A 57,671-nucleotide genomic window follows, 5' to 3' on the forward strand; every position below is an offset into this window, starting at 1 on the left:
ATTTGGATAGTACCGTATATTTAGCTTCGTCGGACATTAGCCGGGCTTTATGAATAGGTGTGGCGTTTGATTCATCAGTAATCAAGAAGGCCGTTCCCAACTGTACAGCATCGGCACCCAGTGTTAATGCAGCTGCAACGCCTTTACCATCTGCAATACCACCCGCGGCAATGATGGGTGTTTTTACTTTGCTTTTCAATTGTTGAACCAGGGCAAATGTTCCGGTTAAAGAATCATAAGCCGGCCGTAAGAATGATGGGCGGTGGCCTCCTGCTTCAAAGCCGGCAGCAACTATCGCATCCACACCCGCTTCTTCCAAAGCTAATGCTTCATCAATAGTAGTGGCAGCGCCTACGGTTTTGATTCCCAATCTGCGTGCTTCATTCAGTATCTCTTTTGGCGGGATCCCGAATATAAAGCTGAATACAGCTGGCTTTATCTGGAAGATAGCTTCTACCTGCTTCAAGAATTTGGATGGAATATTGGTATTCAGTTCTGGCAGCGGGATTTCCAGCTCATCAAAATAGGGCTTAAACAATGCCTCCACTTTTTGCAAGTTTTCTGCAGAGAAATTGGTCAGGCGTTCATCAACATCAGATACCCATAGGTTAATATTATAAGGTTTATCTGTTTTGGCCTGATGATCTGGCTGGTTTCCAGTATTTGTTCGGGGGTAAGGGTGTAGGCTCCAAGGCTTCCCAGTCCGCCCGCGTTTGATACTGCTACTAAAAGCTCGGGTGTTGAAAAGTCTCCACCCATGGGGCCCAGCAATATAGGATATTTGATACCCAATAGTTGGGTGATTTTTGTTTGGTTCCACATGGCTTAAACATTTACATGCGTTAATAATTTGTTAACAATAACCCATTTACCATCAATCTTGTTTAGCGAAAGCAGGTCATAATAATTAAACTCAAACATAGGTACATGAACCTTAGCAAAAGCTATGGAATTGATAATCTCTATTGCCAATACCTTCATACCGAATGTTTCATTCAGTTCATGCGGGCTTTTGCGGAGTTTAACACCTTCCAGGTACTGATCAAGGGTTTTAAAATAGGGCTGTCCGTTTATATCGCCGGCTACCAATGCCTGCGGGTGAAAAGCACTGCGGAGCCGCGCTAAATCCCCAAAAAAAATGCCATCAAAGTAGGTGGATAATACCGCTGCTACAGCCTTTGCATTATCTCTATAGGTGTTCATTGTTTTTTTTGTTTTGCGATGAATAGCCATGCAAAGGCTTATTAAGTGCCTTTGCATGGCTGTTTATCTAATTATGCAATATGGTGACCAGATACGTGCCCGCCATCCAGATTGATAATTTCGCCGGTTACAAAATTGCTGCCTGCCAGGTAAAGGGCCAGTTCTGCAACATCCCTGGTTTCGCCAATACGGTTAAGTAAGTGAAGGCCGGCAAGACTATCGGCATCGCTTACGCCTGTTTTAGCCTGTAAGGGGCTTCTGATAATACCCGGAGCTATGGCGTTTACACGGATGTTGTTTTTTCCAAATTCTGTAGCCAGTTGTTTGGTTAAAGCATGGATACCGCCTTTGCTTGAAATTGGGGCTGTAGCAGGGAAACCACCTATAGCATGGTCAACCAATACCGTGCCGATGTTGATGATCGAACCTTCACCTTGTACCAGCATTTGCCTAATAGCCGACTGACTGGTGAAGTATGTACCTTTTAGGTTAATATTTAAAAAGCTGTCAAGGTGGGCTTCATCCACATCTAAAAATTGTTTAGGTTCAAATATGCCGGCATTGTTTACCAGTACATCAACTGCGCCAAAGCGTGTTACCGCTGTATCAACAAGTAACTGGCCGGTTGTCGGTTTGCTGATGTCGCCGACTACCATGGCTAAGCGGTCGTGGTTACCCAGTTCATCAAAGGTTGCCTTTAAATTGTTTTCATTGGCACCGTTAATAATTACGTTATGTCCGTGTTGTAAAAATATTTCGGCGATGGCTTTGCCAATCCCTGTTGAGCCGCCGGTTACTATAACTGTTTGTGTTTTCATGATCTTGTTTAAAAATTGTTTTTGAAATTTGCTTTAGCTGTTAGGCTATTAAATTAAAGAGCAGCAAGGGCTGTTAATTTCACATCAAGTTCAAACTCATTGTAGATGAGTGTATCGCCCAGGTTGGTAAAAAAGTTGCCCGAACGGAACTTCATGTTGTATTTGGTACGGTCAACAACAATTTTGCCCGATGATGTGATAGTCTTATCTGTAATAAGTACATCGGCAGTGAAGCTAACAGGGTGGGTAATACCTTTAATAGTTAAATCACCACCTATCTGGTATTTGCCATCGCTGATATAGTCGGTACTGGTAATGTTAAATGTGGCTTCAGGGAAGCTTTCTGTAGCGAAGAAATCTTCAGAGAACAGGTGACCTGCAAATTGAGCGTTGGTAGCCGGATCGGTAACATCCAGTATTTTTATAGAGGTGGTGTCAATGATGAAGTTTCCACCGCTAAGCCTGTTATCATCCAGGGTAAGTGTACCTCCTTTAATGGAGATGGTACCATTGTGAGCTCCGGTTACTTTTCTGCCGGTCCAGTCTATGTCGCTTTGAGCACTTGCGACTGCAAATTTTTTAGTTTCCATTTCTTTATGTTATCAATCGTTAATGATTTGATAGTACAAAGGAAAGGAGGAAACTTCGGGTAGCTACGTGATGTATATCACATTCGTACGCGGCTTATTTATGGGCGTTATAAAGCCTGCTCAACGTTTCCCTGGAGACGCCGAGGTAAGCTGCTATAAGGTGTTTGGGTACCAGGTTATACAGCTGGGGATATAATGAAAGCAATTCTTCATAACGGGCCTTGGTATCATTATTCATAAATGATAGCAGTCTTTTTTGCGAAGCGAGGTATCCTCTGTTGGTCCTCCATCTAAAAAAATGTTCGGCCTGGTGCAGCTCGCTGCATATTTTTTCGCGGTCATGATTAGAAAGGCAAAGTACTTCTGCGTCGGTAATACAATCAATATTAATGGTGGCCTTGGTCTGGTTGTATAAGGCGCCGTAATCCGATGTCCACCAGGTAGGCATAGCAAACTGCAGAATGTACATTTTGATTTCGTCGTTAATGAAAAAGGCTTTTAAGCAGCCGGAGATCACAAAGTATTCGTGATCTACCTTTTCACCTTCGCTGATTAATACCTGGCCTTTTTTGAAAGATTGCGGTTTGAAATAGGTAAAAAGATAATCAAACTGCTCATCGGTCAATGGAGCTGTTTTGGTAATATGCTGTTTTAATATTTCTTTCGCTTCCATTTTTCTGGTTTAACCGGTTTGTTGACCATGCAGGGACGACTTCAAAATTATTCATTTTTTGTATAATATTTATGGCCTCGCTGAATTAGGGGATGCCGGGTAATTGCCCATTTTGATAAACAGCCGTTTATTTGAGTTTAACCCAATTAAGGTATCCAACCTTCACTTTTTAAGAATTTAACGAGGAGCGGATCTTTTGCCGAAGTAGGTTGAATCCAGATATTGATTTGCTCGCGATTCCACCAAAGGCCTTTTGGATTGCCTGGTTTGGCAAACTTATAACGGTACAACACTGCCCGGATATATCGCGGTGGCTGGTTGGGAAAGGGATTGCCGGCAAATAAATTTACAGCACCGGGATCATTGTGAAGCAGTTTCCACATCATGTTCAGCGTCCAGGGGTATTCCTCGGGAGATGACATTGCAGCAAACCACATTTGCCAGTCTAAACGCAACTGGTAGGGCGCTATTTGTGGCGGTTGTTTGTTGAGCAATACAGGCAGTCCTTTGTATATATAGGGTTTCCAATTGGCTTTGTCGTCGGGCGTCTCATCCATTGTTCCTTCAAATATTACATTCAAACGTTCCTGTCCCACACTGCCAAATGCGCCATACGTATTCACGAGGTCAAGCGGATCATAGGATGTATTCATGATTTGCGCCGGAGATAGTATGTTAAGGGCCGGCTGAATGCTCAGGATGGCAATAAGGCCGGCAATAACCCAGGCGGTGATTTGCATAGGTTGAGATTCTTCGGCCCGACTGGCAGCGGCTGCCGCTTTACAAACCAGCGCGCGGGGAAGAACTCCCGACCAGAAACCGTCATCGAAACAAGCTAAGGCGGGGATGATGGTAAGCCAGTTTAAAAACGAAAGATTGCCACTGAGAATAATGGTGAACTGGAATAACACGATAATAACTCCGGCAATGTGCGCGCACAAGGCGAGGCCCAAATACAAACCACGGGGCAACAAGCTCGGCCAGCCAATTGAACCATACACCAATTTTGAGCATGGTATGCGGCATGAAATGAAGCCATCGGCTCAACGGACCGGGGATGGGTTGTGTTTCGAAGTGGTAATATAAGGCGGTACCATCGCGCCATACTTTGTCGCCGCGAAACTTGATCAACCCGGAACCAAGCATGATACGGCAGATAAGCCATCGGAACAAAACGATGATGGGCATAGGCGGCGGGTATCGTGGAAAAGGCCGCAGATCCAGCAGCGGGCATAGAAAGATGGCTATAAATCCAGTTTCGCTGAGTTGGATCTCCCAGCCGTATCCATACCAATCCTGCCCTGCATGAACGAAAGACATGTATAGAAACCAGAGTACAGCAAGCAGCGGCGCATTGGCATAACCTGCCATTACTATGCAGGAAAGTATAAACCCAAACCAGGCAGCAATTAAAAGTGCCGAATCTGAATGCCAAAGCCAAAAGATTGATGGCAAGCGCAGGAACCCGGCCTGGGCAGAACCAAGCGCGGCGCTTACCTGTTTTAAATAAATGCCAACCGGCAGCAGCCCATTAGACCCGATTAAAGGCACAATTTGATTGATTGCCACCAGGAAAGCTACAACGTAGATTGCACCTAACAAACGAAGAATCACAAACCGGGTAAGCCAGTAGGTTGGCGGGGTACCCGGCTCCCAGGATGCCCCGCCCAATTCGCTATCCATTTTGTTTATCGCTTCCATTTGCAATTTATAAGAGGCTGTCTAAAAATAAATAAACCGACGTTATCGCTTCGTGCATACCTATGATGTGTTTAAAAAAATACTTTTTGTCATCCTGAACGCAGTGAAGGATCTATTATTCGCCATTCTTCTTCGCCCTGCACAGTCTGCGAATAGATCCTTCAAGCGTTCATGATGACATTTTTTTTAAATCCTATATAAAATTAACGTCTTTTTGATCAATTAAAAGGCTTGTATTCAATGTGCCTGGTATTGCTTTAATGTAAAATGCTTGTTAACATTATCGTCATACTGATTGCTTTACTTTGTTTTGGAAAAGCTTTAGTATTTTGAGGCTGTATTAAAAATTAGCGGGATATAAAAAATGATAAGTACGGGCAGGCAGGTTATAAGGTATTTAGTTATGAATTGCTTTTGCCTGCTTACGATAATTTTGCCGGCAGGCCTTCATGCCCAGGATAAGCGATTATCCAATACAATGGCGATAAGTCAAAATCATCCCGATTCTGCGCTCAATATTTTGAAGAAAGTATATGCTGCAGCTACAGAAGTTAATGATGTTTTAACAACCGGCATCTGTTTGCAGCAAATGGGCATAATTTGCTTTAACCAGGGGCATTATGCACAGGCGCTTGATTTTTATTTAAGGGCTGATAAAATATTTGAAACATCAAACAATAAGGAACTATTGGCGGCCAATTTGAGCCAGATGGGCATATTGTATTACTACAATAAGGAGATCCGAAAATCGCGGGCATTATATGATAAAGCGCTATCCATATATAAACAGGACGGAAATTTAAAGGGTGAGGCAGATATGTTTGGAAACATCGGTCATCTTTATGAAAAGCATCAGCAGTATGACAGTGCTTTTTATTACCAAAACCTTGCCTTAAATAAGTATCAAAAAATCAACTTTAAACAAGGGGCAGCTAAGATATATGAAAACCTGGGCAGCATTTATGAAGATCAGGCCCGGTATGATTCTGCTTATAATTGTTTCACGAGATCATTGCTGCTTTACCAGCAGGTTAATAACGAAATAGGCAGCATTGAGGTTGTTAATAACCTTGGCGATATATTACGTAAAACCGGCAAGTATGAAGAAAGCTTAAAATTATCGTACAAAGCATTAAGGCTTGCGCAGCAAACCAGCAATACCTATCAGCTCGCGGCCGCCTGCCGGGACTTGGGCAAGGCTTACAAACTATTGAACCGGCTGGATAGCGCCTACCATTATATTGAGCTTAGTCGTAAATATTCGTTGGAGGTTTATTCAAAAGAAGGGGTGAACCAAACCGCCTTTTTGCAGGTGCTTTATGATATAAATAAAAAAAGCGATGAAATATCAAAGTTAAACAGCATCCGTAAAACCAACCAGGTAATTACCATTGCCGAGGTAGTTGTGGTTGTTTTACTGGTAGTTTTGGGTCTGGTTATTTTTAGCAGGCAACGTTTAAAAATTAAAGATCAACGCGTACTTGCAGCTCAAAAAGAATCGATTTTTGCAACCCTGCATGAACTCATGAACCTGGAGTTAAAAAACAAACAGCTACAGGAAGAAACGTTAAAGCAGCAGTTGGAGCTAAAAAGCAAAGAATTATCCAACCATACTTTAAACCTGATAAAAAACAATCAGCTGTTGGAGAGCCTGCGTAATACCCTCCAGGAAATGGTTAAGGAGGATAAACGCGATCAGAAGAAACAGATGCAGCAGATCATTCACCAGATAAACCAAAGCTTTAACCACGAACAGCACTGGAAAGAGTTTACTGCCGCGTTTGAGCAGGTACACCAGCGGTTTTTTGAAGATCTGAAGAAGCATAGTAATGAACTTACCTCGGCAGATATGCGGCTGATCGCGCTGCTTAAAATTAATCTCGACTCTAAGGATATCTCAACCCTGTTAGGGATATCTATGGATAGCCTGCGGGTTTCCCGATACCGCCTGCGTAAAAAACTTAGCCTTAATCAGGGCGATAACCTATCGGCGTTTATCCAAACGCTTTAAAGCCATTATCCTTTATGCTCAAAGGGTGCAGTTTAACTCAATAAACCACTTAACATTATATTAATGTAACGGTAACTAAATGATAATGGCGTTTTTTTAATTGCATAAATGCTTGACTGTTAATTATTTGTGATTTTGTGTTGCTATGTTGTATATGGCATATGTAACGGTGTATACTTTTTGTAACAGTGTAAATTTCAGTTGTAGCGTGCTGCTGGTACACCTTTGCGCCACAAAAAAACGAGTAAACATTGTTGAACAAACGAATTTAAAAATGAATAAACTTATACAGCTATTATTGGTATTTGTGTTTTGCGCAACTGCCGCAAGCGCTACTACATTAAAAGGTCATGTTTATGATCAAAGCACGGGTGAGCCACTTGTTGGCGCAACAGTTATTCTTGATCAGGCCAATAAAGTAACCTCAACAGGGCTCGATGGTTCTTTTGAACTCAAAGGTGTTTCTGCCGGTTCATTTTCTCTTCGTGTTTCTTTTTTATCCTATAAAACGGTTGTTAAGGAACTTGACATAAAAAAGGAAGATTACCCGCATGTGAAAATTTACATGCAGGCAAACGGAAAGGATTTACAGGAAGTTTCCATAACATCAAAAAAAGATGGATCGGCCGAGCATGAGGCCCGCCGTATTGAGCAGCAATCTGTGCAGGTTATGAATATAGTATCGGGCCGGGCCATTGAGGCGTCACCCGATTTGACGGTGGCCAACGTTATCCAACGTGTATCCGGAGTTTCGGTAGAGCGTAACAGCAATGGCGACGCGCAGTATGCTATTTTAAGAGGTATGGATAAACGGTACAATTATACCCTGGTAAATGGAGTTAAAATCCCAAGTCCCGATAATCAATACCGCTATGTTCCGCTTGATATATTCCCTGCCGACTTACTGGAAAGGCTTGAAATATACAAAACCCTTACCCCCAACCTGGAAGGCGATGCCGTTGGTGGGGTAGTTAACATGGTAATGAAAGATGCACCAAGCCGTTTTCAAGTGAATGCCAATTTAGCAGGCGGGTACAACCAGTTGTTTTTCGACCGTAATTTCCTCGGTTACCAATCATCGGCCATAAACCACAAGTCGCCTTATGAAATTGGGGGCAAAAATTTCCAGGCAACCCAAACCGATTTTCCTAAAGGGACATTAAACTATGATTCAAAGAAGCCGGCTCCAAACCTGGTAGGAAGTTTATCAATAGGGCAGCGATTTTTTAATGATAAGCTGGGTGTTATTTTGGCGGGCAGCTACCAAAATACCTACAGGGGTAGTAATAGTACCTTTTATAGTTCGGCAGTAAACAGTACCGATCAATATGCGGTAATCACGGGTCAAAGTAAGCGTCAATTTTCAGAACAGCAAAAGCGTCACGGCTTACACGGTAAGGTTGATTACGTGTTTGATAAAAACAATAAACTGAGTTTGTATAACGTGTACGTAAAACTTGATAACATCCAAACCAGGGACGCGGTATCTACCAATTACTCTACCGGTTATAACCCTTCGGCAGGTGATGCGGAATTAGGTTACTCCACCCGTACCCGTTTAACCCAGCAGCAAATATACAATAGCACTTTGCATGGCGATCATAAGCTATTTGATAACAAATTAAAGATCCAATGGTCTGCAGTTTATTCATCAGCCAAAAACGATGTGCCCGATAATACAACCATTTCACTAAGTGGCGTACGTGATAATAATGTTGACAGGCGTACCGTGGTTGATCAAAGCACCCACCGCTGGGAGCGCAACACCGATGAAGATAAATCTGGTTATTTGGATATCACCTACACCGTACCTGTTGGTAATGTAAATGTTGATTTTACAGCTGGTGGCTTATATAGGGATAAGCAACGCAGCAGCTTTTTTAATAACTACACCCTTTACCCGGTTAACACGGCGGCACTGTATGGTACCGACTTTCAAAACTATACCGATGTAGCGTGGGCTGTTCAAAATCCAGGGGGCGCTGTGAATAACCCATTAACCTATGATGCTTCAGAGAAAACAAGCGCTGGTTACGGTATGTTTAAATTTACGGCTAATGCCTTACAGGTAATTGGCGGCGCCCGGGTTGAGCATACCAACCAGGCATATAACCTGTTGTTTCCGGCTGGTGAGCTAAAACCTAAAGGAAGCCAGATTTATACCGATGTATTGCCAAGTTTAACTTTAAAATATAAACTGGGCGATAAAGACCAGCTGCATGCATCATACTTCAAGTCGCTTAACCGCCCGGGCTTTTATGAAGTTGTACCAAGCAAGGTAGTAAACGAAGAATACCAGGAACGCGGTAACCCGGATTTGAAACGTGCTAAAGCAGATAATTTTGATTTACGCTATGAGCTGTTCCCTGATGCATCTGAGCAGTTATTGGTAGGTGGCTTTTATAAATCTATAAAAGATCCTATAGAATACACTTTCCAGGCAGATGCCACCCGGGGGCAGGATATTTATTATAGTCCGGGTAATTTTGGTACCGCGCGTAACTATGGTGCAGAGATCGATTACATTAAATTCTTTAATAAATTTGGTATCAAGGCCAACTATACCTATACCCACTCACGCATTACCACGCCTAAAACTTCAAGGGTAATTAACAGTTCAACAGGTGATGTAGAGGCCGTTTCGGTTGAGCAATCACGCCCGCTTTATGGCCAGTCTGCCCATATTGCTAATATTTCTTTACTCTATAAGGATACCAAAAAAGGTTGGGATGCACAGCTGGCTGGTGCTTATACCGGGCCACGTATCAATACAGTTTCACAGTTTTTAAATAATGACCTGTGGCAGAAAGGCTTTATACAGATGGACTTCTCGGCCGAAAAAAGATTTAAAAGTGGTTTAAGTGTGTTTTTAAAGGCGGGAAACCTGCTTAACACACCAGCTAAACTGTTCATCAAAGGCACCAATCCCGAAAATCTTAAAATCCAGGAGACGCTTGTATCAAACGGGCAAACGTTAATCCGCGAGGACTATTATAAACAAAGTTACCTGTTAGGTATCAGGTATAAATTATAAAAACATCATCATTTAAAAATATATAAAATGAACTTAAAACAAATTTTTGCAGGTTTCGCATTATCGGTTGTGGTTTTTGCAGGTTGCCAAAAAGCAAATATTGATGTTGATACTACGCCGGCTGATGGATCGGCTATTGGTGAGGTATCGGGTGTATGGGCAAAAGGAAGTACACAGATGATCAAGGGTGATATCATTATCCCGGCCGGGAAATCATTAACTATTGAAGAAGGTGTAACCGTAGTGATGGATACCGTTGCCAAGCCCGAAATTATTGTAAAAGGAAATCTTTACTCTTATGGTACGGCAGAAAACCCGGTAAAATTTACCGTAAACGATGCTTATAAAACAACCGCCAAAAAATTTGGCAGGCTATGGGGAGGTATACTTGCTGCCCCAAGTTGTGCCGAGCTGGTGCTTGATAATACCATATTGGAATACGGCGGCTCTACAACCTCTGATGCTTCAACATCGGTAAAGCAGGGTTTGTACAAGGCGGTAAGCGGCGAAAATTTACCGGCATTATGGTTCTCAAACGTTAACGGAAAGCTTATAGTAGTAAATAGCATCATCAGGAACTTTAACGAAGATTGTACCTATATAGAAGGTGGAAAAGTGATTTTTGCCAACAACTTATTTTACACTACAGGCGTTACCGGTGGCGAGGCCATGAATTTTAAATCGGGATGTTTGGCAGATTTGGCCTATAACATGGTATACAGTGCCAATACCAATGCCTTTAAACTATCAAACACCGGCGACCGCGTGCCCCAGGCTTATATTATAGCTTATAATAATACCATGATCAACACCGGCTGGAGGAGGCCTACCGCCAAAGGTGGATCTGTTTGGCTGGAAAGCACAGTTCGTGCCGATTTATACAACAACCTTTTTGCCAATACCCGTTTTGGAGTTAAAAGAGATACCAAGAAGCCCGAGGATAAACGATCTGTATACAGCAATAACTGGTATTACGGGTTTGACCAGGCTACGGTTAACCAGTTTCAGCCCAGTGCTGATATTGTGGCAGGTGTAAATGATGTAATTGGCAAAACTGCCGGCGCCAATGATCCGCAGTTTGTAAATTATCCCTTGAGTACATCAAACAGCAACGCGGATTTTAATACCAGCTGGGATTTTCATTTAAAAGCAGGTTCGCCGGCGTTAACCAAGGGCATCACTACTTTTACCAGGCACCATGCCGCAGGTATCATTGTAAATGGTATAACCTATAAATCTCCTGATCCATCAAGCTTTGTAGGTGCTTTCGGAACAAAGTAAAATAATTTATAATTCACTTCATCACAGTCGGTTGCTGTGCGGCAACCGACTGGCATTTTAATTTAATGAACAGATATAATATTTTCTATATAGCGCCATTAGCTTTATTGCTTTTTAATACAGCCTGCGGGCAAACTGCTGCCAATAAAAATAATCTCAGTTTACCGGGCGTAAATTCGGCGGAGATAAAGCCCGTTGTGGTTACAGATCCGGTGGAATTTGATACGGATGATCCGGCAATCTGGATTAACCGCAATGATCCTGCGCAAAGTCTGATCATTGGTACGGACAAAAATAGTGATGGCGCGCTTTATGTTTTTAATCTGCAAGGCAAAATATTAGCTAACAAAACCGTAAAAGGGCTTAAGCGCCCTAATAACGTGGATATTGCCTACGGCTTAATGTTAAATGGAAAGCTAACGGATATTGCCATTACTACAGAACGCATGACACATAAGCTCCGCATATACTCCCTGCCAGATTTGAAACCGGTGGATAATGGAGGTATTGAAGCATTTGCTGGTGAAACGGGTAACGAATACCGCGATTTGATGGGTATATCCATTTATACAGCAAAAAATGGTAAGATGTACGCTATTGTAGGTCGTAAAAATGGGCCCTTAAAAGGGGGGTACATTTGGCAGTACTTACTTACCGATGATGGTACCGGTAATGTAAAGGCGCAGCTTGTACGTAAGTTTGGTGAGTATAGCGGCAAAAAGGAGATTGAATCTATCGCGGTAGATAATGAGCTGGGTTATATTTATTACTCGGACGAGCAGGTTGGTGTAAGGCAATATTATGCTGATCCTGAAAAGGGGAATAAGCAGCTTGCTATATTTGGAACAAGCGGTTTCCTGGCCGATCATGAAGGGATCTCCATTTACAAATTATCTGATACTACAGGATATATCCTGGTATCAGATCAGGGAGCTAATCGTTTCCAGGTATTTAATCGGGAGGGCACCAAAAACAATCCTTTTGAACATCGTTTAGTAAAATTAGCAAATGTTGCCGCGCGCCAAAGCGATGGATCGGATGTTGTTGCGATACCGCTTAACGACACCTTTAAACACGGTATTTTTGTAGTAATGAGTAACGATAAGACCTTTCATTATTACCGCTGGGAAGATATAGCCGGTAGCGACTTGAAAATAAAATAATAAGCCTTTGCTATATGCCGCTATAAGTAACCTGTTAATACAGGTTGCTTATAGCGGCCTGGTGTTTTGTAATGTGAGGGGGCGCAAATGATGTTCAAAGCCTTCAGGCGTAAGCCTCAATGTTTTTTTGCCTGATGCTTTTGCTAATGGTAAAGGAGTCGACCAATGTAATTCCCTCATTGGGGTTTATACTAAAATAATTGCCGTTAAGCGATATGCTGTCTTCTTCCTTATTGATGCCTATCTGCAGAAAGCCATGCCCTGTATCATAATAGTTCATTAGCTTGACATCGTCAAGTTGTGGAATATCGGCGGTAAAACGAACGTCATCTGTGCTGGCTACAGGGTGTAGCTCATCAAACCCACCTGCACCTGCTATCACAAAGGATATGCTTTTGCCATCGGTATAATTCTTGCAAAATCGTTGATAATTATGCACATGGCCGCTGAAAACAATATCGGGCTTTTTGCCTGTGGTTTCAAAGGCTTCCTCCAAAAAAGCGATCATGGGCAGGCTTGAGCCATGGTTGATATCTGCCGAGTAAGGCGCATGGTGTATACAAACTATCAGCATTTTATCCGGGTTGGCAGAGCGGAGCTCTGCAATAAACCAATTTTTTTGTTCTTCGGTTATCACGCCAAATTTAGGTACGTTACTATATAGCCCGATTATGGTGGCTAAGGGCGTTTTCATGGTCCAGTAAATATTGGGCTGTACCATGCTTTTCCGTTTGGTTTGATTGCTGAAAGCAACAGGCCGCGATGTAGTATCACAAAATACTTTGGTAAAGGCATCCAAACTTTTGTAGGAATGGGTGCTTAAGGGATTAATATCGCTGTCATGATTTCCCGCTATCGCGAAAATAGGACCGGGGTAGTTGCCAAATGATTGAAAGAATTGGTTATCATATTGTTCTGCTTCCCCGTAATGGTAAACCACATCGCCTAAATGGTATAAAAACTGCGGACCGTCATCCGGTTTGCTTTCTTTATTACATTGGCTGGCCATGGTATTGGCTATTAACTGCTGCAATGCCGGGTTGCCAACGCCGCCTGTATCCCCAATCATGTGAAATGCCATGTGCTGATCACTTACCTGGGGTACAATATCTTTCAATACCAAATGGTAGGGGTATTTGCCAGATGGGGCAGGCAGTGGCTTAAATTTATAGGTATCGTCGGGCTGGTCTTTTTTAAAAACCGGTGTTTTATATTTTAGATTTTTGAGGGATTTCATTTTAATCATAATAAACTCAAAAGTACTAAATCAATATAAAGGGACGATTAAATATACCAAAGCTTGCACGATATAGACAAAATTTATAGAAATTGAAAAATAAATCGAATTTGTTGATATTGATAAATTGACAAATAATTATGGTGCTATATTCGGGATTGATGCCTTTTATGGTAGAAGCCATTGTAAAATTTATAACGACAATTAGCCCATCATTTATTAATTTACTATTTAGTAACCTGTTTTACATGTGAATGGTATATTTTTATCAATTGCAATTATCAACAAATCATGATTAAAAGATCGTTAAAATTATATCCTGTAACGCTTTGTATAATAGGTGTTTTGGCAGCATGTCATTCGGTGCCAAAAAGCCGCCCGGCTATTGATAGTGAAGAGGTAAACATGCATAGTGCTTATGATGACAGTACCCTAAGCCGAAATGTTTTGCCTGTTTTAATGCCATATAACCGCATTGTTGATCCCGCCGGTAAAGTGGTATCCTTTGGCGATGCTGAGGACGAAAACCATAGCATGGATGTAAGGCTTATTCCCGGCAGCCCGCAGATTGCCGTTGAAGACAGGTACGGAATTGCTGTAATAGATACCGTATCCGGCAAGGTTATCACCCGGTGGACTTACAAGGCAAGCAATCAGTATAAAGGACTTTCAAGTACGTATTCGGGTTTAAAAGTGTTGAAGTTGAATAATCAAACGCAAATATTCTGGAGTGCTGCAGCGGGTAAAGGCAAAGAGTCAAAGTCGTATGTTTTCCAGGCGGTATTTGATGGCGCTGCTATCAGCATTAAAAATACTTTTGATTTTAAGCCCGAAGGCGAATCGCCACTTGCCTTACCCAATGATGTAGCCATCAATAACGAGAATGGAACCAACTACCTGTACGTGGTTTTAAACGGAAATAACCAGCTGGTAAAAATAGACCTCAATACCGGTAAAACGGTATGGACCAAGCCCACAGGTGTTGCCCCTTACGGAATTGTAATTGCCAAAAACAAGGCATTTGTAACCAACTGGGCCGGCCCTGAAGCGGTGGATACCCTTACTCGTGAAACCGCAGGTGTACCTTACGGGAAAACATATATTGATCCTAAAACCGGAGCCACAGCGCTGGGCACTGTGATGGTGATAGGCCTTGCTAAAGGCGATGTTATCAAAGAAATTCCGGTTGGTTTGCACCCCAATGCCATTATTAGTAGTGCCGATGAAGCTTTTGTTTATATCGCCAATGGCAATAGCGATATGGTTTCGGTTATATCTGCCATTTCGCTTCAAAATGTGGAGTCGATTGGTGTAAAATTGAATCCCGGCAAAAAGAGTTATATAGGCGATACTCCTAATGCATTGGCAATTGACCAAACAGGAATCACTTTGTATGTAGCCAATGGACTTGATAATGCAGTCGCTGTAGTAAAGTTGGGTTCAAAGGCATCGGGTAAGGGTGCTGCAAATAGCGAGGTAAGGGGATTTATTCCTACAGAAGCTTATCCGGGCGACCTTGCAATAAGTGATCATACTTTGTTTGTTACCAACCTGGAAGGCGAGGGCGCACGGATAAGCAGTAAAGAAATAAATAAAGCAGGCATTGATGCTGAAGTAGGCAATAACCCAGAGGCTGCTTATAATTCGCACCATCAAAAGGCAACGGTATCTATAATTCCTTTGCCCGATGATAAACAGCTGCAGCAATACACCAAAAGGGTAAAAGATCTTAGTTTAAGCTTTAGGCAGGAGATTGCACAGTTGCTGCCCCGTAAAAATATTGCGCCACGCCCCATTCCGGAACGTATTGGCGAGCCGTCGGTTTTTAAACACGTATTATACATCATCAAAGAGAACCGTACTTACGACCAGGTTTTAGGTGATATGCCCGAAGGTAACGGGATGAAATCGCTTTGTATTTATGGCGATAGCATTACGCCAAACCAGCACAATATCGCGCGCAATTTTTTATTGCTCGACAATTATTATGCATCGGGCAAATGCTCGGCGGAGGGACATCAGTGGACGGATGCGGCTATGGTTACCGACTATGTTGAAAAAAGTGTGCGCTCATGGTTCAGGAGCTATCCGCACGTGCAGGAAGATGCATTGGTTTATGATGGTAATGGCTTTATATGGAACAACGCTGCCGACCATGGAAAAACGGTGAGAATTTATGGCGAGGCCTGCCAACCGCATTTTGATAATAAACTCACCTGGACGGATATTTACAACGATTACATGGCCGGTAAACCTTTTAAATTTACCAATACCAGCACCATATCGCGGGTGAGGCCCATGTTATCGCAAAATTTTCCTGGGTCTGATGAGCACCGGATCAATGAGCAGTTAAGGGCATCCACTTTTATTAAAGAAATTAATGACTATGAAAAACAGCCCGGCGATCAATTACCTAATTTAATGGTTATGGCCCTGTCGTCAGATCATACAGTTGGTACAAGGCCGGGCATGCCAACGCCCGAAGCTATGGTAGCCGACAATGACCTGGCGCTTGGCCGGATTGTGGAAGCGGTATCAAAAAGCAGGTTTTGGAAAAATACAGTAATTTTTGTTACCGAGGATGATTCCCAGGCTGGCTGGGATCACGTATCGGCATATCGTACCACCGGTTTTGTTATAAGTCCTTATAGTCGTTTGCAGGGCAAAGTATCTAAAAACTACAACCAAACCTGCATAGTGCGCTCTATTGAGCAAATTTTAGGCTTACCACCGATGAACATTATAGATGCTACAGCTTTACCTATGTTTGATTGTTTTACAAGCAAGCCGGCAAACTACACTTATAAAAGTTTGAAAAATAAAATCGCTATCAACACTATTAATCCAAAACTATCCTCTTTAAAGGGGGCGGCCCTGCATTTCGCCAAGCTATCATCATTGCCCGAGTATGATCATATTGATGGCGGAAACGACGATGTATTGAACCGGATATTATGGTATGCAGCTACTAAAGGTAAAAAAGCTTATCCCGCAAAACTGGCCGGTAAGGATAGCGATGATGATTAATTTGGGGGAATAAAGCAAGGCACTCCGTTTGGCATCAGATATTTTGTAAATAAATAATACACGGGCCAAGCATGGGCCCGTTTCAATAAATAAATCGTGTTTAAAATATCTGTATTGCAAATTTTGGCTAAAGCCGCTTTTCGTTCCTTTGCTACTTTAAATAGGATCGGTCCTTAATCATTGCCGTTGGGCTTTAGCCAGCGGTTAAATTGGCAGAAATCAGTTAAGGCTTTAGCCAAAAAATATTCATGGATTTTTAAAAGCGATTTCCCTGCCCCATTTCAACTTACATGCTGTGTTACAATGCAATATTTATAGCTGAACTTATTTTGATTTATAAATAATAAACCTCATATTTATAAATCAATACCTAAAAGCTCAACTTGAAGAAGTTTATTGCGTTGCTGTTACTTAATATTCACTTCCTAAATATAGGAGGTCAGTTGGCAGCGCACCAGTATTTGGTTTATAAAACCGATAAATACTACAATCATCAGATCAGCAAAGGGTTGTATAATATTAAAGATCTTACTGAAATAGCAATCCCTGTTAATTTGCCGAATATTCATGACTGGAAAAACTTTGAGAACATAGCCGGTCAGATTCAGTTTGGTAATAACAGTTACAACTATGTAAAAATGAAAATTACCCGGACTGCCATTCACCTCATGTGCATTCCTAATTACGAAACTACCCGCCCTGTTGATAATAATGTGCTTAATGCCAAAAAGGTTAAGGATATGCCGGTATCTCAAAAAGATCATGTTCCGTATGGTAAAATAGTAATGATGGATAACCTTAGCTTATCCTTTGTACAATTTGAGTTTAATTGCCCCATAAAAAAATTGCAAAAAAACGTGGTACAGCCTGTACAGCGTTTAGTTCATTACCACCAGGACATTCCTGAGCAACCACCTAAAGTTTCCTGCTAATTCTCTCCTTATTTAAACCACTAAGGGCATCCTGTTAGGTTTTGCTGAATGTGTTTATCTGCAGCTTTTTATATCCCGGTTGGGCAACTGCAAATAAATTAAATCACTCGCTTAATTAATCAGGCATCCCTTTAATCAGCTTTAATTTGTTATGATGCTTTGTTTTCCAGGGTATCAGGCATAGGCAGGTTTAAATACAAATTTATTTATCAAAACTAAAGTGGCATAATTCCCTGCAGGATTACCTGTAGCGGCAAAAAGACAATCAAATGAAATTTAAAATAATACTGGCTTCAGTGCTCGTTGTAGCGCTTGGCTTCACTATAATAGCATCCAGTCAAACCTCTTCGCATGAAGAGATGATACAATTACTAAAAGCAATTAACCAAAAGAATAATACTATTTTAAATCCATTTAATCCCGAACGTAAAATTGAGTATTGCGATTCTGTACTCAAAATAGGGATTAATAACCAGGATTCATATTTATGGGCTTCAAAGGCCTCGCTTCTGCTGATGAAAGGGAAGGAAGAGCAAGCTGTTGATATTTATGAAAACATATTGAGCAAGCTGGATTTCATGCCAACAGATGCTGTTTTTTCTGAATCAGGCATCGCTTATATGCGCCTTGGTGAGCGCAGCAACTGTATGCTTAACCATACCGGTTCTTCCTGTATTTTCCCTATTAAAAATGATGGGGTTCATAAAATTCAAACCGGCTCCAGAAAGGCCATTGAAACCTACAAAACTATTTTAAAGATTCACCCGGATGACCTGGAATCAAAATGGCTGATTAATATTGCCTATATGACCCTGGGCGAATACCCGGTAAAGGTGCCCAAAAATTTGTTGATCCCCGGCTTAAATGCCGATAGTGTTGCAGGCGTAAAACCATTTAAAGATATTGCTGCAAGCCTTGGCATTAATGTTAATGGCCGGGCTGGTGGTGTTGCTATTGATGATTTTAATAATGATGGATACCTGGATATCATCACATCTGGATGGGATTTGAGCGACCCTATGCATTACTTTCAGAACAACAAGGATGGTACATTTACAGATCGTACCGAACAAAGCGGCTTAACCGGTATAACAGGCGGATTAAATATTCAGCAAACAGACTTCAATAATGATGGTAATATAGATCTTTTTGTGTTAAGGGGAGCCTGGCTTACCCGGGGTTTTGGAAATCAGCCAAGCTCGCTGTTACGCAATAATGGCGATGGTACTTTTACAGATGTTACCATACCAAGCGGTTTGCTTTTCTTTCATCCAACCCAAACAGCCACCTGGGCCGATTTTAACAACGATGGCTGGCTTGATGTTTTTGTTGGTACCGAAACCTCAACCCAGGTACTTGATGCCAATTCATCTACCTGCGCATTGTATATTAATAACCATAACGGCACATTTACCAATGTTACAAAAACGGCGCATTGCGATATTGTATCATTTGTAAAGGGTGTTACCTCGGCTGATTATAATAATGATGGTTACCCGGATATATTTATTTCGACCATGACCGGCAATAAGTACCTGCTCAAAAATAAAGGTATAAAGGGAGGCGGTGTTGATTTTGAAGATGTTACCGACAAAGCTGGAATTGGCAGCAATAAGGAACGAACATTTACAACCTGGTTTTATGATTATAACAATGATGGCTGGCAGGATATTATTGTAAGCGATTATCAGTTTGAGCGCTCCCTGGGATACTATAGTGCATCCCAGGCATTGGGTCGCCCTGTTGCAAATGCGGGTAATGTGTTCTTATACAAAAATAACCAGGATGGTACTTTTACCAACGTAACCAAAGAGGCGGGATTAGATAAAGTAGTGTACAGTATGGGAGGCAACTTTGGCGATATTGACAACGATGGCTACCTGGATATGTATTTTGGAACGGGCAATCCCGATTTTAGGTCGTTGGTGCCTAATAAGATGTTTAAGAATGTTGGCGGTAAAAAATTCGTTGATATCACCACATCATCTCGCCTGGGTAATTTGCAGAAAGGACACGGTATTGCATTTGCCGATCTGAGAAACACCGGCAGGCAGGATATTTTTGCCGAAATGGGAGGAGCCTATATCGGCGATTCGTATACCAGTTCTTTATACCTTAATCCCGAAACCAATGATAATAACTGGATAAGTTTAAAGCTGGATGGGGTAAAAGCCAATAAAGCCGCCATTGGGAGCCATATTAAACTAACCTTTACAGAAAACGGCGTTAAAAGAAGCGTGTATAAAGATGTAAATTCAGGAGGCAGTTTTGGTGCATCTCCGTTGAGGCAGGAAATGGGAATAGGGCAAGCTAAAATAATTGATGAAATTGAAATAAAGTGGGCCGGAAGCGGCACCGTTCAATATTTTAAAAATGTATTACCCAATCAGTTTTTACACATCACCGAAGGGGTCGATCAATTTAAAGTAAATCAGCTTGCTAAATTAACGTTTATCGATAAGAAGGATATGTCGCTTTGTATGCCTATGACAGCGCAAATGAAGTAAGTGGTGATTGTATTTGAAGTTGAATACAATCATTCTTTAATATCTAATTAAAATCTGCTACATTTATAGTAAAATAAACTTAGACGATGAAAAAACTATTATTACTATGCTGCATGTTAATTGGGTTAACAACAGCAAGTTTCGCGCAAAAAATGGCCGCAACCAAGCCAGAAGAAAAAGCGATGGAACTACAAAAAAAATTAAAACTTACTGATCCTCAATGCAAAAAAGTTGCTGCCATTTACCAGGAGTCATCAGAAAAATTTGAAAAGATAAAAGAAGCTAATAAAGGGGATAACGCCAAAATGGTGGTTGCTATTGAGCCGTTGCGTACTGCTACTATAAAAAAGATCAAGGGTGTTTTAACACCAAAACAGGCTGCAAAATATGATGCACTTGTAAAAGGTTCAAAAAACGCCGGCGGTAATGGCTGGAGTGACGGCTGGAGTGCAAGCAAATAAGTTTAAGGTATTTGAACCAAACTTTGTTACTATAATTAAACAAATCCCCCGGATGAAAGTCCGGGGGATTTGTGTTTTAATCAAAAGTCGGTTGTAATAATCCCCGGTTGTTAAGCTATTGTTAATTGAATGTGTTTTTAATGCTAAAAGATAATATACAAAAGGTATTTATTATCAGTAGCTTTAATATATCCAATTATAAATTCCCATGATCAGGCACGTGAATGTATTGTATACATTGTTGCTGATCTTTACACTGACAACAGTTTATGGCCAGGGCAAAGATCAACGGCTGTGCTTTGAGTTTTACCAGGGAACTTTTAATTGTGGAATTGATAGCAACGTGTTGGTTAAGGTTCCTGTACAATTAACACCACAGTTGGTAAGAGCCTTTTATGCCGAAGTAAATGCCGGTAATTATAAACCCTTAATGGATTCATTAACCGCCTATAAGCAAAGGAGTAATTTAAACGATTGGCTTTACTATCAGCTTATCCGCAAGGTGGCCCAGCAAATTAGTCCTAAGGAAGTTAATTATAGCAGGTATACATTGTATAAGTGGTTTTTGCTGGCTAAGTCGGGATATGATGCGCGGCTGGCTTTAACTTCCAATAAGGTAATATTTTACGTGTTTAATGATGAAAAGGTAGAGGATATTCCATTTTTTGATGTGGGTAACAAGAGGTACGTATGCTTAAATTACCATGATTATGCCCATGCCGATCTGCACCAGGATCCGCCCATTCCTGTAAACGTAGATATTCCGGAAGCCGTAAATGCTTTTTCATACAATGTAGAAAAGATGCCGGACTTTAACCCCGGAGATTACTTTGAAAAAGAATTGCAGTTTACCTACCGCCACAAAGTGTATTATTTTAATATAAAACTGAACAGAGAGGTAGAGGCTATTTTTAAAAATTACCCGGTGGTTGATTTTGGATCGTATTTTAATATTCCGCTAAGTAAAGAAACCTATGGTTCGTTGATCCCGATGTTGAAAAAAAACATGAAGGGGATGAATGAAAAAAAAGGTGTGGATTATTTAATGCGGTTTACACGCTATGCTTTTTTATATGAAACCGATGAGGAAAACTTTGGGAAAGAAAAACGCCTGTCGCCCGAAGAAACGTTGTTTGAAAAATATAGCGATTGTGATGACAGGGCTGCTTTGTTTTTTTACCTGGTAAAGGAAATATACAATTTGCCCATGATAGCGCTTTTGTACCCCACACATATTACCATGGCTGTACAGTTTGATAAGCCAGTTGGCAGCCCTATAGTTTACAAGGGGCAAATCTATTCGCTTTGCGAGCCTACGCCGCAAAAAGAAAACCTGGCAATAGGGCAGGTGTCAGCAAAACTAAAAGGTAAACCCTATGAGGTGGTTTATCAATACATTCCCACAGTAAAATAAACAGCGTGAAAATATATGGATATTTAACCATCGTTATGTTTAAATAATCCACATTATGTAGATACATAATTTATTATATTTGGGCTGATGTAGATCGCCATGAAAGCATTATTCCTCAAAATCCCCTTACTAATTATTGCCCTGATTCCATCAATAGTCCTTGCCCAAACCCAACTCATTAAAAATCTTCGTGCAGGTAAAAAACAAACATTGGTGGTATATGGCACCAGTTTAACGGCTGGTGAGGGCGGTCGTGCCTGGGTTGATTCGGTAAACGTTGGATTAAATAAAAAATATGGCAACAACTTAACCGTGATCAATGCGGCCAAAAACGCCATGTGGTCGGGTTGGGGCGTGCAGCACCTGGATGATAGTGTGATTAGCAAAAAGCCCGATGCTGTACTGATAGAGTTTGGGATGAATGACGCTTATTTGCCTTATAAAACATCGGTGGCATTGGCCCGGCTTAACCTAAACTATATGATTGACAGGATTAGGTTGTATAATCCTGGCTGCGAAGTGATTTTACAGGTGATGAATATAGCCATTAACAAGCATGCCGAGGCTCGACCAAACCTGCTTGCCTATTACCAGGTGTATAGGGAGGTAGCTCAGCAAAAGAGAATATTGTTAATTGATCATTATCCTCATTGGCAGCAAATTCTTAACCAGGGGGAGGGCGTTTATCTTAAATATGTGCCCGATGGCATTCATCCAAGTGTGCAAAGCACAAAGGCTATTATAGCCCCGTATGTATTACAAAAGTTAGTCGAAGGGCGTTGAATGGAATTTCTGTAATTATAATGATATAAAGCTATATTCAGTTGTAATAATTTACTATCTATGTGTGCCGGCAAGCTACCTGTTGATGCCGGTAACGTTATTTACCATTAAAACCACCTATGAAAAACATTTTACTTGCAAGTTGCTTAATCGTTTTAGCCGTTGCCGCTTATGCGCAAAAAACGACGCCCTTATCACCACTAAAAGAAAAAACAGCTTTCCAAACAGGCAGTCCCTGGATGCCCGAGATTGACGTACGAAGCGACATTGCCATTGTTTACGGCACTAACGACCGCCTGGGCATGACCTTTGAGCAACGCGTACAATCATGGCGCGACCACGGTTATCAAACCAATTTTATGACAGGTATAGCCTGGGGCGATTACAAAGATTACTTTTTGGGTAAGTGGGATGGTAAAAACCACCTGGGGGTGGGGCAGGTAACACAAAAGGGGGATACCATTTTTCATGGTAAGGATATGCCTTATGTAGTGCCCGATGCCTCATTCATTGAGTACATGAAAACTGCCGTGATCAAAAGGGTGATAGATGTAGGTATCACCAATATATTTTTGGAGGAGCCTGAGTTTTGGGCACGTGCAGGTTATAGCGCGGGCTTTAAAGCGCAATGGCAAACTTATTACGGCTTTCCATGGAAACCGCAGGATGCATCGGCGGAGAATACCTATTTGTCAAGCAAATTAAAGTATCACTTATATTATGATGCCATAAAGCAAGTGTCATCATACGCAAAGGCCTACGGCAAAAGCAAGGGTTTAAACATAAAAGTGTTTATTGCTACACATTCGCTGGTTAATTATTCGTCATGGCAGATTGTGAGCCCCGAAGCCAGCCTGGCCTCGCTGCCCGGTATTGATGGCTACATAGCGCAGGTGTGGACCGGCACTTCGCGCGAACCAACTTATTTTAACGGCTTACAAAAGGAACGCGTATTTGAAAATGCTTACCTGGAGTACGGTTCAATGGTATCTATGACCGCGCCAACCGGCCGAAAAATGTTTTTTTTGACCGATCCGATTGAAGACCGGCAGCGCGACTGGAGCGATTACAAGCGCAATTACCAGGCTACATTTACCGCTAAATTATTGTATCCAACTGTATCTGATTATGAAGTGATGCCATGGCCCGAGCGCATTTACACCCATCCCTATAAAGTGGCCGGGAGTAATGAAAAGGTGCTGATACCGCAATATTACTCTACCCAAATGCAGATCATGGTGAATGCCTTGAATAGTATGCCTGCATCGGTTAACAAGGTAACCGGCGTAAATGGTATAGGCGTATTGATGAGCAATACGCTCATGTTTCAGCGTTTCCCTACCCATAACGGGTTCCAAGATCCACAGTTCTCCAATTTTTATGGGCAAACTCTGCCGCTGCTAAAACGTGGGGTACCGGTGCAAACCGTACATATGGAAAACCTGGGTTACGCGGCATCGTTAAAAAATATAAAAGTTTTGGTGCTGAGTTACTCCAATATGAAGCCCGTTTCGGCAGATGTGCATGTGCAGTTAGCGGCCTGGGTAAAACAGGGTGGCGTTTTAATTTATTGCGGTCGCGATGATGATCCCTATCAATCTGTGATGGAATGGTGGAATACCAAAGGCAATAAATTCAGCGCCCCATCTCAACATTTATTTAAGCTGCTTGGTGTAACCCCAACCGGCAATGACCAGCAATTTAAAGTGGGCAAAGGGGCTGTATATGTGTTAAGGCAAAACCCCAAAGAATATGTTTTATCCGCTGATAAAGACAGTGACTACATCAACGTTGTAAAACAGGCTTATGAAAAAGATGCCTATGCGGGTAGCCTGATTTTTAAAAACAGTTTGTATTTGGAACGTGGTCCTTATGATATTGCATCGGTGTTAGATGAAAACGCCGATAGCAAGCCATTGACTATAAAAGGCCCTGTTATTGATCTTTTTGATCCACAATTACCGGTACTGGCCGAAAAAACTATTAACCCGGGCGAGCAGGCTTTGCTGTATAACTTAAGCCGGGTGCCCAACAAAAAATTGCCCCAGGTTTTAACATCAGCATCAAGGATATATAGCGAAAATGTGACCGGTTCAAGCTATTCTTTTGTGGCAAAAAGCCCGATAAAAACGCTGAATAGTGTACGCGTGTTGCTTCCCGGCGAACCAAAGGAAACTTTAGTTACCGATAGCAGTGGCCAGGCAGTTACCGATGTTAAAACATCATGGGATAAATCATCAAATACGCTTTACCTGGGTTTTGCCAACAGCCCGGATGGGGTAACTGTTAATTTGAAATGGTAAGTTTATTGCTGCAAAAAATTTAGGTTCTCATTAAATATAATTGCAAAAGTTTGTTGATACAGTGTATATTGCATTGTTTGGTTAAACGTTTTAGCACTGCTGTAAATCAACGCTTTAGTAATTTTAGATGAGGTATTTGGAGTTGCCCCGAAAGGGTAATCAACGCCCGATAGTTTCATCGCCCTTTAAAAAACAATTTTTTATCAATGAAAAAACTATTCCTCCTGGCGTTTGCCTTTTTACCGGTAGCAGTTTTGGCGCAAGAAAAAATAGCGTCGCCGGTTGATCTGATTAACCCGCTTATGGGTACGGCTTCCAAGCCTTCACTCTCCAATGGTAATACTTACCCGGCAATTGCATTGCCCTGGGGTATGAATTTCTGGACACCGCAAACCGGTAAAATGGGCGATGGCTGGCAATATACCTATGATGCCGATAAGATACTGGGCTTTAAACAAACCCACCAGCCTTCACCATGGATGAATGATTATGGCATGTTCTCCATCTTCCCGGAAACAGGTAAGTTAAAATTGAACGAAAAAGAACGCGCAAGCTGGTTTTCGCACAAGGCCGAAATTGTGAAACCATATTACTACAGTGTTTACCTTGCTGATTATGATGTAACCACCGAGATTACGCCGACAGAGCGGGCAGCCAGTTTCAGGTTCACTTTTCCAAAAAGCGATAGTTCACATATTGTAATAGATGCTTTTGATAAGGGATCATATGTGAAGATTATTCCGGGGGAGCAAAAGATAGTGGGTTATAGCACCAAAAACAGTGGCGCTGTACCTGCCAATTTTAAAAACTACTTTGTTATTTATGTAGATAAGCCTTTCGCGCTGGCTTCGGCATGGCATGATTGGAAAAAGGATAATGGCTCATTAGAGTATACCGGCGACCATGCAGGCGCTGTTATCACCCTTAAAACAGCTAAAGGCGAGCAAGTGCACCTAAAGGTAGCATCCTCATTTGTAAGCATCGAACAGGCAGAAATTAACCTGAAACGCGAGCTGGCCAATGATGGTTTTGCGGTTACCGAGCAAAAAGCAAAAGATACCTGGAATAAAACATTAAGCAGGTTAAATGTAGAAGGCGGAACTATTGATCAAACTAAAACATTTTACTCCAGCTTATACCGCATGCTTTTCTTCCCCAACAAAATGTATGAGGTAAATGAAAAAGGCGAGAATATACATTACAGTCCTTTTAATGGCAAAGTAATGCCGGGTTACCTGTTTGCCGGTACAGGCTTTTGGGATACCTTCAGGGCGTTGTATCCTTTCCTTAACCTGGTTTACCCGTCTATCAACAAAGAAATGCAGGAAGGCCTGATCAATGATTACAAAGAAGGCGGATGGCTGCCGGAGTGGTCAAGCCCGGGTTATGCTGATTGTATGATCGGTAACAACTCTGCATCGGTAGTATCTGAAGCCTATCTTAAAGGCATGCGTGGATATGATATCGAAACTTTGTACCAGGCCCTTAAGCATGGCGCCAATAATGAAGGCCCTAATGCTACCGGCCGTCGTGGAGTGCAATATTATAACACATTGGGTTATGTGCCTTACAACGTAAAAATAAATGAAAATGCTGCCCGTACCCTGGAGTATGCTTATGATGATTTTGCTATTTACCAGTTAGGAAAAGCCCTGGGCAAACCGAAATCAGAAATTGAGGTATACAAAAAACGCAGCCAAAACTACCGCAATATTTTTGATCCGGAAACCAAGTTGATGCGCGGTAAAAACCAGGATGGTACATTTGAAACCCCGTTCAATCCGTTTAAATGGGGCGATGCGTTTACCGAAGGCAATAGCTGGCACTACAGCTGGGGTGTATTTCATGATATACAGGGCTTAATAAACCTGATGGGGGGCAAGCAGCAGTTTGTTGCCAAATTAGATTCGGTGTTTACTATGCCACCTACATTTGATGATAGCTATTATGGCGGCGTGATTCATGAGATCCGCGAGATGCAGATAGCCAACATGGGCCAGTACGCACACGGTAACCAGCCTATACAGCACATGATATACCTTTATAACCATGCAGGCCAGCCATGGAAAACCCAGTATTGGGCACGCGAAACCATGAACAAACTGTACAAAGCTACTCCCGACGGTTATTGCGGCGATGAGGATAATGGCCAAACATCGGCCTGGTATATCTTCTCGGCAATGGGCTTTTACCCGGTTACACCGGCCAGTGATCAATATGTATTGGGAGCGCCATTGTTTAAAAAGGTAACCATCAATTTAGAGAATGGTAAAACCATCACCATTAATGCTTCAAATAACAGTGCTGATAACAAGTATGTGAATAGCCTGAGCATTGATGGTAAGCCATATACCAACAACTGGGTAAGCCATAAGGCTTTATTAAACGGTGCTGAGTTGAATTTTGATATGATTGCGACACCAAATAAGGTGCGTGGTACAAAGGATGCAGATGTGCCTTATTCCATGAGCAACGAAAAATAGTTGCCTGTATTATTATTTACTAATTGCCAGGGGCTTGTTTAATAACAAGCCCCTTTTTTATTGCCTGTTATTTATTAGTTTTTTTTGGTTTGTAACATTTTAGTTGCTTTTAGAGAAATATGTATTAAATAATAACATTTAATTTAATACATACTTAACGATAACCTGTTTTTTGTTTCAGTTTTAATTATTTTTTATCCGGGTAAAATATCAGGCGGATGCATTGGATGCATTAATTGAGACATCTTTTTGCAAAAAGTATTTTTGAAGTAAAACTTTTTGATATTTATAATTCGTTTATTCTTAGTTAATTGAATTTTTTTTTCATAAATTAGTATAAAAATAAGCGGGGAAAATGCCTCGCGCATTTTCCCCGCCCTAATTAACTTTTAACTGTCTTATTATTAACTAAATGTTTTTTAGTTACGGAATTAGAACGTGCAAAAGAACAAAATATTTTATTATCGCAGCCTAAAAATATTCCCTGTGGTTAATAATATTTATGTAAAGGAAACGTTACACTTATTAATTGATTTTATTATAAATCTCCTGTAGGTTTATTTCTTCTAAGTTTTAACCAATAACTAATCTATATTATTCATGAAAAAAAGTCTACTCACGACTTTGTGCATTTTGTTGCTTGCTATATCACAGCTATATGCACAAAACCATACCGTAACTGGCAAGGTTACGGCCAAAGAAGATGGTTTGCCAATACCCGGAGTAACGGTGAAAATTCAGGGAACTAATACGGGTGTTCAAACCAGTGCCGATGGAAAGTATTCCTTATCGGTAACCCCAGGTGCAGTTTTATCATTCAGCTTTATCGGCTACGTTACCCAATTAATACCGGCAAACGGCACTACGCTAAATGTGGTATTGATTCCTACAAGTCAGCAACTTGGTGAAGTGGTGGTAACCGGTGCGCTGGGTATTACCAGGACGCGTAACCAGCAATCATACGCGGCTCAGCAGGTAACCGGTGAAGAGGTCAGCAAAACACGCTCATCAAACTTTGTTAACGGTTTATCTGGTAAAGTTGCAGGTTTGGAAATACGCCAGAACAACGCGCTTGGTGCATCAACCAATGTTATTTTACGGGGGGTGAAATCCATTACCGGGAATAACCAGGCACTTTTTGTTATTGATGGTGTACCGGTTAATAACAGCAACAATAACAGTGCTTCTCAGCAGGCTGGTGATGGTGGTTATGATTATGGTAGCCCATCGTCGGATATTAACCCGGATGATATTGAAGCTGTTACTGTTTTGAAAGGTGCAGCGGCAAGCGCGCTGTATGGTTCACGGGGCAGCAACGGCGTTATTTTAATAACTACTAAAAAAGGCAAAAAAGGCTTAGGTATAACAGTTAACAGCAGCGTTAGTGTTGGTTCTGTAGATAAATCAACCTTTGCAAAATATCAGCACAGTTATGGTGCAGGTTACGGTAACTATTATAATGACCCAACGGGTTACTTCTTTTATGGAGACGTAAACGGTGATGGAAAACCGGATTTGGTTACCCCAACAACAGAAGATGCCTCATACGGTGCTAAATTTGATCCAAAGCTGATGGTTTATCAGTGGGATGCTTTTGATAAAACATCACCTAACTTTGGTAAAGCTACTCCATGGGTAGCGGCAAAAAATGACCCTACTTCATTCTTTGTTCACCCGGTTTCAAATAACCAAAGCATCCTGATCACCAACGGAGGCGACCAGGGAACATTTAAATTAGGCTATACCAGGAATATTGAAAATGGCATCATCCCTAACAGCAGCATTAAAAAGAACCAGGTAGACTTAGGAGCGACCTACAACGTTACGCCTAAATTAACAGTTGGTGGCGCCGTTAACTTCTATAATATTAATGGACTTGGCCGGCCGGGTACTGGTTATGATGGTGCCGCCGCCAGGAACGTAATGACCAACCTAAGGCAATGGTGGGAAGTAAACAACGATGTACAGGCTTTGAAGGCTGCCTATGAAAGAACAGGAAAAAACGTTACCTGGAACTACGCAGATCCATTAAATGGCAATTTAACCCCCATATTTTGGGATAACCCCTATTATGTACGTTACCAAAACTTTGAAAGCGATACCCGTAACAGGTATATTGGAAATGTTAACGCGGTTTATAAGCCAGTTAGCTGGTTAACTATTACCGGCCGGGTTTCGTTAGATTCTTATACAGAGTTAGATGAAGAGCGTAAAAATGTAAGTAGTGTGGGTGTACCATATTACTCAAGAACCAACAGGTCATTTACCGAAACCAATTATGATTTGTTAGCTAATATTGATAAAAACATTTCAAAATCTTTCAACCTGAAAGCGTTATTAGGAACAAATATCAGGAAGGAAAATACCCAGAATATTTTTGCTACAACTAATGGTGGATTATTTGTTCCGGGAGTATACTCTATATCCAACTCCCTGAATGCTCCAAACGCGCCCACAGAATATAAAGGACTTAGAGAGGTTGATGGTATTTTTGCAGGGGCAACACTTACTTACAACAATTTAATTACCCTGGATGCAACCATCAGAAGAGATAAGTCATCAACATTGCCAGAGGCCAATAACACTTATTATTATCCTTCGGTAGCGGGTGGTTTCATTTTCTCTGAATTGTTAAAAGATTACAAATGGTTATCATACGGTAAAATAAGGGCCAACTACGCGCAGGTAGGTGCAGATGCACCTGTTTATAGTGTAAACGACACCTATACTGTTCTTCCTCCATTTGGTTCAATTCCGCAGGCCATAGTAAAAACAACCAAAAACAACCCGAATTTAAAACCTGAACGTACCAGGAGTGCTGAGGTTGGTTTGGAATTATCATTCTTTAACAGCCGTTTAGGGTTTGACGGTAGCTACTATCATACATCAACCTTTGATGAAATATTGCCGGTTAACGTATCAACCGCAACGGGTTATTCATTTAACTACTTAAACGCGGGAACGGTAGTAAATAAAGGTATCGAGTTATCTTTAAATGGCACTCCGTTCCGTACAAATGATTTCAGTTGGAAAATGACCGTTAACTTTACCAAGAATATAAGTAAGGTTACTGAGCTGTTTAAAGATGATCAGGGCCAGGAAGCTAAAAACCTCGAGCTGAACAGTTTCCAGGGGGGTGTATCTATAAATGCCAGCTTAAACCAACCTTTTGGTATGATACGCGGTACCGATTTTATATATGACAAAAGCGGGCAAAAGGTAGTTGGCGCCAACGGGCAGTATCTGCAAAGCGGCCCTAACGCAAATATCGGCAATTCAAATCCTAAATGGGCAGGCGGTATTAACAACAGCTTTACCTATAAAGGGTTTAACCTAAGTTTCTTAATTGATATTCGTAAAGGTGGTTCTGTATTTTCAACAGATATGTATTATGGTTTAGCTACCGGGCTATATCCTGAAACAGTTTATACCAATGATTTAGGCAACCCGGTACGTAATACACTTGCTAACGGTGGTGGCTTTATCAGGCCTGGTGTAACTGAAGCCGGTCAGCCAAACACTGTACGTGTAAGTGCAAGTAACTATGGCGCTTTTGGTTATGCACGTTTACCAGACAAGGCGTTTGTGTATGATGCAGGTTACATCAAATTAAGAGAGGCCCTTATCGGATACTCTTTACCTCAAAAAACGGTATCAAGCCTGGGCCCTATCAAAGAAGTAACCTTTCAGTTGATTGGACGAAACCTTTGGATAATACATAAAAATTTACCTTATGCAGATCCTGAAGAAGGCTTAACATCTGGAAACCTGCAAGGTTACCAGGTAGGCGCCTATCCAACCACACGTACACTATCACTGAATTTGAAACTACGTTTTTAAGGAAAAGAATTATGAAAAAATATATAGGTTTATTTTTACTGACGTCGATACTATTCTCGGCCTGTAAAAAGGATATTGCGAGTCTGAACAACGACCCAAAAAATCCGGTACTTGTTCCTTCTTATGCATTGTTTACAAATGCCGAAAGAACATTAGCCAGCACGATGACATCATCAAATGTTAACCTAAACATATTTCGTTTAGTTGAGCAGCAGTGGCAGGAAACTACATATACAGATGAAAGTAATTACGATATTACTACCCGCCCTATTCCTGATAATTTATGGAATGCCATGTACAGGGACGTACTTTATAATTTAGAGCGGGCAAAAACGCTGATTCCAACGGATGTAACTGGTGTTGATGTACAAAAAAATGAATTAGCTACTGCTGATATTTTGCAGGTATACACTTATTATTACCTCTTAACTACTTTTGGTAATATTCCTTATACCGATGCCTTGGATATTAAAAAAACTTTCCCAAGGTTTGACGATGCCCAAACTGTTTATAACAGCTTGCTAACCCGTTTAGATGCGGATATTGCCGCATTAAAAACCGGGGCTTCCGGATTTGGCGCTGCCGACGTAATATACGGTGGTGACATTACTGCCTGGAAGAAATTTGCAGCTACACTTAAACTTAAAATGGGTATCACTATGGTTGATGTGGATAACGCGAAAGCCAAATCCGTTATTGAATCCGCAATTGCCACTGGTGTATTTACTTCAAATTCCGATAACGCTAAATTTACATTCGTAGCAAGCCCGCCAAACACCAACCCTATATGGGTTGACCTTGTACAGAGCGCAAGGCAGGATTTTGTTGGCAACAGCACAATAATGGACCTATTGCAGCCTCTTAATCCCAATGGGACACCTAAATATCCTGCTGATCCAAGGCTTCCATACTTCTTTACAGTTAACACAGATGGTCAGTACGCCGGTGCCAATCCTGGTGAAAGTGCCACATTTAGCTTATTCTCAAAACCATCAGGTCCATTGTTGGTAAAAGGCTCTATTGGCTCAATTACCAATCCTGATTTTCCGGCTACATTATTGGATTATGCAGAAACTGAATTTAACCTTGCGGAAGCGGCATCAAGAGGTTATGCAGTTGCTGGTACTGTTGCCGGTCATTACAACGCCGGTGTTACTGCTTCAGTAACCGACTGGGGTGCAACAGCTGGTGCGGCGGCAACTTACCTGTTGCAGCCAAATGTTGCTTTTGCTACTGCAGCAGGCAGTAATAATTTGCAAAAAATTGCTGTTCAAAAATACCTTGCTTTATATAACCGCGGTTGGGATGCATGGATAGAAACCCGGAGGTTGGATTATCCTGTACTCTTAGCCCCCGAAACTGCGCAGACTGCTTTTCCTGTTCGTTTTACCTATCCTGTTAATGAACAAAATGTGAACCAGGTTAATTATGATAAAGCGGCTGCTGCCATTGGTGGCGATAAAGTAACTACCAAATTATTCTTTGATAAGCATTAATTAATATAATCGCTCAAACAAAAAAGAGGGAGTTGCCGGTGGCAATTCCCTCTTTTTGTTTGATGTGTTATAAGTGATCTTTACAACTGCGCTACAAAATCGCGCATGGCTTGTCCCGGATCTTCCTGCTTCATAAAAGTTTCGCCAATTAAAAAGCCGTTATAACCTTCCAGCTTAAGGTGCCTTATGGTTTCAGGATCACTGATGGCGCTTTCTGATATTTTCATGAACTCGGCAGGGATGTGTTTGGCCAGTTGGTAGGATGTTTCTACAGAAACGGAAAAGTCGGCCAGGTTGCGGTTGTTTACACCAATAGCATCTAATTTGGGGTGGATGCTGCGTTCCAGCTCTTCCAGGTTATGTACCTCTAATAAAACATTCAGGCCGATGCTTTTAGCCAGCGTGGCCAGTTTATCAATTTCGGCAGGAGTAAGTATAGCGGCTATCAGCAGAATAATATCGGCACCTAATGATTTGGCTTCTATTACCTGGTATTCATCAATCATGAAATCCTTACGTAAAACCGGGATGCTGTTTACTGACCGGGCTCTCTTGAGGTCGGCTTTGCGGCCCATAAAAAAATCACGGTCGGTTAAAACAGAGAGCGCTGAGGCGCCCGCTGCTGCATAATCAGTTGTCACCTTACTAACCCTTACCTTATCATTTATAATGCCCTTTGAAGGCGATTTACGCTTAAATTCGGCAATTATACCGGTACGTGCAGGGTCAAGCAAAAACTCTTTGAACGAATAAGTTTCCCTATGGAAATATTCAGATTCTTCCAGTTCAACATATGAAGCGCGCTTTTTAGCATGCGCTACTTCCCTTTTTTTATTGGCAACTATTTTATCAAGTATCGTCATGTATCAGAAATCTTAAAAACTATGTCATTGCGAGCGAAGCCCGGCAATCGCGAACTTTACAGCGTGGATATATCCACTTCGCGACTGCTTCGTTGGTCCTTTTCTCAATGGCATATTCGTAAAAAAAGCCCCTTTTGTCATCCTGAGGAACGAAGGATCTACTCTCCACCATGTGTATTCGCCCTGTACAGTCTACGAATAGATCCTTCACTGCGTTCAGGATGACAAACCTTTAAAAATGTTATCTCTCCATCACCGTTTCGCGAAATTTTTCCCCTCGCGATAACGGGTTTGTTAATGTCATTGTTAACACAAAGTTATCATTATCCGTCAATTACCGGGTTAACCAGTTCTGCATTATTTCTTTTCCGTACTCGGTTAATATTGATTCCGGATGAAATTGGACCCCTCTTACATCATATTCCCGGTGAGATAATGCCATGATGGAATTATCGGCCTCGTCAATTGCCGTAACCTTTAATGCATCGGGCAAACCATCGCTGCTTACTACCCATGAATGGTAACGGCCAACCTTAAAAGTATCGGGTAAGCCCTGAAATAATTCTTCCTGGCCATCAATAACTTTTATCGGTGTTGCAATGCCATGCATCGGCTGACTAAGATTGTACAGGCTGCCACCAAAAACTTCGGCTATAGCCTGCTGGCCCAAACAAACACCAAAAATGCTCTTTGTAGGCGCGTATTTTTTGATCACATCCAACAGTAGTCCCGCCTCTGAAGGTATACCAGGGCCCGGCGACAGAATTATCTTGTCATAAGCACCCACATCTTCAATGGCAAATTTATCATTCCTCCAAACTTCGCATTGCAGGCCAAGTTCGTTAACCAAATGCACCAGGTTGTAGGTGAAGGAATCGTAATTGTCTATAATTAATATCTTGTTCATCGTAAAATTCTAAATCCTAATTTTTAAATTCTAAAACGAAGCCGGGCTTTACCCGCACCCCGCACCCTGCTCCCCGCCTACAGCTCCTCGGCCAGTTCAACAGCCCGTCTTAAGGCTGCTATCTTATTATCAACTTCTTTTAACTCGCTTTCGGCTATGGAGCCGGCTACAATGCCTGCCCCGGCCTGGTAATGCAGAGTATTGTTTTTACTCAGGAATGAGCGGATCATGATGGCATGGTTAAATTCGCCATTGAAACCCATATAGCCTATGGCACCGCTATAAAAACTACGTTTCGCTTTTTCGTTCTCATCAATAAGTTCCATGGCCCGGTATTTTGGGGCACCACTCAGTGTACCTGCCGGGTAAGTATCGGCAACTATTTTAAAGGATGATACACCCGGTAAAAGCTTGCCGCTTACATGCGATACCAAATGGATAAGGTGCGAATAGTATTGTACTTCTTTAAAAGCTTTAACCTCTACCTTTTCGCAATGCCTGCTCAGGTCATTACGGGCCAAATCTACCAGCATTACATGCTCGGCAGATTCCTTGGGGTCGTTCTCCAGGTTGCGGGCTATCTCGGCATCTTTTTCATCGTCGCCGCTGCGCTTAAAGGTTCCGGCTATAGGGAATATACTGGCCACATTGTTTTTTATGGTAATCTGCGCCTCGGGTGATGATCCAAAGATCCTGAAATCGCCGAAATCAAAATAGAACAAATAAGGCGATGGGTTAATGGAGCGCAAGGCCCGGTAAACGTTAAATTCATCACCCTGGAAAGTGCGTGAAAAAGCTCTTGATGGTACTATCTGGAAAACATCGCCCCTGAAAATATGCTGCTTCATTTTTTCAACAATGGCGATAAACTCCTCGTTGGTAAGGTTTGATTGCTCGGCGGCGCTGCTTTTAAAGCTGTATTCAGGGAAGTTTTTATTTTTGATCAGATATTCCAGTTTCTCGATACCGCCGTTTGTTGGTCCGCCTTCGGCCTGGTTATGGAAAATATACAGCTCGTTCTTGAAATGATCAACGGCTATAATGTAGCGGTAAATATGATATTGCATCACCGGTATCTGCCGGCTTACATCATCGCTTTGCTTTAGTTTAATGGTCTCGAAATGTTCAACAGCTTCGTGTGTAAAATAACCAAACAAACCATTTGAAATTATTTTGAGCGGATTAACATCAGTTTCAAAACTGTCAATAAATTGATTAAGCTGATCTATCAACTCAAATGTGCCCGCCTCATGGCTCTCCTGGCTACCATCAGGGTACTGCTTTTTAAGGATGCCATTATTGAGCACCAGGCCGGCAATGGGTTCGCAGCAAATGTAACTTAAACTGTTTTCGCGGCTGTGGTAATCAGAGCTTTCCAGCAACAGCGAATTAGGGAATACATCGCGCAGGCGCAGGTAAATGCTTACCGGGGTGGTGGTATCGGCAAGCAGCTTTTTATGGGTGGTGGTTATTTTAAATTTGCTCATGTTATGTTTTCAAAAAATATATAATAAAAAAACCCGGCGAATTGGGGTCGCCGGGTTTCCTACTTAGGTTTACAATTGATTAGATTTATCTCTGACCAAAAACGTATCCGGCTGCCAAATTTAATTGGTGCCACCAGCTGTTTTTATGTGAGTTTTTAATCATCGAGGTCACAAATTTATAAAGAAAAATGAATTATCAAATTTTTTTAGAAACTATTTATTTGCTAAATCCTATTAGCTACGTGGAATAAGTATAATACTCACCAAAATAATTAACAAAGCGATAAAATATAAGATAGCAATAATCTTATGCTTGCCTTCGGCAGTAGCTGCTTTTTTAGATTTGCTGTGGCCAATGGTGATTAAAACGATAGCTATTATCATCATAACCCAATGTTCAACAGTAAAATAACGGCTCACCGGATTTTTCATCGTATCACTGGTGAACTGCACAAGCGGACTAACAAAATAAAGTACAATGCCAATAAGCAATTGTGTGTGTGCCGATATCAGCGCAAATAAATTGAGCTTGCGAATGCCATTGGTGTAAGGCTTTTGACCTATCCAGCCAATTAATGCGCCAATAATGGCTGCCAATATTAATGCCAGTACAATATACCTGAAACCGGAATGAAGATGTTGTAAAAAGCTATAAGCTGTCATGCTATGGAAATTTTTTTGTGAATATACAATAAAAGCAAAACAGCTAAAACAGGTACAGCGGATTTGACTAATTACTGACCCGTTTCATTTTTTCGGGGCTTACATGTGCCGGCTATTAAAAATGCTATACCACTAAAACCCAGGGCTTCAAAAACGCTGGTCCACTCATTGCCGTCGCCGCTATGCGGATCAGCGATGGCACGTGGTATATGGAGCAGGATAAGCCATAAAAAGAGGGCTATGCCTAATAAAGTAGCGGCTAACTTTACTTTTTTCCCGAGTACGATAGCCGCGCCTGCTGCTATAAGGGCAACGCCGGCAAAGTATGTCCAAAATAAATGAAAGGGGATCCATGCTGGTACAAGCGTTGCTACAAATGTGGGATAAACAAAATGCATGATGCCAAAAACAATCATGGTGGTTGCAAAAAGGTAAGGGCCTGTAGGTCTTAGTTTTTCGGTTACCACATCAATGCCGCTTATTTTATGGGTGGGGAGTGATGTAGCCATAATAAAAGTGCCCCCGCAAAGGGCTAGCATTTTAAAAGCATCGGTCCAACCACCAAGGTTATTTAAGTTGTGTTTGATGTTATAGGGAATATGAAAAAGTATTAGCATCAGTAATAAAGATGCTCCCAAATAATCGGCCACTACATGGGCATTGATACCCGCTATGATAGCTATGGATATTAAAATAAGTAAGATGCTCGCAACGCACATGCAAAAAGTGCTTTGCCCAATAAACGCTGGCTCTGGTGGCATGATCACCGGCCTGAAACCGGTGTAAATAAATTGTTGTACGGCAATTGCAATGAGCGAAAAGGCAAAGAATGCCCGCCACACTTTATTATAGGTTTCCATAAGATTTGGAATGAGGTTTATAGAGATTTTATAATGCAATTTACAAAATTCGTAGCCTAAATTTATCTTACAGGTAAAAATATTAGCAAATAAGGTGCTGCATTGCCCTATTTATTTTGTTTGGCGAACAAAATTGAATTTTATTAAAAAATGCTTCTATAAAATTCTTTCACCATGGCAGCAGGATTGAGTGAAAGATTAATAGCTGATGAAACGGCTATACCATAAATGCCGGTTTTAAGCAGTTGCTCCACATCTGTTAATTGTATCCCGCCTACGGCAATTACAGGGATATCAACAGGTTGTTTTTCAAGCAGGCGATAGCCTTCATAACCCAATAATGGGAAATCATTGAGCTTGGTATCTGTATGTGCAAACGGCCCATATCCACAATAATCAACTACTCCCAGGTTTTGTATTTTTAGCAGATCAACCGCGTTTGTAGCCGATGTACCCAACGTTTTATCTTCACCTATTACCTTACGAATAGTTACCAGATCGGCATCAAAATCTTCTATGTGTACGCCCTGGGCATCAACCCTGTCAAGCAGATCATAATGGTTGGTGATAATGAGTGTGGCGCCCCAATCATCGCAAATAACAGCCAGGTCATTTATTTCATCTATCAGCTCGTCATCAGATTTTGTCATGCAACGGTATTGTATCCAATTGGCTCCAGCGGCGCAAGCTATCTCTACCTGCTCTGTATGGCTGCGGTTTGCCATGTCTTGTGTTAGATAATGAAATTTGGAAATGTATTTTTTCATTTTCGATGTGGTGTAGATGTATTTGCCTTGTTGCTGTGAGTTGAAAACTAAAAAAGAGACGCAAATATGCGCCTCTATGTTTTATGTATGAATACGAAATAGCCCCGCACCTTGTTACGGGGCATCCGTAACTTATTTTATTACTTCGCTAATGGTTTTGCCAATGTTGCCATCAGGTGCCTGTATGTGCAGCAATGAGGCTACGGTTGGGGCAATATCTGTCATATGCGTTTGGCGGGTTAGGCTGCCATGATTAATACCCCAGCCCATAAATACCAACGGGATATGTGTATCATAAGGTGCCCAGGTACCATGTGTGGTGCCGGTTGTTCCATGGCCTGAAAAATATCCGGGCTTTAACACTACCTGGATAGCGCCACTGTGCTCGGCACTATAACCGTTTATAATGCGGGTACGCAAATCCTCCGGAATAGTTGCCGCATTTACTCTTTGCATATCAACTGCAAATTGCACGTCCGGTTGTTTTTGCAGGTATTGGATACAATCAAACTTAATAGCATCCTCATTTAAACCAGCTTTTTTAATGGCCGCATTATTAAAGTTAACCTGGTAATTATCCATGCTGATCACCAGCTTATCAACCTTGTATTTATCGTTCAATAAGGCGTTCATTTCTTTTTGGGCCAGGCCATCGTCCCATGTGCCTGCCGGGATCTTATGATCAAGCAGGAAGTTTGGGTTGTGGGCAGCTCCATGATCGGCAGTTAAAAATACCGTGTAATTGCCCTTGCCCACGGTAGCATCAAGATAGTTAAAAAATGAAGCTATGTCGCGGTCAAGCCTCAGGTAAGTATCCTCGATCTCAACCGAGTTGGGGCCAAACTGGTGGCCAACATAATCTGTAGATGAAAGGCTGATAGCTAAAAAGTCGGTAACTGTATTTTTGCCCAGTTGCTCACTTTCAACAGCTGCTTTAGCCAAATCAAGCGTCATGGAGTTACCGTAAGGAGTTGAGCGGATCATACCTAAACGACCTTTATACAATTCAGAAGTTTTAACGGGCATGGTTGGCGCATCCATTCCGGCAAATTTGCCTTCGTATTTGCTGCTGTTATCCGGTGCGCTTTGCAGGTATGTTGCTATTGGGTAAAGGGTGTTCCAATCCTGTTTCAAATATTTTTCGGGGATCTTTTGATCGTTGAACTTTTTAACCCAGGCAGGCAGATCTGTCATGTAATAGGTGCTGCTTATCCAGTTACCGCTGGCATCATCAAACCAATAGGCCGCGTTTGCCGAGTGGCCTGCCGGTAAAATACCACCACGATCTTTCAATGCTATACCAATAACCTTTGAGCGGAAGTTGGTAGCTAATCTTAATTCATCGGTAACCGTGCTCACCAGCAAATTGCGGGGCGACATCTGGCCGGCTTTTGAGGTGCTGCCAACCGCAGTAACTGTACTATCATCCGTGCAGTACATTGATTTGCCTGTTGCCTGTACAATAAAATCGTTACCTGCAATGCCATGTATAGCCGGTACCGAGCCCGTGTAGATACAAGTATGGCCCGCGGCAGTTACCGTTGGTATATAATCAATATTGGTGTTTTCGCAGGTGTAGCCTTCGTTCAGCATGCGTTTAAATCCGCCGGTTTGGTAACGGTCATAGTAGCGGTAAAGATAATCCCAGCGCATTTGGTCAACCACCAGGCCAACAACCAGTTTAGGGCGGGGTACTGAGGTATTAGATGGGGCAGGTGCAGCAGCTTTTCTTTTTTGTGCCGATGCAGAAACAGTTACTATAGATAAGGAAATAAGCAGCAGATGTTTAAACTTCATTTTTATTTTACTTTGAATCGGCCAAATATCAGCAATGAAATTAAATAGCTATGTGAAGTTTTTGTTAATTATAGCTTATTGTTACAAAGGCCCTGGCCGACTTTCTCTCAAAAAAAAGGTCACCATGAGTAATGTTGTTGTTGTTAAGCGAGGCTAAACGTTAGCAACGAATGCTGGCTTGCGGTATGCAGATCACGCCATACCTGGCTAATTTCAGTATCGGGGTTTGCAGCGTGTAAGCCGCAATAGGGGTATAGCTGGTCAACACATTCGCGTGCTGTTTTGGCCAGTTTCCGGCTGCTTGTGCTTACTTCATTTAGATGGAAGTTGTCCCCGGTCAATTCTCCTTGCCAGGAGGCGTCAACAGCATGGTAAAAAACTTCGCGGGCATGATGTAGCTGCTCTGTTAGTTTGGTAAGTAATTGTTTTATAATTTCTTTTTGGGCGATGCTTAAACGTTTGCCCAATTGTTTTTCTTCAAATATTGGTTTGCAGAGATCCAGGAAATGGACCGCTAAGCCCGAGATATTGGCGGCAAGGGTTGCTTCGGCCAGTTGTAAAAACGGGTATTGATATAATGGTTCATTAACTACTGCAAATTCGGGGTCAATTTTAAAACACCTGTTGGCATTAACAAAAAGATCTTTTACCTCATAGGCATCACTGCCAGTTGCCATCATGCCAATGTATTTCCAGGCGGGCAAAATTTCCACATCTTTCCTGTCGAAAATAAAGGGGAGGATCAGTTCAGTGCCATCGTCATTTAAAACAGGTTCTTCACCGTTTTTAATAATGCAGTTGGCTGTTATATGTGTGGCATGATGTACCCCGCTGGCATATTTCCAGGTGCCATTGATAATATAGCCGCCATCGGTAATAGTTGCAGTACCGGTGGATGCCCCGCTGCCGGCCAGGCATAAATGCGGATTGTTTAATAACTCATGGGCTATATCGGCAGATAAAAAACCGCCAAACCAGCCGGCCCCGCTGCATAGCGTTACCACCCAGCCTAAACTGCCGTTGGCCCAGGCCAGGCTTTCTTCCAACCTTACCATATCCGGTAAAGCAAGTTGCAAGCCCGAGTACACTTCAGGAACAAGGAATTTAAACCAGCCCTGCTCATATATCAACTTAAGTTGATCGGGATGCAACATACCCTGCTTTTCGGCCTGTGGTGCTGTATCGCGGATTGTTTTTACCCAGTCGGGTTTAAGATGATATGAAGGATGGTTCATTTTAGAATTAGGATTAATTTAAGAATAAACACCTTTTGTCTTAACTCTTGATTCTTCGCTCTTTATTGTTTTCCCCCAGTCAAAATAACCCAAAAAGGCTATCACAAATAAAAAAATGGTGAGCAGTGCAAACATGGGTAGGTGTTTATAAAACAGAATAGGAATAGCAAACAGGTTTGATATGTTGAGGAATATCCAGTTCTCTATTTTTCGGCGGGCCAGCAGCCACATGCCTGCCCAGGCCGTTGATGATATCAAAGCATCCCAAACCGGTACGTTTGATGGGGTAAAGTATTTGGCAGGGAGGTTTTTGAGCAGTACATAAAAAAACACCCAACCAATAACAGCTATTGCCAGGCTTATCATCCACTCGGTTTTATTGCTCCGGCTAATCTTTACTGGCGGTTCGTTGCGGCGTTTTATCCAGTACCACCAGCCGTAAATGCTCATTACTACATAATAGGCATTGAGGATAGACTCGGCATAAAGCCCAACATCCATTAAAAGATAAATAGCTATAGCGGTGCCCAGGATGCCTGCGGGATAAAGCCAGATATTGTTTTTACGGGCCAGTAACACTTCGGCAACACCCAGTGCAACGGCAAGCCATTGCACCCAGGTGGTTTCCTTTATTTGTTCTATAAAAAGAGATAGCAGATTATGCATTATCGTGCCTCTTTAAATAAGTGAATTTGTTTCATTGCAATTCGTATTATCTACCATGCATTAATTCGTGAAATTCGCCCAAATTCGAGCCATTCGCGTGTATTAAAAATTCAGGCTCAGTGATGCCATAAAATTGCGCGGCGCCTGCGGGAAATAGTAATTATAATTTACCACATGCCCGCTCTCGATATCGGGATAGGTAGCACCGTTGGCCTCATACTTTTTGCTGAAAATATTATTAACCTGTAAACCCAAACCAATGTTTTTAACCGAGCTGATACTGAAATTATACCGCAGCCTTACATCACTTGTAAAATAGCTTTTAAGGTATCGGTTAACCGCGTAAGGGTTACCCAGGTTATCGGGCGCTATGTTAAAGCCTGCCGGGTTTTGGTTCATGGTATTATCCAGGTATTGCTTGCTCACATATTTGCTGATGAAAGCAATCTCGCCGCCTTTAATAGGGCTATAGCTGATAATGCTTGCCCCGGTAAGCGATGGCGAATAGGCAATTGTTGTTGTTTTAAAAGTTTCTTCAACCAGTGTGCCATCATCATAATTGGAGAAAAACTGGTGATAGTTTTTGATTTTGTTGGCGCTCCAGGTAGCGGTAAGTCCCCAGTTAAGCTGGCTGGTTATTCTTACCTTGCCATCCAGTTCGACACCCGCACGGTAGCTGTTATCCACATTGGTACGAATCTGCGAACCTACATCATTCAGGGCTCCTGTTAATATCAACTGGTTTTTATACAGCATATAAAACGCGTTGATACCGCCGCTGAAAATTTTACCTACAGTACGGTAACCGGCTTCAAAATCTTTCAGGTTTTCGGCTTTAGGTCGCTTTTGCGGAGGTGAATTTACATAGTCATCCCGGTTTGGCTCATGGTTGCCTACAGCAAATGACGCGTACACATTGCTTTGTTCATTAAGCTGATAGGTGATACCCACTTTAGGGTTAAAGAAATTCAGCTCGGCGCTTTGCTGGGCATTTTGCAGGTTTCTGTCAATACCGTAAAAGTTGTAGTAAATATGGCGGTACTGCACATCGGCATACAACAAAACATCATTTAAATGCCACTCGGCACGGCCAAAAATATTAAAGTCGTTCTTTTTAGCGTTGTCGCGGTAGTATTCGTAATTAGGACCGATACCCGCGCTCTCTTTGGTATAAATGACGTTGCCATAATGTGCGCCCGAGTATTGGTTATAAGCGCCACCCAAAGTCATGTTCAGGTTGCTTTCTGGCTGATATTTTAACGCATAGGTAACGCCATAAAATTCATTATCCAGCCAGCGACGGCGGGCCAGATCGGTATTGTTGATGGTATCTGTACCAATGATAACCGGTTTTAAGCCATAATTGGCTACAGCATCCTGCTGGCGGTACTCCTCGTAATAGCCTTTGCCTTTGGTGTAGTGCAAAGCGCCGCTGAATGACAGCTTGCTGCTTATTTTTTGATCATACAGTAACTGGTAATGGTTTTGCAGGTAATCATCAACCTGGTCTTTATAAAACGAGCCATCGGCCATTAAACCCAGTTCATTATAAGTGCGGTTATCAGATCGGGTGTTATCGCCTATCACATAATCGGCAATGCCGTTCCAGGCCTGGTAAGTACGCTCATGACCCGATATAACGTTGGCCCTGATAGTGCTGTTTTTACCGTACCAGGCAGCGCTCAGGTAAAGTGATTTTAAATCGGACGTTGCCCTGTCAATATAGCCATTGGAGTGAATGCGCGACAAACGGCCATCTAAACTAAAATGCCCACCCAGTAAACCGGTGCCCGCATTAACAGTATTTTTGATAGAACCGTAAGAACCTGCCGATGTATTGATCTCAGCATAGGCGGTATCTCTGCGGGTGGTTGTTTGAATATTGATGCTACCTCCAAATGCGCCTGCGCCGTTGGTTGATGTACCAACACCGCGCTGTACCTGGATGTTATCAACAGACGAGGCCAGATCGGGCAGATCAATAAAGTATGATCCCTGGCTTTCTGCATCATTCAACGGAATTCCATTGATGGTAACGTTAACCCTTGTGGCATCAGAACCACGGATGCGGATACCGGTATAGCCTATACCAGCGCCTGCATCAGAAGTAGTTACTACTGATGGAGTAAGGCTTAAGAGGTAAGGCAGATCCTGCCCAAAGTTATTTTTAGCCAGATCTTTTTTGCTGAGGTTGGTAAAAGCAGTAGGCGAGTTTTTAACCGCCCGGGTGGCGCTTATTGTCACCTCTTCGGCGGCAAACGTGTTGCTGTTGAGGGTTAAGTTGATAACTTCATTAGCACCTATAACGATATTTTTGCTAATAGTTTGATAGCCAATATAACTGGCGTTAAGCTGGTATTTACCGGCCTTAAGGTTGCTAAGTTGGTACTTGCCGGCTGCATCTGCAATAGCGCTGGCAGCAGGATTGGTAATGGTGACTGTTGCGCCGGGCAGGGCTTCGCCAGATTGGTTAGTGATTTTTCCGGATATGGAAAGTTGGGCCGATGCCAAAACGGGCAACAGCAATACGGCGATCGCCAGGTAGAAAAACTTCAAAATGTGTAAAAACTTAAAATTAGTTAAACCATCTGCTCACCAGGGTACAATGGCAGTACTCTTAACATGTTACCTCTCCCTACGCCGGCATTACCCGGATCAGGTGCGAGCGCCCCCCGCCCTCCTGAAGGGGGAGTAAATACGCCTAAAGTTTTTGCTTTAAGTTTTATTACTCCTCCTTTAGGGGGCTGGGGGGCTCTCTGGGTTTGATCTCAGCCTGTCTTTCAGTTTGGTAAAAACAATATGTTTTTGATTACACCAAAGCAAGGCACCCCTTGAGAATTATTTCGCAAAGGTAGGGATTTAGTCCGAAAGTAAAAAAAGGTGGAAAGTATGCGAGAAAAGATGTATAAATTCCTGAGTAAAATGCCCAACTTTTGGACTTTCATTCTTCGGGATTTTCGGACTTCCAACTAAAAACTTACTTTTGCGAACTTTTATAAATATAGTTATGCTTAGAACTCACACCTGCGGCGAATTAAATATCAGCAACTTAGGCCAATCGGTTACTTTGTGCGGATGGGTACAAAAATCGCGCGATTTGGGCGGTACCACGTTTATTGATATGCGTGACCGTTATGGTTTAACCCAACTGGTTTTCAATACAGATACAGATGCCACCCTGCGCGAAAAAAGCCGCGAGCTTGGTCGTGAGTTTGTGATCAAGGTTACCGGTAAGGTGCTTGAACGCTCCAACAAAAACACAAAAATACCAACCGGCGAAATTGAAATTGCCGTTGAAGATATAGAGATACTAAACTCGGCTAAAACCCCGCCTTTCCAGATTGAGGATGATACCGATGGTGGCGAGGAACTTAGGGCCAAATACCGCTATTTGGATTTGCGCCGTGCGCCAATACGCAACAACCTCATTCTGCGCCACAAAATGGCACAGGAGATTCGCAAATATTTAAGCGATCTTGAGTTTATTGAGGTAGAAACCCCGGTATTGATCAAATCGACACCAGAAGGTGCCCGCGATTTTGTGGTGCCAAGCCGCATGAACCCGGGCGAGTTTTATGCTTTGCCGCAATCACCACAAACATTTAAACAGTTACTGATGGTGAGCGGTTTTGACCGTTATTTCCAGATTGTGAAATGTTTCAGGGATGAGGATTTGAGGGCTGATCGCCAGCCGGAATTTACGCAGATTGACTGCGAGCTGTCTTTCATCACCCAGGAAGATATCCTGAATATTTTTGAAGGCTTAACCCGCCACCTGTTTACTACAGTAAAAGGCATCGATCTGGGCGATTTTCCGCGCATGCAATATGCCGATGCTATGCGCCTGTACGGTTCTGATAAACCTGATGTGCGTTTTGGGATGGAGTTTGTGGAGCTGAATGATATTGTTCAGGGTAAAGGCTTTGGCGTTTTTGATAATGCCGAACTTGTTGTGGGTATTAACGCAAAAGGTTGCGCCCACTATACCCGTAAACAATTAGATGAAATAACCGAATGGTTAAAACGCCCGCAAATTGGCGTTACCGGCATGATCTATTGCCGTTATAACGAAGATAGCACGCTAAAATCATCAGTTGATAAGTTTTACAGCGAAGATGAACTGACCAACTGGGCAGCGGCATTTGAAGCTGAAAAGGGCGACCTGATGCTGGTATTAGCCGGCCCTGCAGATAAAGTACGTAAGCAACTGAATGAGCTTCGCCTGGAGATGGGCAACCGCTTAGGTTTACGCGATAAAAATAAATTTGCGCCGCTATGGGTGTTGGATTTTCCGTTACTGGAGTGGGACGAAGAAACCAGCCGTTACCATGCCATGCACCACCCGTTCACCTCGCCAAAACCAGAGGATATTGCCCTGCTTGATACCGATCCGGGAGCTGTGCGTGCAAACGCGTATGACCTGGTAATAAACGGTACCGAGGTTGGCGGCGGATCTATTCGTATCCATGACCGTGCTACCCAGTCCCTGATGTTTAAGCACTTAGGTTTTTCTGCAGAAGAAGCGCAAAAGCAGTTTGGCTTTTTGATGGATGCCTTTGAATTTGGCGCACCTCCGCATGGTGGTTTGGCCCTTGGGTTTGATCGCCTGGTATCTATTTTCGCCGGTTTGGATTCTATTCGTGATGTAATCGCGTTCCCTAAAAACAATTCGGGCCGCGATGTGATGATCGATTCACCATCAACCATAGCTGATACGCAGATGAATGAACTTAAAATTAAAACAACGGTATAAATAAGTTTTTTTGAATTGTAGCGTTTGTTGTGGTTAAAGCGTATTCAAATTAAACTGATCTTTATTTAAAATGAAAAAAATTCTATTCTTATTTTTACTACCGTTAGCTATTTTTTCTTCGTGCTCAAAAAACAGCGATGTTGTACCTTATGATGCTGCTAAACAGGCGGCCATTGATGATGCTACTATAAAAACCTATCTTACCGCTCATCCGGAAATTACCAATGTGAAGGATACTTTAGGTGTTTATTACCAGGTTATTACGCCGGGAACAGGCGTGTATCCTACAGATGCATCAACAATTAATGTAAATTATACCGGCACACTGCTTGATGGCACCCAGTTTGACGCCAATACAAATTATTCCCAAACATTAGGAAATTTAATATTGGGATGGCGAATAGTATTGCCACATGTAAGAACCGGGAGTAAGGTTTTAATGCTTATTCCATCAGTTTATGGCTATGGTAACTATGCAACCGGAAAAATACCTCCCAATTCTGTATTGTTATTTTCGGTTACGCTAATAGCGCCCAATAACCAATAATATTTTAATTATTAAAAGAGGCCTGGAATTGTTAATTCCGGGCTTTTTTAATTTGGTATATTTCCGATGTTTTAATACACCTAAAAAGGTTAGAGATTATTTGAATGAAGAATTTATTGTTACTGCTATTTATTCCATCCATTGCAATAGCCTCCTGCTCTCGCGCACCGTCTGTTGATAAGGTAAAGCAAGCCAAAATCGATGATTCAATTATCCGCGTTTATCTTTCAAACAACCCTATGATCAAAGCGGTTAAAGATCCATCGGGGCTGTACTACCAGGTTGTTAAACAAGGTACGGGCACTTACCCCAACAGCAATTCAATGGTGACCGTAAATTACAAGGGTAAACTGATCAATGGCGGGCCCTTTGATTCAGCTAACGGCTTTTCCAGTTCACTTGATGGATTAGTAAAGGGCTGGCAAATAGGTATCCCACATGTAAAAGCAGGTGGTAATATTTTGCTATTTGTTCCCTCGGCTTTGGGTTATGGTCCAAGTGGTGGCGGCCCTATACCCGCAAATGCAGTTTTGATATTTGATATCGACCTGGTTAGTTTTAAGTAAACTATCAAAATTGGCCCGCCGGGGAGGGTTGGAACAGTGCCTGAAATATGCTTACGCATGTGTTAGTACATTCAAAGTATTGTTCTTATATTAACTGTTCCAAAAACTCCTTATGAAAACAAAATCGATCTTGTTTTTTTTATTGTTTGCAGTACAGGCATTTGCACAAAATGCTGCCCGCATAACACAGGTTAGTAACAAGGCCGATGCCCTAAAAGACCAGGTAATTGCCTGGCGGCGCGATTTTCATGAGCATCCCGAACTGGGTAACCACGAGATACGCACATCGGCTATAATTGCTAAACATTTGCAGTCGCTGGGTATCGAGGTGCAAACAGGCATAGCCACAACGGGGGTAGTTGGCATTTTAAAGGGAGGTAAACCCGGCCCTGTAGTTGCCTTGCGTGCCGATATGGACGGGTTGCCTGTAATTGAACGCACAGATGTACCTTTTGCATCGAAAGTAAAAACTACCTATAATGGGCAGGAGGTTGGCGTTATGCATGCCTGCGGTCATGATTCGCACATGGCCATTTTAATGGGTGTGGCACAGGTGCTTTCAACTATGAAAAGCGAACTGCATGGTACCGTTAAATTTATTTTTCAGCCCGCCGAAGAAGGGGTTGAACCCGGTCAAAAAGGCGGTGCGGAGGAAATGGTGAAAGAGGGTGTACTTGAAAATCCTAAGGTTGATGTGATTTTTGGTTTGCATATCAACTCACAAACCGAGGTTGGCAAGATCACCTATCGCCCGGGCGGAACAATGGCCGGGGTTAACGATATGCAGATCATTGTAAAAGGACGATCGGCACATGGAGCCTACCCGTGGTCGAGCATTGACCCTATAGTGGTTGCTGCCGAGATCATCAATAACCTGCAAACTATTGTGAGCCGAAACATTAACGTTACCGAAAATCCGGCGGTTGTAACTATTGGTGCTATAAAAGCGGGAAATCGCTCAAACATTATACCCGAGAGGGTGGAGATGCTGGGCACCCTGCGCTCATTTACCGCGGCCGACGAAAAGCTATTAGTTGAGCGTGTTACACAAATAGCTACTAAAACTGCCGAAGCCCAGGGGGCAACCGCCGAAGTGAAGATCCCTTACAGTAATCATTACCCGGTTACTTATAACAACCCGGAGCTTACCCAAAAAATGCTGCCCAGTTTGCAAAAAACGGCAGGGGCCGAAAATGTACTATTGCGCCCGCCGGTAACCGGGGCCGAGGATTTTAGCTTTTACCAGGAAAAAGTACCGGGACTGTTTATCTTTTTAGGCGGAATGCCTAAAGGGCATAATCCGCTTACAGCGCCATCACATCACACACCAGATTTTTATATTGATGAAAGTGGTTTTACTTTAGGTGTTAAGGCCTTGTGTAATTTAACGTTAGATTATATGGCATCCAAAGGGAAGTGATATAATGAAGTATTTTATAGGATTGTTGGTATTGCTGGGCTTTGGCTGTAAGCAAGCCGATAATCAAAACAGGACTGGTAAGAAACGCGATGGCACAATGCTATTGTTATCAAACCAAACAGAATGTTTGGATTGGGAGAGCATTAAATTGAACGGAACTATTCCTATGCTATCAGACTTCAAACAAACGGTAAAAGAGTTGGGTAAACCGGATAGTATCGTCCCGTCAAAAAACAGGAACATAAGTACATCTTTTTTTAACAAGCAAAAGTGGAATTATTGTTATTTTAGAGGTCTGGAATTTGAACAATCAAACGATAGATTGGCTTTTCGGAGTGTTGATTTTAGAATAAACACTGCCCTTTTTTTAAAGAGTGACAAGATCAGATTGGGTTATGCAACAACACTGGCCAATTTTAAAAAGGTTTTCCCCAAAGCTGGCAGCAATGAGCTTGATCATACCGCGATGGATGAATACATAGCGATAGATATAAATGCTGCTAAGGACGGAAAGGATGATCAATGGATGTTGACATTTAGTGCAAATGGTAATAATTTGCTTAAAATTGAATACTGGATTGCGGATTGATGTTTAACTTTATAAACTCAATTGCGAGAAGAATGGGCTATATTAACTGATATGATGAGGAAGAGCATATTTACTATGGTGCGTGTGGGCCTGTTATTGATTTTGATAACCGGGCAAAAAGCCATGGCGGCAGGTGTGAACCTTGCCGATACCGTTAAAAAACTAAACCCCGAAGTTCTGCAATCCGTTAATACGGTGTTAAAAGCATGTTATACTTTTGATATTGATAAAGTTACCGATATGTACGCGCCAAACGCAGTTGTTACGGATGAGCAACAACCTTTTTCGTGGAATGGCCAGTTGGCTGGTGTGCAGTGGGTAAACTCGGTTCAAAAGGCTGTTCGGGAATTTAAAATAAAGGATTTTACAGTTATCGTTAAACGGATCAAGATTTTTAGGCAAACAGAGGAGTTAGCCTATTTAATTGTCCCGGTTGAATATACGGGCACAGTAAACGGCGACCCATTTAATGAAGAGGGCGCATTTTCTTTCGTGTTTCGTATTGTAAGTGGTAAATGGCTCATCAAGAGCCAGGCCTGGGTACCCAAGAATGGCCTGTGATCTATTTAAACATCAACTACTTATATGGAGCCTGTACTTATATTGTTTAAAAGGTTTAATGATTTAGCCCTTGCCAATGCCCTTACTGCGGTATTGGATGAGCACCGTATTGAATATACCATTGAAGAAATAGGCACATCATTTGATCCCGCTTTCAGGCGAAATGAGCTATTAAGCGAGTTTTCTGTAAAAATAAAAGCCGAAGATTTTGAAACGGTGAATCAGCTGCTGAAGGATAGCGAAATTGAAAATATCAACAACGCGGATCATGATCATTATTTGTACGGTTTTACAGATGAGGAATTGATGGATATACTTGCAAAAGCCGATGAATGGAGCGCTTTTGACTACCTGCTGGCCCGTAAAATACTTACAGAACGTAGGGTTACCATCAATGAAAAAATGTTAACCGACCTGAAAGCCGACCGCCTTGAAGAACTAAAGGCACCCGAACCATCGCAAAAAACATGGATAATTGTGGGCTACCTATTTGCCCTGGCCGGCGGCATATTGGGCATTTTTATAGGCTGGCACCTGGCAACCTACAAAAAAACATTACCTGATGGTGAACGGGTATATGGTTATAATGAAAACGACAGGCAGCAAGGCAAATGGATTTTTTATATTGCTATCGCGATTTTTGTGATTAGTATTATTTATAAAATAGCGCCGGTATTTACGGAAAATTAACGGCCACATGAAAAGAAAGATACTACTATTATGTGCGTTAACGATTTATGCGATAGCAGCAGCAGCCCAACAAAAAGACATTTCCAGGGTAACTGATAGTATAGTTAATGAGGGCAAGGCTCTTTTTCGCTCTGAATGGGCTTCATGGTATGGAACAGATATATTTTTAGAAAAATGTAAAGATAAGCGTGACCAGGTTGGCGGCTATTTATCCTATGAAACTCAAAATGGTTTAGCAAATGTATTTTTCTCAAAAGGGGAAAAGCCAGCTGTATTGGGCACAACTTTGTTTGGTAATGATTTTAATGAAAACAACTACAAGTTTGATACTGTAGTTCGAAAGTTCAGTGAAATAGAGCAGGAATTATACAACATGAGGCAAGTCGCCATTAAGCGGGTTAATACTGATACTACATTTAAATATTATAAAAATACAAGCCTAAATCCTGTACCCATAATTATAAAAGGTGTTAAAAAGGTGTATGTTTTAACTGGTACGCATGAGCAGGGAGTGGTTGTTTTTGGTAATGATTATCTTATAAGCTTTGACAATGACGAGGTTGTAAGTGTGAATAAATTGCACAAAAATATTATTCCGGCTTACTTTACTAATGTCCCTGCCGATAGCATTAAGAAGGAAGTTTCTTCAATGCATTCACATTTGCCCCAAACCGGTGATTTTATTACGGCAACAGATATTTGCACCTTAATGCTTTATGAAAAGCTAACCACCTGGCAGCAGTATTATGTTATATCGGAAAAATATGTATCTATATGGGATTGCAAAAAAAATGATCTTTTTGTAATGACAAGGGAAGCGTGGAAAAGAATCGCTGACGATCAGACTATCAGGCATCCAAAAAAACAATAAACTTGGCTAATCTCCTCTTCATCTGTAGTAAAAACCAATGGCGCAGCCCTACTGCCGAGTTACTGTTTAAAGATCACCCGGAACACAAAGCGTATTCCGCCGGAACAAGTGATAAGGCACGTACCCGGGTAAATCAAAAAATGATTGACAGGGCTGATGTTGTGTTTGTAATGGAGCGCAAGCACAAAGAATTGCTTAAACAGCGATTTGAAATAGGCAACAAACCTTTAATTGTACTTGATATTGAAGACGAGTACCAATTTAATGACCCGGAATTGGTGAAGATTTTGCAGGTTGTATTGAGCGATTATATCTAAGGCGTTGTCTAAATTGATTTATTAACTTTTAATGAAACACATAACCATGCGTCATTGTGAATCCATCAGGAGTAACCCTGAAAAGATGGCGATGACGTATAGCAAGCGCTTTCGTAGAGACGCATATTTGCGTCTCCAGCTATACAGAGCGGATTTGCCTTTCCGATTTGCACGCGGGAGACGCAAATATGCGTCTCTACAAAAAAAATACTAGTCTCAACAACTTTGTAATTACTACAGTTTCCAGTCGGGCCTTTCAAAGTGGCAGGTATATCCGTAGGGGTGTTTCTTTAAATAATTCTGGTGTTCTTCTTCGGCGTTCCAGAAATCAGTTGCGGGGACAACTTCTGTTACTATTTTCCCCGGCCACTTACCAGAGGCTTCCATATCTGCAATTAAAGCTTTGGCTGTTTCGCGTTGTGTTTCATCCAGGAAAAAAATGGCGGACCGATAAGAGGTGCCGATGTCATTTCCCTGCCTGTTGCGTGTTGTTGGATCATGAATTTGGAAGAAATATTCAAGCAGTTCACGATAGGGCAAATGTGCGGGATCAAATATAACCTCTATGGCTTCGGCATGTGTTCCGTGATTTTGGTAAGTTGCATTACGTACATCACCGCCTGTGTATCCCACTACTGTTGAAATAACACCCGGGTAATTTTTAATAAGGTCTTCTACACCCCAAAAGCAGCCACCGGCCAAAATCGCTTTTTCAGTATTCATATGGCTTCGTTTTTTAATAGATTAAAGGTAGGGTACAAATGGGTAAACGGCAAGGGTTAATGTGAAATGATGTGGTCTGTGAATCCCGCAAATCATCATTAAAGGTAAACCCGCTTTTCTGTGGTGATTCCTGAGGCTAACCCCTTGATTGTTATTTTTGTTGCTGGAATTTTACCTTAACCGTAACTTCTTCGGGTTTGCCCGTACTGTTCCCTACCCAGGTGGGGCCAGCCTTTATCAGATCAATAGCTTTTTGATCGGCTGTGGGGGTAAGGCTTTTTTTGATCTTAAAATCGCTCAATGATCCATCGCCATTAACGGTAAATGTTACGCTAACGGTCCCGGTAACTTCTCCGTTGGGTAAAACGGCATTGGCCTGCAGGTATTTTTTAAGGGCGCTCATATTGCCTTGCGGATGGGCGTTTACAACAGCTTCTTTTTTTACACTTCCGTAGCCAACCGCAACTTCATTTAGGGCGCCATCGGCAGGGTTAAGTTCAACTTTTAGGCTATCCCCGCCTTTTACGCTCACCTGTTTAGGTAAATATCCAATAGATGCTATGGCTAATGTTTGCTTATTGCTGCTTGCCGGCATTGAAAAATGGCCATTCACATCGGTCACGGTGCTTTTATTGGTTCCCTCTATCCTAACGGCCGCGCCAATCACAGGAGCACCATCGGGCCTGGCAATGATTATTCCGTTGATACTGTTATAGCCAAATTGCGTTTTGGAATCTTTGGAGGTTACTATAGTTAAACCGCCAACATTGCCCTGCAATTTATATTCAAGAGGAGCAGAGGCTTTGTCCCGTGCTTTTTTTGCAAGTGCTGCCAGGCTATCGCTATTGTTCTTCGCTTTTGGGGTTTCGGTATAATTTGATGCTACTATCTCGCTTGCTGATACAACTTCTTTATCATCGTCTGTTTGCTCTTTTGGTTTTGCAACTGCAGACACAGGCGCTGGCGGCAGGCTGGCGACTGCATTATTATCGCCAGATGATATTTCGTCCTGGTAAACAGATTTATTGCCCGATTTTAATACGGTGGTTTTTTTTGCATTTTGAGTAAGCAGAGGAGCCTGGACAACGGTAACAGGCTTAGCCGGTGTTACGGTATCCTTCAACTCAACATTTGTTTTATCTTTTTTAAGCGTAACCAGTTGTTGATCGGCAGTTTTTTCGGTTACCGGAGTTTTCCTTAACCACAAGGCGCCAATGGTTAATATCACCAAAACAGATGCTGCTATTGACCATATTTGCCACGAAAAAACACGGCCTTTCTTTGGTTCAATGCGCTGATGTAATCTTTCGGTCAGTTTGGCCAGGTTGGCCTGCTGGTCTTCGGGAGCTGCTTCAAAACCTTCAATTGCATCCATTAAAAAAGGATCATCAAGCGCTTCCCGTTCAAGCCTGTGCATAGCTTTGGCATCAAGCTCCCCGTTAAGGTACTTCCTGATCTGCAATATGTCGGCTTTTTTAGTATTCACTTTTCTTCTCCAGGCAAATTTTAAGGTTGCGCTTACCGTTTTGAATGTAACTCTTTACTTCATTCAGGCTAAAATTGGTTATATCGGCTATTTCTTTATAGCATTTCTCTTTTAAATAAAATAAGTCAATGCTTTGTTTTTGTGCACCGGCCAGTTTATCAATACACTGTTCTAAGGCTTTATAAGCTTCTTCGCGGTTATTATCATCAGGATGCAAAAACGGGGTAAATTCCATAACGTCATCTAAATTAACCACTGTTAATTTTTTGCCCGCCCTTAATTGCATTAAGCAATAATTGCGCCCCAATACATATAGCCAACTCCTGAATGTGTTGATGTGGTGATTTTTAACCTTTATTATCAGCTCCTCAAATATCCCCATCACAGCATCTTTGGCCAGGTCCTCATCTTTCAGATATTTTAAACAAACGCCATAAACCAAAACCATATATCTTTCATATAGTTTTCCTAAAGCCGCCACGTCGCCGTTGTTACGGTATACGATAAGCAGTTCTTCATCCGTTGATGTGTCTGTTTTACCTGGTTTAATAAAATTGGTCATTAAAAAGTGCAAAATAAAATTTTAAAACCACTTACGGAAATTAAGAATTGGCTGCACCTGTATTTATAAAACGAAAAAGGGCAAAAATGTTGCATCCATTTTAATAAATATGATAATCCATATCAAATTAATGGCGGCGTTTGTGGATACCGGGGGTGCGTTAACAGGATTGAAGTTAGCGGGGGGATTTGCGGGGGTGATTGAACCTGCGTAAAATGAGCAATTATGCCGGTTGCTATTAGGAAGATGAATGCCCGACATTGTGTGCCGGGCATTTATAATATTTACGCTGATGTTGGTGTGGCATCCAGCTGGGTAACAAATAAATGCGGTTTTGGAATCACGATCTGGTGATCGTCAAAAGCTTTTTTAACCAGCTCCTGTACGCCAAAAAGTACGGTCCAATAATCATTGGCTTTGGCAAAAGGGCAAATGCCGAGCACTATTTTACCTTCATGTAGTTTAGAAACATTTACAACAGGCGCCGGAGTTGCCAATACCAGCGGATGCGAGAGGCAGGCATTAACAGCTATCTGGCGTACGTTATCCATATCGCTTTGTGGTGCAATTTCAAGTGAAATATCTACCCTGATATTGCCATGCCTGCTGTAGTTAACAATGGTATTGTTTGATACGGCGCCGTTTGCAAGGATGACGGTTTTATTATCGGGCGTAAGTAAAATGGTATTAAAAATCTGTATTTCAATTACCGCGCCGCTTTGGCCCTGGGATTCAATGATATCGCCAATTTTGAATGGTTTAAAAACCAGGATCAAAACACCGCCTGCAAAGTTGGCTAATGATCCCTGCAGCGCCAGGCCCACAGCTAAGCCAAGAGCACCAATTATTGCTACAAACGACGTGGTTTGGATGCCCAGCATGCCGGCAACCGTTATAAGTAATAATACCCTTAGGCCGGCCATCATCAGGCTGCTCAAGAATGATTGAAGGGATACGTCAATTTTTCCTTTAGCCATGGAGGCATTAAGTAAACGCCCTATCCAGCTAATAACGTAAAGGCCGATAATAAATACCAGCAGTGCACCAAGTAACTTAATACCGAATGTGCTTAACCACGCAAAAATTGCGGTGGAGTAAAAGGATACATTTTGCATAATAAAGGAAGGTTTTGGAGATTAATGGAATTTATTTTTATGATTAGTTGTTGCAAGACTATGGCAGTTAATGCCCGGTTAATATACAAATTAAAAGCGGACTGCTTATTTGTAAGTGAAACATTAACAGGCACTTAATAATAAGTGGGACTGGTAAATAAATTTCTAATTGTTCATATTTTTTAATTAGATATAAAATGATATTTACTGTATTGCAAATCAGAAAGGTTTTAATTAATTCCTTTTCACGCTCAAATTAAATTACGGAATAAGAATCAGGAGATAAGTTGTACTATTCTCTCTGGAAATAAAAAAAACTGCGACATGCCCTACTTTTTTGGGAGTTAGGCGGTTTTGAGCCGCTCTTTTTTTATGAAAAGATGTTTGTACAATAAATCTTTAATTATTGCTATAGCCTAAAGTTTTATTATTTTTGGACACATAAAATTAACGACATGAATTTTCCCGCTGAAGGAAAATTCATTTAATTTATCAATATTTAAACCGCCTTAATTTCTATTAAAATCTGCCTTTAAACCCGTTAATTGCACAATCCATTATTTACTAATATTTATTAATGTGTGCAATATGTTTGTTACTGTGTGTGCAAGTGGTTATATTTGAGCATGGCAAACGCAGCTAAGTTTTTAGATAAAAGATTCACCCTGGCAGACGGCACGTATAAAGTCCGCGTTCGCGTCAGCCATGAAAGAAGATCAGTCTATCTAAATACCAAATATTCATTTGACGAAAAAACCTATAAGAGTAAAATCGAAAAAGGTTTAAACATGAATAAAAATGAAGATTTGTTAAGAGCAAAGGCCGACATAGAAGCAATAGAATTAAAGGCAAATGAAATTATAAAGGAATTGCCTGTCTTTAGTTTTGAAGCGTTTAAGGCTCGGTTTGAACAAAGGGGGGACAGGTCAGACATTGTGTCCTTGTTAATTGAGGAATCTGAAATCCTAAAAAAAGGCAATAAGTTTTCAAATGCAAATATTTATTTAAGCGCCGGGAATCTCTTTAAACGATATGCCAAAGAACAGTATAAGAAAGATGCTTTGAAGGTAAGCGATCTTACTGTTAGCGAGTTGAATAAATTTCAACAGTGGGCTGAAAAAGAGAAATATAGCCTTACTACAATCAGTATTTATTTAGTAAGGACTAAGAAAATATTTAACGACCTTATTAAATCGGGGGAGGTAAGTAAGCACCGGTACCCGTTCGGTAAAGGACTTTATAAAATACCCGAATCTACTAATTCAAAAC

At 41.8% G+C, this 57,671-nt stretch carries 47 protein-coding genes (2 of these 47 cut by a window edge); 24 read left to right on the forward strand and 23 right to left on the reverse strand.

Features of this window, described 5'->3' with window-relative positions; genetic code table 11:
- From Q0R88_RS07760 to Q0R88_RS07795, 8 genes are all read right to left on the reverse strand, one after another.
- Positions 1-613, reverse strand: the 5' portion of a protein-coding gene (locus Q0R88_RS07760) for a nitronate monooxygenase (RefSeq protein WP_295714772.1). It extends 251 nt beyond the left edge of the window; the window shows 613 of its 864 coding nt (coding positions 1-613); it begins with the start codon at positions 611-613; the stop codon falls past the left edge of the window.
- Positions 577-822: a nitronate monooxygenase gene (locus tag Q0R88_RS07765; protein ID WP_295714647.1), complete on the reverse strand. Its 246-nt coding sequence runs from the start codon at positions 820-822 to the stop codon at positions 577-579. Before Q0R88_RS07765 ends, Q0R88_RS07760 begins: the two co-directional genes overlap by 37 nt.
- Before the next feature lie 3 nt (positions 823-825).
- Positions 826-1,203, reverse strand: coding sequence for a nuclear transport factor 2 family protein (locus tag Q0R88_RS07770; protein ID WP_295714649.1), 378 nt, complete (start codon positions 1,201-1,203; stop codon positions 826-828).
- A 71-nt stretch (positions 1,204-1,274) separates the two neighbouring features.
- On the reverse strand, positions 1,275-2,021 hold the full coding sequence (locus tag Q0R88_RS07775; protein WP_295714651.1) for an SDR family oxidoreductase: 747 nt from the start codon (positions 2,019-2,021) through the stop codon (positions 1,275-1,277).
- Between the two features lie 53 nt (positions 2,022-2,074).
- Positions 2,075-2,611, reverse strand: coding sequence for a YceI family protein (locus Q0R88_RS07780; protein WP_295714653.1), 537 nt, complete (start codon positions 2,609-2,611; stop codon positions 2,075-2,077).
- 94 nt (positions 2,612-2,705) lie between these two features.
- Positions 2,706-3,284: a Crp/Fnr family transcriptional regulator gene (locus Q0R88_RS07785; protein ID WP_295714655.1), complete on the reverse strand. Its 579-nt coding sequence runs from the start codon at positions 3,282-3,284 to the stop codon at positions 2,706-2,708.
- A gap of 146 nt (positions 3,285-3,430) precedes the next feature.
- Positions 3,431-4,225 (reverse strand): lipase maturation factor family protein, encoded by a 795-nt coding sequence (locus tag Q0R88_RS07790; protein ID WP_295714657.1) that lies wholly within the window; start codon positions 4,223-4,225, stop codon positions 3,431-3,433.
- Positions 4,107-4,985 (reverse strand): lipase maturation factor family protein, encoded by an 879-nt coding sequence (locus Q0R88_RS07795; protein WP_295714658.1) that lies wholly within the window; start codon positions 4,983-4,985, stop codon positions 4,107-4,109. The genes Q0R88_RS07790 and Q0R88_RS07795 overlap by 119 nt, the downstream gene beginning before the upstream one ends.
- 403 nt (positions 4,986-5,388) lie before the next feature.
- On the opposite strand from Q0R88_RS07795, the gene Q0R88_RS07800 reads away from it, so the two are divergent.
- From Q0R88_RS07800 to Q0R88_RS07815, 4 genes are all read left to right on the forward strand, one after another.
- On the forward strand, positions 5,389-6,996 hold the full coding sequence (locus Q0R88_RS07800; protein ID WP_295714660.1) for a tetratricopeptide repeat protein: 1,608 nt from the start codon (positions 5,389-5,391) through the stop codon (positions 6,994-6,996).
- 274 nt (positions 6,997-7,270) lie between these two features.
- Complete coding sequence (locus tag Q0R88_RS07805; RefSeq protein ID WP_295714662.1) at positions 7,271-10,030, forward strand: TonB-dependent receptor; 2,760 nt, start codon at positions 7,271-7,273, stop codon at positions 10,028-10,030.
- Positions 10,031-10,057: 27 nt separating this feature from the next.
- On the forward strand, positions 10,058-11,311 hold the full coding sequence (locus Q0R88_RS07810; RefSeq protein WP_295714664.1) for a right-handed parallel beta-helix repeat-containing protein: 1,254 nt from the start codon (positions 10,058-10,060) through the stop codon (positions 11,309-11,311).
- A 65-nt stretch (positions 11,312-11,376) separates the two neighbouring features.
- Positions 11,377-12,474 (forward strand): phytase, encoded by a 1,098-nt coding sequence (locus tag Q0R88_RS07815; RefSeq protein ID WP_295714666.1) that lies wholly within the window; start codon positions 11,377-11,379, stop codon positions 12,472-12,474.
- Positions 12,475-12,577: 103 nt separating this feature from the next.
- Here the strand turns inward: Q0R88_RS07815 and Q0R88_RS07820 are convergent, their stop codons facing one another.
- Positions 12,578-13,711 carry a metallophosphoesterase gene (locus tag Q0R88_RS07820; protein WP_295714668.1) on the reverse strand — a complete coding sequence of 378 codons (1,134 nt, stop codon included), beginning with the start codon at positions 13,709-13,711 and terminating at the stop codon, positions 12,578-12,580.
- A gap of 291 nt (positions 13,712-14,002) precedes the next feature.
- On the opposite strand from Q0R88_RS07820, the gene Q0R88_RS07825 reads away from it, so the two are divergent.
- From Q0R88_RS07825 to Q0R88_RS07870, 10 genes are all read left to right on the forward strand, one after another.
- Positions 14,003-16,738, forward strand: coding sequence for a bifunctional YncE family protein/alkaline phosphatase family protein (locus tag Q0R88_RS07825; protein ID WP_295714671.1), 2,736 nt, complete (start codon positions 14,003-14,005; stop codon positions 16,736-16,738).
- A 383-nt stretch (positions 16,739-17,121) separates the two neighbouring features.
- Positions 17,122-17,670 (forward strand): hypothetical protein, encoded by a 549-nt coding sequence (locus Q0R88_RS07830; RefSeq protein WP_295714673.1) that lies wholly within the window; start codon positions 17,122-17,124, stop codon positions 17,668-17,670.
- Between the two features lie 269 nt (positions 17,671-17,939).
- Positions 17,940-20,177: an FG-GAP-like repeat-containing protein gene (locus tag Q0R88_RS07835; protein ID WP_295714675.1), complete on the forward strand. Its 2,238-nt coding sequence runs from the start codon at positions 17,940-17,942 to the stop codon at positions 20,175-20,177.
- Positions 20,178-20,263: 86 nt separating this feature from the next.
- Positions 20,264-20,638, forward strand: a complete 375-nt coding sequence (locus tag Q0R88_RS07840; RefSeq protein ID WP_295714678.1) for a hypothetical protein — start codon at positions 20,264-20,266, stop codon at positions 20,636-20,638.
- Between the two features lie 208 nt (positions 20,639-20,846).
- Entirely contained in the window at positions 20,847-22,052 is a 1,206-nt protein-coding gene (locus Q0R88_RS07845; RefSeq protein WP_295714680.1) for a hypothetical protein, read from the forward strand.
- Between the two features lie 99 nt (positions 22,053-22,151).
- The gene (locus tag Q0R88_RS07850) at positions 22,152-22,835 is read left to right on the forward strand and encodes an SGNH/GDSL hydrolase family protein (protein ID WP_295714683.1); all 684 of its coding nucleotides are present in this window, start codon (positions 22,152-22,154) and stop codon (positions 22,833-22,835) included.
- Between the two features lie 119 nt (positions 22,836-22,954).
- Positions 22,955-25,138 carry a hypothetical protein gene (locus Q0R88_RS07855; RefSeq protein WP_295714685.1) on the forward strand — a complete coding sequence of 728 codons (2,184 nt, stop codon included), beginning with the start codon at positions 22,955-22,957 and terminating at the stop codon, positions 25,136-25,138.
- A gap of 206 nt (positions 25,139-25,344) precedes the next feature.
- Entirely contained in the window at positions 25,345-27,621 is a 2,277-nt protein-coding gene (locus Q0R88_RS07860) for a GH92 family glycosyl hydrolase (protein WP_295714688.1), read from the forward strand.
- Between the two features lie 600 nt (positions 27,622-28,221).
- Positions 28,222-31,461 (forward strand): SusC/RagA family TonB-linked outer membrane protein, encoded by a 3,240-nt coding sequence (locus Q0R88_RS07865; protein WP_295714691.1) that lies wholly within the window; start codon positions 28,222-28,224, stop codon positions 31,459-31,461.
- An 11-nt stretch (positions 31,462-31,472) separates the two neighbouring features.
- The gene (locus tag Q0R88_RS07870; RefSeq protein ID WP_295714694.1) at positions 31,473-32,957 is read left to right on the forward strand and encodes a SusD/RagB family nutrient-binding outer membrane lipoprotein; all 1,485 of its coding nucleotides are present in this window, start codon (positions 31,473-31,475) and stop codon (positions 32,955-32,957) included.
- A gap of 80 nt (positions 32,958-33,037) precedes the next feature.
- On the opposite strand, the gene trpC is transcribed toward Q0R88_RS07870, so the two are convergent.
- The 10 genes from trpC to Q0R88_RS07920 all read right to left on the reverse strand — a co-directional run bounded on the left by trpC (position 33,038) and on the right by Q0R88_RS07920 (position 44,758).
- The gene (trpC, locus tag Q0R88_RS07875; protein ID WP_295714697.1) at positions 33,038-33,820 is read right to left on the reverse strand and encodes an indole-3-glycerol phosphate synthase TrpC; all 783 of its coding nucleotides are present in this window, start codon (positions 33,818-33,820) and stop codon (positions 33,038-33,040) included.
- Positions 33,821-34,154: 334 nt separating this feature from the next.
- Positions 34,155-34,727, reverse strand: coding sequence for an aminodeoxychorismate/anthranilate synthase component II (locus Q0R88_RS07880; RefSeq protein WP_295714701.1), 573 nt, complete (start codon positions 34,725-34,727; stop codon positions 34,155-34,157).
- A gap of 77 nt (positions 34,728-34,804) precedes the next feature.
- Positions 34,805-36,214 (reverse strand): anthranilate synthase component I family protein, encoded by a 1,410-nt coding sequence (locus tag Q0R88_RS07885; protein WP_295714703.1) that lies wholly within the window; start codon positions 36,212-36,214, stop codon positions 34,805-34,807.
- Positions 36,215-36,448: 234 nt separating this feature from the next.
- Positions 36,449-36,877, reverse strand: a complete 429-nt coding sequence (locus Q0R88_RS07890; RefSeq protein ID WP_295714706.1) for a cytochrome B — start codon at positions 36,875-36,877, stop codon at positions 36,449-36,451.
- Between the two features lie 71 nt (positions 36,878-36,948).
- Positions 36,949-37,737, reverse strand: coding sequence for a hypothetical protein (locus Q0R88_RS07895; RefSeq protein WP_295714708.1), 789 nt, complete (start codon positions 37,735-37,737; stop codon positions 36,949-36,951).
- A gap of 143 nt (positions 37,738-37,880) precedes the next feature.
- Entirely contained in the window at positions 37,881-38,504 is a 624-nt protein-coding gene (locus Q0R88_RS07900) for a thiamine phosphate synthase (protein ID WP_295714709.1), read from the reverse strand.
- Between the two features lie 132 nt (positions 38,505-38,636).
- Positions 38,637-40,301 carry an alkaline phosphatase PafA gene (gene pafA / locus Q0R88_RS07905; RefSeq protein ID WP_295714712.1) on the reverse strand — a complete coding sequence of 555 codons (1,665 nt, stop codon included), beginning with the start codon at positions 40,299-40,301 and terminating at the stop codon, positions 38,637-38,639.
- Between the two features lie 143 nt (positions 40,302-40,444).
- A complete protein-coding gene (locus Q0R88_RS07910; protein WP_295714715.1) occupies positions 40,445-41,536 on the reverse strand; it encodes an acyl-CoA dehydrogenase in 1,092 nt (363 codons plus the stop codon).
- Positions 41,537-41,554: 18 nt separating this feature from the next.
- Positions 41,555-42,202: a nicotinamide riboside transporter PnuC gene (gene pnuC / locus Q0R88_RS07915; RefSeq protein ID WP_295714717.1), complete on the reverse strand. Its 648-nt coding sequence runs from the start codon at positions 42,200-42,202 to the stop codon at positions 41,555-41,557.
- Between the two features lie 102 nt (positions 42,203-42,304).
- The gene (locus Q0R88_RS07920; RefSeq protein ID WP_295714720.1) at positions 42,305-44,758 is read right to left on the reverse strand and encodes a TonB-dependent receptor; all 2,454 of its coding nucleotides are present in this window, start codon (positions 44,756-44,758) and stop codon (positions 42,305-42,307) included.
- 451 nt (positions 44,759-45,209) lie between these two features.
- On the opposite strand from Q0R88_RS07920, the gene aspS reads away from it, so the two are divergent.
- The 9 genes from aspS to Q0R88_RS07965 all read left to right on the forward strand — a co-directional run bounded on the left by aspS (position 45,210) and on the right by Q0R88_RS07965 (position 52,516).
- Positions 45,210-46,955, forward strand: coding sequence for an aspartate--tRNA ligase (gene aspS / locus Q0R88_RS07925; protein ID WP_295714724.1), 1,746 nt, complete (start codon positions 45,210-45,212; stop codon positions 46,953-46,955).
- A gap of 70 nt (positions 46,956-47,025) precedes the next feature.
- On the forward strand, positions 47,026-47,502 hold the full coding sequence (locus tag Q0R88_RS07930; protein ID WP_295714728.1) for an FKBP-type peptidyl-prolyl cis-trans isomerase: 477 nt from the start codon (positions 47,026-47,028) through the stop codon (positions 47,500-47,502).
- A 104-nt stretch (positions 47,503-47,606) separates the two neighbouring features.
- The gene (locus Q0R88_RS07935; protein ID WP_295714729.1) at positions 47,607-48,068 is read left to right on the forward strand and encodes an FKBP-type peptidyl-prolyl cis-trans isomerase; all 462 of its coding nucleotides are present in this window, start codon (positions 47,607-47,609) and stop codon (positions 48,066-48,068) included.
- Positions 48,069-48,180: 112 nt separating this feature from the next.
- Positions 48,181-49,488 carry an amidohydrolase gene (locus Q0R88_RS07940; RefSeq protein ID WP_295714731.1) on the forward strand — a complete coding sequence of 436 codons (1,308 nt, stop codon included), beginning with the start codon at positions 48,181-48,183 and terminating at the stop codon, positions 49,486-49,488.
- 4 nt (positions 49,489-49,492) lie between these two features.
- A complete protein-coding gene (locus tag Q0R88_RS07945; RefSeq protein WP_295714734.1) occupies positions 49,493-50,077 on the forward strand; it encodes a hypothetical protein in 585 nt (194 codons plus the stop codon).
- Between the two features lie 51 nt (positions 50,078-50,128).
- Complete coding sequence (locus Q0R88_RS07950; protein ID WP_295714737.1) at positions 50,129-50,638, forward strand: nuclear transport factor 2 family protein; 510 nt, start codon at positions 50,129-50,131, stop codon at positions 50,636-50,638.
- A 24-nt stretch (positions 50,639-50,662) separates the two neighbouring features.
- Positions 50,663-51,328, forward strand: a complete 666-nt coding sequence (locus Q0R88_RS07955; protein ID WP_295714740.1) for a hypothetical protein — start codon at positions 50,663-50,665, stop codon at positions 51,326-51,328.
- Positions 51,329-51,335: 7 nt separating this feature from the next.
- Complete coding sequence (locus tag Q0R88_RS07960) at positions 51,336-52,199, forward strand: hypothetical protein (protein WP_295714743.1); 864 nt, start codon at positions 51,336-51,338, stop codon at positions 52,197-52,199.
- Positions 52,200-52,201: 2 nt separating this feature from the next.
- Complete coding sequence (locus tag Q0R88_RS07965; protein ID WP_295714745.1) at positions 52,202-52,516, forward strand: protein tyrosine phosphatase; 315 nt, start codon at positions 52,202-52,204, stop codon at positions 52,514-52,516.
- Between the two features lie 234 nt (positions 52,517-52,750).
- Here the strand turns inward: Q0R88_RS07965 and msrA are convergent, their stop codons facing one another.
- The 4 genes from msrA to Q0R88_RS07985 form a co-directional block, all read right to left on the reverse strand.
- A complete protein-coding gene (gene msrA, locus Q0R88_RS07970; RefSeq protein ID WP_295714747.1) occupies positions 52,751-53,239 on the reverse strand; it encodes a peptide-methionine (S)-S-oxide reductase MsrA in 489 nt (162 codons plus the stop codon).
- Positions 53,240-53,390: 151 nt separating this feature from the next.
- On the reverse strand, positions 53,391-54,725 hold the full coding sequence (locus tag Q0R88_RS07975; RefSeq protein ID WP_295714749.1) for a carboxypeptidase-like regulatory domain-containing protein: 1,335 nt from the start codon (positions 54,723-54,725) through the stop codon (positions 53,391-53,393).
- The gene (locus tag Q0R88_RS07980; RefSeq protein WP_295714752.1) at positions 54,715-55,287 is read right to left on the reverse strand and encodes a sigma-70 family RNA polymerase sigma factor; all 573 of its coding nucleotides are present in this window, start codon (positions 55,285-55,287) and stop codon (positions 54,715-54,717) included. The genes Q0R88_RS07975 and Q0R88_RS07980 overlap by 11 nt, the downstream gene beginning before the upstream one ends.
- A 284-nt stretch (positions 55,288-55,571) precedes the next feature.
- Complete coding sequence (locus tag Q0R88_RS07985) at positions 55,572-56,402, reverse strand: mechanosensitive ion channel domain-containing protein (protein WP_295714755.1); 831 nt, start codon at positions 56,400-56,402, stop codon at positions 55,572-55,574.
- Between the two features lie 581 nt (positions 56,403-56,983).
- On the opposite strand from Q0R88_RS07985, the gene Q0R88_RS07990 reads away from it, so the two are divergent.
- Positions 56,984-57,671, forward strand: partial view of a site-specific integrase gene (locus Q0R88_RS07990; protein WP_295714758.1) — the 5' portion only. Its footprint extends 590 nt past the window's final position; 688 of the gene's 1,278 nt are visible here — the first part of the coding sequence; the start codon lies at positions 56,984-56,986; its stop codon lies off the right edge, out of view.

Origin of the sequence: Mucilaginibacter sp., from assembly GCF_025362475.1 — a bacterium.
In the GTDB taxonomy this organism is placed as follows: domain Bacteria; phylum Bacteroidota; class Bacteroidia; order Sphingobacteriales; family Sphingobacteriaceae; genus Mucilaginibacter.

Bases quoted from the DNA above. Each gene is read 5' to 3' on its own strand.
- Q0R88_RS07765 (WP_295714647.1), bottom strand. From the start codon at position 822: ATGTGGAACCAAACAAAAATCACCCAACTATTGGGTATCAAATATCCT.
- Q0R88_RS07770 (WP_295714649.1), bottom strand. From the start codon at position 1,203: ATGAACACCTATAGAGATAATGCAAAGGCTGTAGCAGCGGTATTATCC.
- Q0R88_RS07775 (WP_295714651.1), bottom strand. From the start codon at position 2,021: ATGAAAACACAAACAGTTATAGTAACCGGCGGCTCAACAGGGATTGGC.
- Q0R88_RS07780 (WP_295714653.1), bottom strand. From the start codon at position 2,611: ATGGAAACTAAAAAATTTGCAGTCGCAAGTGCTCAAAGCGACATAGAC.
- Q0R88_RS07785 (WP_295714655.1), bottom strand. From the start codon at position 3,284: ATGGAAGCGAAAGAAATATTAAAACAGCATATTACCAAAACAGCTCCA.
- Q0R88_RS07795 (WP_295714658.1), bottom strand. From the start codon at position 4,985: ATGGAAGCGATAAACAAAATGGATAGCGAATTGGGCGGGGCATCCTGG.
- Q0R88_RS07800 (WP_295714660.1), top strand. From the start codon at position 5,389: ATGAATTGCTTTTGCCTGCTTACGATAATTTTGCCGGCAGGCCTTCAT.
- Q0R88_RS07805 (WP_295714662.1), top strand. From the start codon at position 7,271: ATGAATAAACTTATACAGCTATTATTGGTATTTGTGTTTTGCGCAACT.
- Q0R88_RS07810 (WP_295714664.1), top strand. From the start codon at position 10,058: ATGAACTTAAAACAAATTTTTGCAGGTTTCGCATTATCGGTTGTGGTT.
- Q0R88_RS07815 (WP_295714666.1), top strand. From the start codon at position 11,377: ATGAACAGATATAATATTTTCTATATAGCGCCATTAGCTTTATTGCTT.
- Q0R88_RS07820 (WP_295714668.1), bottom strand. From the start codon at position 13,711: ATGAAATCCCTCAAAAATCTAAAATATAAAACACCGGTTTTTAAAAAA.
- Q0R88_RS07825 (WP_295714671.1), top strand. From the start codon at position 14,003: ATGATTAAAAGATCGTTAAAATTATATCCTGTAACGCTTTGTATAATA.
- Q0R88_RS07835 (WP_295714675.1), top strand. From the start codon at position 17,940: ATGAAATTTAAAATAATACTGGCTTCAGTGCTCGTTGTAGCGCTTGGC.
- Q0R88_RS07840 (WP_295714678.1), top strand. From the start codon at position 20,264: ATGAAAAAACTATTATTACTATGCTGCATGTTAATTGGGTTAACAACA.
- Q0R88_RS07845 (WP_295714680.1), top strand. From the start codon at position 20,847: ATGATCAGGCACGTGAATGTATTGTATACATTGTTGCTGATCTTTACA.
- Q0R88_RS07850 (WP_295714683.1), top strand. From the start codon at position 22,152: ATGAAAGCATTATTCCTCAAAATCCCCTTACTAATTATTGCCCTGATT.
- Q0R88_RS07855 (WP_295714685.1), top strand. From the start codon at position 22,955: ATGAAAAACATTTTACTTGCAAGTTGCTTAATCGTTTTAGCCGTTGCC.
- Q0R88_RS07860 (WP_295714688.1), top strand. From the start codon at position 25,345: ATGAAAAAACTATTCCTCCTGGCGTTTGCCTTTTTACCGGTAGCAGTT.
- Q0R88_RS07865 (WP_295714691.1), top strand. From the start codon at position 28,222: ATGAAAAAAAGTCTACTCACGACTTTGTGCATTTTGTTGCTTGCTATA.
- Q0R88_RS07870 (WP_295714694.1), top strand. From the start codon at position 31,473: ATGAAAAAATATATAGGTTTATTTTTACTGACGTCGATACTATTCTCG.
- trpC (WP_295714697.1), bottom strand. From the start codon at position 33,820: ATGACGATACTTGATAAAATAGTTGCCAATAAAAAAAGGGAAGTAGCG.
- Q0R88_RS07880 (WP_295714701.1), bottom strand. From the start codon at position 34,727: ATGAACAAGATATTAATTATAGACAATTACGATTCCTTCACCTACAAC.
- Q0R88_RS07885 (WP_295714703.1), bottom strand. From the start codon at position 36,214: ATGAGCAAATTTAAAATAACCACCACCCATAAAAAGCTGCTTGCCGAT.
- Q0R88_RS07890 (WP_295714706.1), bottom strand. From the start codon at position 36,877: ATGACAGCTTATAGCTTTTTACAACATCTTCATTCCGGTTTCAGGTAT.
- Q0R88_RS07895 (WP_295714708.1), bottom strand. From the start codon at position 37,737: ATGGAAACCTATAATAAAGTGTGGCGGGCATTCTTTGCCTTTTCGCTC.
- Q0R88_RS07900 (WP_295714709.1), bottom strand. From the start codon at position 38,504: ATGAAAAAATACATTTCCAAATTTCATTATCTAACACAAGACATGGCA.
- pafA (WP_295714712.1), bottom strand. From the start codon at position 40,301: ATGAAGTTTAAACATCTGCTGCTTATTTCCTTATCTATAGTAACTGTT.
- Q0R88_RS07910 (WP_295714715.1), bottom strand. From the start codon at position 41,536: ATGAACCATCCTTCATATCATCTTAAACCCGACTGGGTAAAAACAATC.
- pnuC (WP_295714717.1), bottom strand. From the start codon at position 42,202: ATGCATAATCTGCTATCTCTTTTTATAGAACAAATAAAGGAAACCACC.
- aspS (WP_295714724.1), top strand. From the start codon at position 45,210: ATGCTTAGAACTCACACCTGCGGCGAATTAAATATCAGCAACTTAGGC.
- Q0R88_RS07930 (WP_295714728.1), top strand. From the start codon at position 47,026: ATGAAAAAAATTCTATTCTTATTTTTACTACCGTTAGCTATTTTTTCT.
- Q0R88_RS07935 (WP_295714729.1), top strand. From the start codon at position 47,607: ATGAAGAATTTATTGTTACTGCTATTTATTCCATCCATTGCAATAGCC.
- Q0R88_RS07940 (WP_295714731.1), top strand. From the start codon at position 48,181: ATGAAAACAAAATCGATCTTGTTTTTTTTATTGTTTGCAGTACAGGCA.
- Q0R88_RS07945 (WP_295714734.1), top strand. From the start codon at position 49,493: ATGAAGTATTTTATAGGATTGTTGGTATTGCTGGGCTTTGGCTGTAAG.
- Q0R88_RS07950 (WP_295714737.1), top strand. From the start codon at position 50,129: ATGATGAGGAAGAGCATATTTACTATGGTGCGTGTGGGCCTGTTATTG.
- Q0R88_RS07955 (WP_295714740.1), top strand. From the start codon at position 50,663: ATGGAGCCTGTACTTATATTGTTTAAAAGGTTTAATGATTTAGCCCTT.
- Q0R88_RS07960 (WP_295714743.1), top strand. From the start codon at position 51,336: ATGAAAAGAAAGATACTACTATTATGTGCGTTAACGATTTATGCGATA.
- msrA (WP_295714747.1), bottom strand. From the start codon at position 53,239: ATGAATACTGAAAAAGCGATTTTGGCCGGTGGCTGCTTTTGGGGTGTA.
- Q0R88_RS07980 (WP_295714752.1), bottom strand. From the start codon at position 55,287: ATGACCAATTTTATTAAACCAGGTAAAACAGACACATCAACGGATGAA.
- Q0R88_RS07985 (WP_295714755.1), bottom strand. From the start codon at position 56,402: ATGCAAAATGTATCCTTTTACTCCACCGCAATTTTTGCGTGGTTAAGC.